A 57,671-nucleotide genomic window follows, 5' to 3' on the forward strand; every position below is an offset into this window, starting at 1 on the left:
GTGGCACGCTCACATTCCTGTGGACGATGGCAGGCATCGAACAACCCTAAACGACATGCGACGCTACCCGCTGAAGAGCCGGTCGCACCCCGCATACGTGCGATGCGGCTCGGCGATTCCCACGTAACCGCGTAAGGTTGCGCCCCGCAAAATATCCGCCCGCCCAGTTTCTAGCCGCGCGCGGCCCGGCCCCATTTTTAGCAAATTTTTCGTTCTTCCGATGGCGACGGATTAACTCCAAAATTGGCTTCTTTTTAACGGATTGGACTCCCCATCGTCGGCGCACACTGACATCGTGCCAATCGCGCAGGGAGCCTGAAATGTCTTTCCGCCACCACCAAAGTTACCAGTTCGAAGTTGGCCTGCCGGACGTATCTATGTCCGATTGGAATGGTCCTTCGCCGTACTCCGACGCGGGCATGATGCGCGGCCTGCACCTCGCGTCGGAGTCCGTGTTGCGCCTCGCGACGCAGACTCACAACGCCGTCGCACGTGGCGACACGGTGGGTGCGAAAGTAGCGCGCGTATCGCTCGAAAAGCAGCTGGCACTGACCACGTGCCTGATCGATGAGCTATTGCTCAAAGGTACCGACCAACCTACGACACATTGATTGGCCGTCAGGCCAGACAGAACTAATCGCAGTGTCGAACTTCTGAAGACTGAAATGAGTGCCTTGACCGTAATTCTCAGCATTTGGACGATGGTAGCTATCTGCGCGATCCTTTTCATCCGCGGCGCCAGCCCGCGCGTTGAGCGGACCACCAAATCGCCGCAACGCCGCCCGGCGCGCTTTTCAATCTCTGAGTAACGGCGATCAGCCTGCCAATGCGGCGGCGGCCGCGGCCGCTTCTTCGCCCTCAACAGCGTCCATTCTTTTTCCGCTCATCAACGTTGAGTGTTCAACCCAGGACCTGCCGCCGTTTCACTGCACGGACGCAGCATCATGCCGCAAATGCAGCGCGACTACTGCAGACGGCATCAGCCCAACCAGCCTGCACGTAACGGTTGACGGCAACGACGTACTGAACGGTGCACAGGGTTTCCGTGCGCTGTCGCCGTTCTTCAATTTCACGGTTCCTGCAGATAACATCCTTGGATCGGGCGCTGGACCCGGCATGTCGATCAGCGATGGGTACTGGGTGATGCTCAAACCGCTGTCGCCCGGCCAGCACACGATCAGATTTGGTGGTAGCTTTGTACGCGGTCCGGGAACTGGTTTCATGGTGGACACGACGTACGTCGTCACTGTGTCGCAGTGATTGAAGCCCCGCCCGCTCAGGGCGGGATGCAGGTCATGATTTCAAAGGATCCTTCGTCAGTTCTGGTTGGCGTGGCTCCGATTCGATGACTGAACTCGTCGTACGCGGATGTCCTCCACAATCTGGCAATACTGCTCGAAAGACATGGCGACTCCTAGGGCTTGGTCCGTCATTTGAACGCAGATCGCCGGCTGACTACCTAAACGGCGCAGAAGATGGTTCCGTGTTGAGAGGTCATTCAGAGATAGAAGGATCGTTATACAGTGTCGCGTATGCAGCCGCACTTACTGCACCCGAGTGATCCGCGGATCAGCGTTGCGGACGGTATCATCGGGGCTCGATTTGGCCAAGCCGCTCCGTCAGCGATTGCGGGTGGCCATCAAACAGCGCCGCGTAGTAAACCGTGTTCGACAATACATTCTTGACGTAGTCGCGGGTTTCGTTAAACGGAATTGTCTCCGCGAAAATCGCGCCTTCCACCGGTCGCGGCAGGTTGGCCTGCCACTTACGCGAGCGCCCAGGGCCGGCGTTGTAGCCGGCGGTCGCGAGCACGGCAGAACGGTCAAGCTGGTTGTAAATCATCGATAGATAGTACGTGCCAAGCAGGATGTTCGTGTCGATGTCGTTCATCCTGGCCCGCGAGATCGTACCGAGCCCGATCTTCCTCGCGACCATCTCAGCGGTGTTCGGCATCACCTGCATCAGGCCGCCCGCGCCAACCTCCGAGCGCGCATTGATAATGAAGCGCGACTCCTGGCGAATGAGGCCATACGCCCATCCGACGTCGAACCCGGTGGACCGCGTATCGCGCTCGACAATCGTGCGGAATGGCGCCAGGTAGCGCAGCGAAAAATCATGTTCCGTCTGCGTCCTGTCGGCAGTGCTCACAGCCCGGTCATAAAGCTCGATGCGACGCGCGTACTCGGCGACTGCGAGCAGCTGTCGGTCAGTCATGCCGCGCAGCTGCCAGTTCCACTCACGGTTGCCTTCCGTACGCAGGTGCAGCGCGTAAAAGCGTTCTGCCAGCTCGAAGCCTGGTGTCCGGCCAGCCCGCTCAACTTCTTCGTCGGTCACCTTGGTCTGCGGCGGGATCACGATCTGCCGGCCGAGCGCCTCGGAGGCCAACTGGCCATAGAAGGTGTAGTTACCCGCGATCGTTCGGAATTCCTGGTCGGCTGCCGCCACCTCGCTGCTCTGCTTCAACGCGCGCGCGTACCAGTAGACCCATGCTGGCTGTGCGCGCAGCGCGGCCGGCATCTGCTCGATCGACCAGCGCACCATTGTCCAATCCCCGGCCAGCAGCGCGCTGCGCGTGCGCCACTCGTAGGCCTGACTCGACAGGGGCGCGTTCGCCGACAGTCGGTACCAGTTCACCGCGCCCGGTAGCTGCCTGAGCACCGCCTGATAGGCGATCGTGCCCCAACCGATAGCCCGTTCTGCCAGGGTGAGCGACGGTGCGATTACGGTGAAGGTGGCCTCGGCGGCCTCCGGATCGCCGACCGCCAACTGTGTGATGGCGAGCAGCGCGAGTTGATGGGACGCTGCGTCCAGCTGGATGCCTTTCGCGAGCAACAGGCGTGGCTGGTTCGTCGCCTGCTCGAGGAGCAGCTGATCCGGGCGCGCCGCGCCCAGCGCATCGACCAGTCTGCCGCCCGTCGTCCTCGCGCCCTGTTCATAGGCCTGGCGAATCAGCTGCCACCCATCGTCCGGAGTGAACTGCTGGTTACGGTCGAGCGCGGTGATCAGATCGACGCAGCCGTCACCGTACCAGTTCGGCTCGACGAGCAGCGCCCGCGCCGCGTCGGCCACATTTTCGCCTCGCGTGGCACGGGACTCGAGCGCATAGCACTTCACCTGCGTGTCGTCGTCCAGGACGAACTTTGAATATTGCGAATCGAAATCGTGCCAGTCGTGGCGCGCCCCGAGCACGCGAAGGTAGTCGTTGCGCAGACGGTCGGCAATCGCCTGTCCGTCGTAGCGTTGCAGAAATGACAGCACCGGTGCGTCCGGCGCGTCGAGATTCGCATGCCCCGCGCCGTTGAACAGACGCGGCTTGATCTGGAAATAGCTGAGATAAGCCGGCGCCGGATAATTCGGAATCAAGCTTGCCAGGTGCGCTGCGCGCGCGGGATCGTTGTCGCGTGCAGCGTCATGCAACTTGATGAAAATCTAATCGTCGGCGGATAACGAGGTGAACGGGGTGGGATGTCTGGCTTGCACCGTGCCAGACATGACCAATGTCACGGCGGCAAGGGCAAGGCCGACCGTGCGAGACACCGGGTGAAGTCGTGTGGACATCGCTGTTTTCTCGTTGTTTCAGTGCAGAACATTGAACCAAAGCTTAGCCCGCTACCCGGCGAAGCGAAGCTTCGAAAAACACAGGACTCAACCCGCAATTCAGCTCTTTGCGAGCCGGATGCCTGGGCCACATCGGCACTTGCGTGTCCGCTGTTTCGTAGCGTGGGCCGGGAGCTGGATTCGGCAATGCGATCCAGAAGGTCTTGAACGCGGCGTTGGTCGTTCTGGCCGGGATGCTCGCTTCTGGGTGGTTTTGGAGCGGAGGGTCGTCAAAGAGCAGCGAGGACTAAATGAAACGGGCACCCACCTGGGTGGAGATTCCTCCGCTTATGTCGAGAAAGACTCTTGACTGACCAGCGCGGCTAGAGCTCACGAGTGCTGCGAGTGAGGTGGTTGTTGCACCCAACCACGGTAGCCAGGCAGCGAGCGCGGGGGGCACGGCCGAGACCTTGGCTAGTCGGATGGAAGTCGAGATCGACGAACGTGGCCGAGTTTGTGATCTACATCGTCAAAGACCGTGACGTTCTAAGCAGATCTTTATATGACCGCTTTGCGCGCTGCGTCATTATTTAACGGAGCACGGTAGTCTGCGACGATAGACGGCCAATTGCAGCAGTTCGCTCTCGTCGGCGCGTGGTCATTCGACCGGCGATTCAGCTTTGGTAAGAGACATTGAGACGGCCGAGCGTCGAGCGGCAGAGAAGGGTCGAACTGAGCCGGACGTCATGCGGCTCAGTTTGTTTAGGTTTGTAGGATGCCTGCCCTTGCCCGTGCGCATGGGCGGACGCCACAGGAGCATGCGGGCAGGCGTCGTACAAACCCCGATGGAGGAAACCGCGGAGTGTCCCGATGCGGCCGGAACCTGTATCGCTATGGGGATTGGAGCGGTCGCATGCGACGTCGGGCTGATGGTGAGGTCAGGCGAAGCGGGTGGATGTCGACGGGATGCACGTTGACGAAGCGGTCCGGCCGGCGTTCCTGGCGGTGCACAGGGCGCGAAACCGCCTGATGCATGTGAAGGACGCAACCGTCCGCTATCGGGTCCCGTTGCCGGAGAGCCGACGGTCGGTCTGGACGTCTCGAAACACGTGCGCTCATGCTGCGGCTCGCTGTGCGGGTGGTGCGCGGATGGGTGCGCTGCGCTGGAGGACCTCGATGACGATCATCGGCGCGCCACAGTGCCGGCAGATGAAGCGCGGCGGGAGATTGCCGGGTGGGTCATCGGTAGCGGCGGCCTGCGCGCCGGCGGCCGTGACATGCAGCAGCTCGCGTATCTTCGCGAGATTCTGCCGCCGCACGGGATTGGCGAGCAGGCCATAGTGGCGGATGCGGTGGAAGCCGCCGGGCAGCACGTGCAGCAGGAAGCGGCGCATGAACTCGTGCGCGCCCAGGGTCATGGTCTTGTAGCGGGTGCGCCCCTTCGCGCGATAGTCCTTCCAGCGGAAGGTCACGCCGCGTTCATCGAGCGCAACCAGCCGCTGGTTGGAGATGGCCACGCGATGCGTGTAGCGTGACAGGTAGGCGAGCACGGCCTCGGGTCCCGCGAACGGGCGCTTCGCATACACGACCCATTCACATGCGCGTAGCGGCGCGAGCCACTGGGCGAAGACGGCAGGATCGGCGAGCGCGGCGTACTCGCCGAAGAACCGCAACTGGCCACGACGACGCACTGCAGCGAGTTCTTCCAGGAAACGTCGCCGGAACAGCCGTGAGAGCACGCGCACGGGCAGGAAGAAGCCGGGCCGGCAGGCGACCCACCGCTCACCGTCGGGTGACAGGCCACCACCGGGGACGATGCCGTGGACGTGGGGATGGTGTGTGAGTGCCGAGCCCCACGTATGGAGCACCAGCGTCGCGCCAGTCTGCGCGCCCAGATGCTTCGGATCGGCTGCGATGGTACGCAGGGTCTCGGCGGCAACATCGAACAGCAGGCCGTAGATCACCGCCTTGTTGTACCAGGCGATCGCGCTGATCGTGGCGGGCAGCGTGAAGACCACGTGGTAATACTCCACGGGCAGCAGGTCGGCCTGACGTGCCTCGAGCCACCGGTGTGCGGCGCTCGCCTGGCACTTCGGACAATGGCGATTGCGACACGAGTCATAGGAGATCTCCAGCTTTGCGCAGCCGGAACAGCGCAACACATGTCCACCCAGCGCCGCGGTGCGGCACTGTTCGATGGCCGACATGACCTTCAGCTGTCCCAGGCTCAGCGGTACAGTCTGTCGCCACGCTGGCCCGTGGACGCGGAAGATGTCCGCGACCTCCAGCACGGGGCGCTCCGCGCGGTGCTGGCCTACTCGGAAGGCAGGCGGTCCAGCGGGCTGATCACCTTGCGCAGCAGGTCGGTGGCCACCTGGGTATAGAGTGAGGTGGTCTCGAGCTTCCTGTGCCCCAGCAGCACCTGGATCACACGGATATCCTCCTTCTGTTCGAGCAGGTGTGTCGCGAAACTATGACGCAGCGTATGCATGGATACGCGCTTGCCGAGGTGTGCCTCTTCTGCGGCGGCATGGATGGCGCGGTTCAGTTGCCGCGTGCTGAGCGGGTCCACCGGATCGAGGCCGGGAAACAGCCAGCCGCCTTCGAGCATGCGACCCTGCGCATGGGCCACGCGCCACCAGACACGCAGGCGCTCGAGCAGGACCGGTGAGAGCATCGCGTAGCGGTCGCGGCGGCCCTTGCCCTGCTCGATGCGCAGCGTCATGCGCTGGCTGTCGACGTCGCCGACCTTCAGCGCCACCACTTCGCTCGCACGCAGCCCGGCACCGTAGGCGACTGAGAGTGCCGTCTGGTGCTTCAGGTTGCCGGCGGCGGCGATCAGGCGGGCCACCTCGTCAGGGCTGAGCACGACCGGTAGCGTGCGGGGCACGCGCACCGGCTGCATCCTCGCCATCAGCCCGGGCTGGTTGAGCGTGATCTCGAAGAAGAACTTCAGTCCGGTGATGGCGGCATTCAGCGACACGGGCGAGATGCCGTGGTCGACCAGATGCAGCTGGTAGCGCCGCAGGTCCTCGACGGTGGCGGTGTCGGGCGGGCGCCCGAGGAAAGCGGCGAACTGACGGACCACGCGGACATAGCCGGCCTGCGTCTGCGGTGCGAGCTTGCGCATGCGCATGTCGTCGATCATGTGCTGGCGCAGCGGACTGATATCCTGGCTGGTGTGAGTCATGGCTCTGCTCCTGTTGAGGAACGAGGCGGATTGCCCCGTACCCAACATGGAAACAGAGTCGGTTTCCTCTCACCTGCCACCAGAGCTCAACCGGAGCCCCATTACCGCGCGAGCGGTTTCGTCCGTCGGCCATCATGAGACAGTCACCGGAAGCGTCGGACGGACATTCAAGTGGCGGAAGCGGCTGGAAAAGCGGTCACGCGGTCGATTTCTCAAGTTTCACGCTCAATAGCCGTAGATGCGATGTAACCGCTATGTGTTCTTGTGCAATCGCGCGGTGAATCACTTCAACAACCTAAAGAAAATTCATGGGAAATCTTTCTTATCTCACCGGAACCAATAGCCCGGGCCCTCAATCGATTGACGAGTCTATATACGGGCTAGAAAATACCTCTGTGCTGTTTTGTAATGCATGGTCGCGTGGTGACCTGAGTCGAGCAGCGCGAGTTAGCGCCGATGCGATGGAGCATTTAGATCACATAGTTAATGAAATTCTTCGGGCGCGGGACACCAACATGGCTAGAGGCACATACTCGGCCACACCGCTTGAGTCACAACTGAATATTGTGCGCGGGCGGATGGTTTCACCAGTCACTTCCGCACAGCAACAAGCAATGGTCGCTGCTGGGCCCGGGCAAGGGCAACTCCCTGGTCAACCGGCCTCGATAACTCTCGAAAAATTGCTTAATAAAATAAAGCATCGCCATCATCAATCGGCGAATTTCAGAATTGATAACAGCCGCCATGTGTTCGTGATCAACGTCGACAAGCCAAACAAGACCCCGGATTCAATCGCTGAGTTTGACGTTCTTGAATTCTGCGATCACTGCAGAAATGTGGCGCAATATCTGTAAACACCGTGCGATAGACGCATTAGCCACAGCCAGCTCGCGTACAGAGCGGCGAATCCCGCTCCGATCTTCGAGAGCGGGTCGAGGTAATTCCCGGCAGTGTTCAATAGTTCCAGCAGCAAGGTGGCCTCACGCGGTGATGTGCAGCCTTAGATAATACAAGTGAGTCAGACAGCATCGCGCCCGAACTTGATCCGCCTAGCCGCGTGTGCGCTTCGTGACGCCTCTGCTGGCATCCGTCCGAGATACGGACCCGGCGAAGCACGCGGCAGTCATTGACGTGAACAATTCGAGAAGCGCCGTTGGGCTAAGGTCTTTCGGCTGTGGTCCAGTATCTTCTGGCGCGTCCTTGCCGCGATTGGCGTCCACATGCTCGCGTATGGCCTGCATGTGGTGCACGAACGGCAGCATGTCCTCGGCGGTCAGCCTGTAATCCATCCGATGTCCTAGACGATTCCGCAAGCTGTTCAGGTGCTTGATGCCTTCCACTGGATTGAACGGCTTCGGTATGGTCCATGAGGAAAGCAACGCCACACGCTGCCCGAACGTTAGCCGCGCGGCTTCCCATTCGAGCTCAGGGTGATGCGACTTCAGGTAGGCGTCCATGTAGTGCTCGATGATTAGATGGCAGGACAGAAGGTAGCCCATCAGCCCGTAGTCGATCTCGCCTATGCGTATCCATGTGCGCTCACCGTTCACCAGCGGGCCGAACATAGGCGGCAGGCTGCTGCCCTTCTGTTTAGCTTCCTCGTTGTCTTCTGTGGCTGCGCTCAATTCCCGGTTCCCAATGGCCTTATGCGGACCTAATTTTGCCATACCTATTCGCCGGCACTTAGGCCGCCCACGCGCACTCGCACGCCCCGTAAGGCAGAACTCCCGGCTTCCAATGCAACTAAACGAACGTCCGTTGTGCCTTGAAAGCCGTCCTATATGTCGCGCTGGGTCGACCGGCCGCAGTGGGTCGATCACAGGCGTCGCCGCTCGGCCCAGAAGTAGCATCGTCGCGATGACTCACGAAGCCGTGAAGGTGTTTGAGGAGAACAGAGTCCCAACGCATATTTGAGACACGCGTCCAAGCCCTCATCGGGACCAGTAGAAATCCACGGGGATAAGCTCGACGACCCATCCACCTTCTTCGCCCAGCGTGGCCGCCGGGTGCATGGAGGCGATGCGCAACGCCTCGTCATGGGTATCCGCCTCGATGATGAACAGGCCGCCCACGACTTCCTTCGACTCGGTATAGGGCCCATCGGTGACGTGCGTCTTGCCACTGCGCGGGCGGAGCGTCCTCCAGTTGTCCAGATCGCCAAGCGATGCGGAAATCAGTACCTTGTCGGTAGCCCGCATCTTGTCGTCCAATGCGGGGCATTGGCTCACCAATTTCTTGACGTCGTCTGGCGCCATCGCGGCGAATTTATCGGGGGTGAAGTAGGCCAAGCCGAGGTATTTCATGGGAGATCCTTTGGGTGTGAATAACCTGACGACGAAGCTGATGATCGAAAATCGACAATCTTCTGAAAAGTTTGTAGCGGGTCTCGCCAGACTGTCTGCTTTTGGGGTCGCGCGGTGCCGACCGCCGGGCTCGTGCTGCACATGCGGATCGCGTGAGGCAGAGGTCGGCCACCAAGAGTCATTCGCGGGCAGCGTCGATTGGACATCAGGGCGACCGCTGCACACCGGCAACCGGCCGTTCGACAGGTGTTGCTGAAAGACTCGGGCCGACAATGCGCGCTTCCATCGGCTCGCGCCAGCTGGACAGTATCCCAGGTTCCTCCGAAGGTCGAATACACGCTGAGCAAAATGGGAATTACGCTCGGACCCTCATCGAGGCGCTCATCGAATGGGCAGAATGGGCCGAAATGCGGCGGCAAATACTGGGAGATGCCTCAACCCGGTAACAGCGCAGGTAGCTCCGGAAGCCCGGTAGGTCTCTTCGAGCTGATGGTCACGCGACTGCCCCTTCGCGCCGATTCCCCCGTGCTCCGAACTGGATTGACGCGGCCGACGTATGTCAGTCACGATGATCCTCCGGGCTGTCGGGCCGTCTTGTAGTTCACCAGGCTAGTCATTGCGTCGCAGCAGTCGAGATTCCGGGCGAGCAGGAGCGCCGCTGGCGTCGTTCAGGTCGTCGAGCCTTTTCATATCCCGAATCACGTGGAAAAGATCACGCATTGAATCAAGATCAATCAGTCTCAAAAACGCAAAGGTATCCTGATAAGCTCGCATCCAGGGGCTCATTGCGGAAGCCACAGCTTTTCGTCCCTCGGTCGTCACGGCGAGCTGACGTGTCCGCCGATCTCCCTTGTGGGTGATCGATGAGATGAGCTTGCGACGGAACAATGGTGCCAGATTGGCCGACAGGTTCGATCGGTCCATTGCCAGTTCTGCTGCCATGTCGCCGAAAACCATTGGTTCGCGTAGATGTAGCAAGGCGAGCATACAAAACTGGGATGCGTTGACGTCCGTATCCCGCAGCGCTTCGTCGAAATGAGCCCATAAAGCGCGCATTGCGCGCTGGGCGAAAAAATGGTTGAGCGCGAGAGCGGAGATTTCTCCGATTGCGAGCATTGACGACTCGCAATTCTGACTTTCCATATGTGCGGTTCCGGGTGCGTACGGGCTCGGTTGCAAAGAGTTCCGTGCTGCTGCGGGCCGTCGTTGCAAGGCGCCGAAGTTGTCATGACCATGGACGCCTGAAGCTAATCACTCGTCGGCGCAGGGCGGGCCCGCGAACGTGATGCACGTTGCGGCGGGAGAGAGGACTTCATGTGAGCCCGAATGTTTTCCTCAAGCTTGCATCGACGGGGCCGGAGGGCATGAAGCGCCGCAATTTGCGCAACAGGGACGCTTCGCCGGCCGGTGTGCGACGCATACGCCAGGTGCCAAGCGCCGCTTCAACTATTGTCTTCGCCACGCCGTCGGGCGCGGGGGCACCTTTGACACTGTTGACGACTGCGCTCGATGCAAGGGCCCGCTCGCGATCATAGTCGGCGATTTTCGAGCTTGCCATAGGGGCGTTGATGTCCAGATTGGTCCTGGTAAAGGATGGTTCGACCAACGTTAACCGGATGCCGAACTGGCGCACCTCATGGTCCAGGGTCTCGGTCAGCCCTTCAACGGCATGCTTGGACGCGGAGTAGAGTCCCATATAGGGGGCGGGCAAGAACCCGAGCACCGAACTGACATTGATGATCCTTCCGCCATGTTGTGCACGCATATGGGGAAGTACTGCCTGCGTCGTGCGCAGAATGCTGAAGACGTTGGTATCGAACAGCGACAAGGCCTCGGCAGCCGAAGTTTCCTCCACGGCACCGATCAGGCTCGTTCCCGCATTATTGACGAGGACGTCGATTCGCCCGGTGCGTTCGATGACGGACTGGATTCCGGCCTGGACCGAAGCATCGTCGCGAACATCCATCTCGACAAGCTCGACTCCGGAGATAGGCGCCGCTTTTGCAATGCTGCGCACTGTGCCAAACACGCGGCAATCTCGCCTCGTAAACCTCTCGGCGGTGGCGCGTCCGATACCCGATGACACGCCGGTCACAACGACAACCGTGGAATGCGACATGAAAAGCTCCGTTTGGTGATTTGATGGTGTTTCAACGCGCGTCGAGCGCATCCTGGGTCATCGGTTCGGAGCGCGAAGACTGGTGATTCCGGCTCTTGTGCGAACCCGCAGGGCTGCCGGGGCGGATCCTGAACCAGATCGCGAACATGGCCGGCAGGAACACCAGCGTCAGTACCGTCCCTGCGAACGTGCCGCCGATCAGCGTGTAGGCGAGCGTTCCCCAGAACACCGAATGCGTCAGCGGGATGAAGGCCAGGATCGCCGCCATGGCCGTGAGGATCACCGGGCGCGCCCGCTGCACAGTGGCTTCGACGACCGCATGGAACGGATCCAGCCCGGCATGTTCGTTCTGGTGAATCTGCCCGATCAGGATCAGCGTATTGCGCATCAGGATCCCCGACAGCGCGATGAGACCGACCAGCGCATTGATGCCGAACGGCTGCCCGAACAGGATCAACGTCGGCACCACGCCGATCAGGCCGAGCGGGCTGGTCATGAACACCATCACCATCGCGGATATCGAACGCACCTGAAAGATGATGATGATCAGTGTGATCGCCAGCATGATCGGGAACAGCGGCAACATGGCAGTCGTCGCCTTGGCCGATTCTTCGATGGAGCCCGCCTGCTCGATGCGATAGCCACTGGGCAGCTTCGCGATGATCGGCTGAAGCTGCCTGGTGATTGCCGTTGATACGTCTGGCGGCTGCAGGTTCTCGGCAATGTCGCCGCGTACCGTGATCGTCGGCACGCGGTCGCGCCAGCGCATGATCGGCTCCTCCAGCCGCACGTCGACCTTGCCGACCTGCGACAGCGGAATGCGCTGCCCGTTGGCGCCGGCTAGCGTGAAGTCGCCGAGCCGGGCAGGGTCGAGACGCACATCGCCGGCCGAGCGCGCGATCACCTGCACGGTTCGGATATCCTCACGCACGGCGGTGACAGGCATGCCGGTGAGCAGGAACTGCAGCTGTTGCGCGACGGCGCTGGACGTCAATCCCACCGCCTGCAAGCGATCCTGCTGCAAGGTGAAGTGCAGCGTCGGTGAGCGCGTGCCCCAGTCCGTGTTGACCGTGCGCATCATCGGACTGGCCTCCATCACCTGCTGGACTTGAGCCGCGATTCCACGCAGTTTGTCCGGGTCCGGACCGGTGACGCGATAGGCGACCGGGAACGGCGAATATGGCCCGAACACGAGTTGCGTGACGCGCACGCGCGCTTCGGGCACAAGACCGTCGGCGATGGCTCGCCTCAGTCGCGCCTTCAGTGCATCGCGCTCCTCCTGACTGTCCGTGCGGATCACGATCTTCGCGAAGGACGGATCGGGCAGTTCCGGTCCCATCGCCAGGAAAAAGCGCGGTGCACCTTGCCCGACGTACGCGGTGACGATCCTGGCGTCCTTCTGTTCAGACAACCATGCCTCCACCTTTCGCGTGGCGACGCTGGTCTGCGAAATCGATGTGCCGTAGGGCATCTGCACTTCGACCAGCACTTCGGGGCGATCGGAGATCGGGAAGAACTGCTTCTTGACCACGCCCATACCGAGGATGGCCAGGGCAAAGAGGCCAACGACCGAACCGGCGACCAGCCATTTGCGCGCGATCACGCGCGTCAGCAACTGGCGGAAGCGGTTGTAGCGCGGCGTGTCATAGATCGCGTCATGCCCGCCTTCGACCTTCTTGAAGTCGGGCAGCATCTTCACGCCGAGGTAGGGCGTGAAGAACACGGCGACGACCCACGATGCGATCAGGGCAATGCCAACGATCCAGAACATGTTGCTGGTGTATTCACCGGCGGTGGACCTTGCAAAGCCGTTGGGCATGAAGCCGACCGCCGTCACCAGCGTGCCCGAGAGCATGGGTGCGGCAGTATGGCTCCAGGCATAGGCAGAGGCGGCCACACGGCTGTAGCCTTCCTCCATTTTCACCACCATCATTTCAATGGCGATGATCGCGTCGTCCACCAGCAGGCCCAGCGCCAGGATCAGGGATCCCAGCGTGATGCGGTCGAAGTTCTTGCCGGTCGCGGCCATCACCACGAACACGATGGCCAGCGTCAACGGCACGGCGGCGGCAACCACCAGGCCTGCGCGCCAGCCCATGCTCACGAAGCTCACGAGCATGACAACCAGCAGGGCGACGAAAAACTTGAGCATGAACTCGTCGACCGCCGAATGAATGTTGACGGCCTGATCGGTGACCTTGGTCAGGCTCATGCCCAGCGGCAACCCGGCGTTGATTGCGCCGACCTCGCTGTCCAGCGCCTTGCCGAGGTCGAGCCCGTTCCAGCCGTCGCGCATCACGATGCCCAGCAGCAGCGCCGGCTCGCCGTTGTTGCGGATCATGAATGTCGCCGGATCTTCATAACCGCGCTCGACGGTGGCAATGTCTGACAGCTTCAGCGTGCGACCTTGCACGATGACCGGTGTGTCGCGAATCTTCTGCAGATTGTCGAAGGCGCCGTCCAGGCGAATGAACACTTCCGGACCTTTGGTCTCCACGGAGCCGGCTGGCGTCAGGACGTTCTGGCCATTGAGCGCGGCGAACACGTCCTGCGGACTGACACCGAGCGTTGCCAGCCGGTCATGCGAGAACTGGACGTAGATGCGCTCGGCCTGCTCGCCGATGATATTGACCTTCTTCACGCCCGGCACGTGCAGCAACCGCTGGCGCAGCGTCTCGGCATCGCGCACGAGCAGCCGTTGCGGTTCGCCCCTGGCTTTCAGTGCGAAGAGCGCAAACGTGACATCCGCGTATTCGTCGTTGACCATCGGCCCGATCACGCCAGCCGGAAGGTTGGCCGTTTCGTCGCCGATTTTTTTCCGGGCCTGGTAGAACTCCTCCTGCACTTCCGACGGCGGTGTGCTGTCGAGCAACGTCAGCGTTGTGAAGGCCAGGCCTGGCCGCGTGTATGTCTCGGTCCGGTCGTACCAGCGCAGCTCCTGCATGCGCTTTTCGATTTTCTCGGCAACTTGATCGTGCATCTCCTGCGCCGTGGCCCCCGGCCATACGGTGACGATGGTCATCACCTTGATTGTGAAGGCTGGATCTTCGGCGCGACCCAGCTTGAAGAACGACAGGAGCCCGGCCAGCGAGATCAGGCAGATCAGGAACAAGGTGATGGAGCGCTCAAGCACCGCGAGCGCCGACAGATTGAATCGGCCTTCGCTCACGGACGTGCTCCTTCGTTCGCCATCGCGACGGACTGGCCGGACACGCGGACCTGTTCGCCTTCGTGCAGCAACTGGGCACCGAGCGCAATGACGCGATCGCCTTGCTTCAACGTACCGGACACGCGCGCGCTGTCGTCGTCCAGGTGAAGAACCGTCACCGGCTGCCATGCAACCCTGGTCGGCTCGCCGTTGACGACCCACACGCCGGGCCCTTTGCCCGCGTCGAGCACCGCGCCGATCGGCACCTGCATGCCGCCCTGGAGTGCCACGCGTGCGTCCGGTATCTCGATCGTGACGGTTGCACCTAGCGGCGCGTCGGCGAGCGCGTCCTGCAACACATAACGCGCTTCGAATGTGCGGGTACGCGGATCCGCCGTATCCGAGAGCTGGCGCAGCGTGGCTGGCACGCTGACGCCGCTGTTGCCGAACAGGGTCGCATGGGCGACCGAACCGATGGCGGGGCGCAGAGTTTCCGGTAGCTGGATCACGGCCTCGCGGCGCCCGGCATGGGCCAGGCGCACCACGGGCTGTCCGGCGCTGACGACCTGGCCCGGTTCGGCCAGCGTTTCCATCACGACGCCATCGCCGTCCGCCAGCAGCTGGGCATAGCCCGTCGCATTGCGCGCGACGTCCGCGTCAGCCTCGGCCGCATTGAGCTGCGCCCTGGCGGCATCGGCGGCTGCCTTGGCCTGGTCGTAGGCCGAAGCCGAGATCGCACCCGTGCCGCGCAGGTCGCGATAGCGCTCCTCATCCTGCGCGGTCTGCTGCGCCCGCGCCCGCGCGGCGGTGACCGCCTCCTGCCGGGCCTGCGCGGCAAGCTTGAGATCGATGGGATCGAGGCGCATCAGCAGCTGGCCGCGTTTGACGGTTTGGCCGGTATCCACAAGCCGTTCCAGCACCTTGCCGGAAACACGGAAACCCAGGTCGCTCTGCACGCGAGCCGCGACAGTCCCCGTAAACGAACGGGCTGCGGGGACGGCGCTCTGAACGATGGCCGTGCGCACCAGCGGCACCTCGGTGCGCGGATCGGGCGGTGCTTTTTCGCCACAGGCCGCTAGCGCAAGCGCTAGCGCACAGGCGAGTGCGGATGTGGCGAGGCGACGCGAGAACATGAAAGTCCCATCGATAAAGTGATGACGGCTTTCATTATGGTTCTAGTGACCATTTCAGTCAAGAGTCACTAGTGTTGACCGCGTCAGGGCGACAGACTTCGGAGAACCAGGCTGGACAGCTGCGCAGGCGCGACATCCGTGGTGTCGCGGTTGTACTGCAGGAGTAGCGGGTTGAGGTACGGGCGCAGCACCAGATAGATTGCCATCGCGGTTTCGTCCAGCGGCGTCTTGCGTTCGAAGTCTCCGCTTTGCCGGCCTTCCTGCAGAACTTCCTGGAGCAGCTTCTGAACACGTGCCTCATAGGCTTGCACCGCCTGCCAGTTTTCCGTGGCGGCCGATGCTGCGATTTCGTATAGCTTGCGGTCCCGGAAAAACAGCCTGAGGCTCGCTTCGGTAAAGACCCTGAAGATCCGTCGCAGCTTCTCCGGCGGCAGATCGGTCTCTGCGACGGCTGTCCGGACCTCGCTCTCGATTTCGTGCAGACAGTTGACGCAGATCATCTCGCCAATGGCCTGCTTGGATTCAAAGAACTTGTAGATGTAGGCCTTGGAAAACCCGATCGCCTTGGCTAGGTCAGAGACCGTCGTTTTCTCGTAGCCATACCGGCTGAAGTGCTCGGTGGCGGCAGCAACGATCTGGTCCCGCACCTCGTGATCAGCCGGGCCACGCGCGGGGGCGGAGGGAGTGGTGGTGTTTTTCATGGGCATAGCATACAGGAATGGACAACGAGTGACCATTTGGTATTATAGTCACATCCGGAACCTCGCTAAGATGCTCATGCTACCCAAACACCTCCTTGCTGCGGTCATTGTCGCCAGCCTCTCGGCGGCCTGCGCTGTCGGCCCCGACTATGTCCGGCCCGATGTAGCCATGCCGGACCATTTCCAGGGCCAGGCCGCGGTAGCTCACCGGCAGGCGGCGGAGAGCGCAGACCTGGTCACGTGGTGGACTGGTTTCGGCGATCCGCAACTGACACGATTCGTTACGCTCGCGCTGGAACAGAACCTGGACCTCGCGCAGGCCGCCGCGCGCGTCTCGCAGGCGCGTGCGGGACTTGGCGCGGCGAATGCCGCGCTGCTGCCTTCTGGCAATGTCAGCGGCCAGGCGGCCCGGGTCTACCAGTCGGTTGAGACTCCGCTGGGACGTGTCCTGGATTCAACGCCCGGTTTCGATCGCTATGGCAACGACTACGAGGCCAATTTCAGCGCGAGCTGGGAGCTGGATGTGTTTGGTGGCCTGCGTCGCGGACGGGAAGCGGCACTTGCCGACTATCAGGCTTCAGAGGCCGGCGAGGTGGCCACGCGCCTGGCTGTGGCAGCACAGACCGCCGACATCTACATCACCATTCGTGGATTGCAGGCTCGTCTGCAGGTGGCCCGCAAGCAGTTGCAGACGCAGCAGGATCTGCTCTCGACCATCAAGCTTCTGTATGGGAAAGGCCTGGCGGCCGACCTTCAGGTGAGCCAGGCTGAAGGCGCGCTTGCGCAGGTTCAGGCATCCATCCCGGTCCTCGAGGCGGGGCTGGATGCGGCGATGAACGCGCTGGATGTGATGCTGGGCTCACAGCCCGGCACGCATCGGGCGGAACTCAACGAGGGCGGCGATATCCCGGCCGCCCCGCGAATCGCAGGCACCGGATCGCCTGGCGAGTTGCTCAGGCGTCGGCCCGATCTGATAGTGGCTGAGCGTCGCCTTGCTGCATCCAACGCGCGTATTGGCGTGGCAGTCGCTGAGTATTATCCCAAGCTGTCGCTCAGTGGCCTGATCGGGAGCGCTACTTCAGTGGCCAGCGGCAACCTGTTCAGTAGCGGCGCCAGTCAGGCCGCTGGCGTGCTGGGGCTGCGCTGGCGTCTGTTCGATTTCGGCCGCATCAATGCCCAGATCAATGAGGCCAAAGGCCAGGACGCCGAGATGCTCGCCGCGTACCGGCTTGCTGCATTGCACGCAACGGAGGACGTCGAGAATTCTTTCTCTGCGCTCGTGAAGCGCGAGGAGCAGGCTGCCGTTCTCGCGCAGGGTGTGAACTCGCTAGGCCGGGCGCGAGCCGCCTCGTTTGCGGCCTACCAGAAAGGCGTCGTCAGCCTGATCGAGGTCCTGCAGGCCGATCAAAACTTGCTGCGCGCATCCGACGAGCGGGTGCAGGCGCAAACGGAATCCGCGCGCGCAGCGGTCGCTGCATTCAAGGCACTCGGCGGAGGGTGGCAACCCGCCGATCCTCAGGCCGTTGCAAGCCGATAGCACCACCGCCCTGGGCCGGCAGCAGCCGGCCCGCTCGTTTGCAGAGGCTTCCTCCTACAGTCGGGACGCTGTTTCCGGCGCCTGCCGATGCGCAGTGCGCACGACGGGCAAGTGACCGTTGGTAATTCGAGAACGGCCACAACTAGTGCAATGACCTGACTGACGGAAACGGGTCGACAAGGGTCCGTCGGATACCAGTACCGGCAACGGCAGACCGTCCCAACGGACACCCCTTTGTATGACTTCTGTATTCTCGTTGAGGGCATCGATACGCTCCTTTACACGGATTGGTCCTACGGGGCGTGGGCGTCGCGGAGTTCCGCACCAAGGACGAAGCTGCGATAGATGTCGCTGCGCCCGAGCAGGCGCAACGGCGGACGGAGCTGGACCGGGAGCCTCAGAAACACCGGGCGGTCCCGAGGTTCCAAGTGGGAGCAAGTCCGAGCCGCAGGCGGTACCTATCGGACCTGTTTGCAGCCGTGGGCGCGGGGCTCTTAAGCTACGCATGCTCCGGTACGGACTTATGCAGGTGGCAGACCAATCCGCGCTAAATATGCGGTGAATCGCTGGGAAAGGTCTTCTCGGAATAGGTCCGACAAGCGACACACAAAGCTCTTTGTTCGGATGCTCTCGAGGTAGGCAAGCGTCGCATGACGACAAAACGAGACGAGTAGTTTCCTAGGCGCACAGTGCCGGCGTTGCAGAGCATGAACCCCGGCAGTGCCGGCCCGGGGATTCCGGGCATTCCCGTGTCTCGCTTACGCCGCTGGCCTTGCTCGCGTGCCGTTGGTGAAGTAGATTTAAATTGGGAGATCGATCAGGCGGGAGGGGCTGCCATGGAACTGAGCGTAGAACGCGTCGATGTTTGGGCAGCTACCATCGATGACAAACCGGGAGGGCTTGCGCAAGTATTAAGCGCTTTGCGGGATGCTGGCGTAGACCTGCAGTTCGTCATCGCACGTCGCACGCCGGAAGCATCGGGCAAAGGGGTCGTGTTTGTCGCACCGCTGCAGGGGGAGAGGGAGATCCATGCCGCGACACAGGTCGGGTTCGCAGTCACTCCGAGCCTTCACTCCGTCCGTGTAATGGGCTTGGACCAGTTGGGGATCATCGCGCAATTGACCCAGACGCTGGCCGACGGGGGGATCAACCTCCGCGGCGTTTCCGCTGCTGTGCTTGGCACACAGTTCATTGCTTATCTCGCGGTCGACTCGTTGGACGATGCCGAAAAGGCGATGGACATTCTACAGAGGGCCTGAAGAACCCCTGCCGGACCGCGAACTGGCGTGGATCTTCCTATCGAGGCGACTGGGTCGCCCTGTCTGACACGACTGCCCTGGACAACCACTTCAGATCGACAGACTGCGCAGCCGTGCGTGCACGCGAGCGCGAAGCGACCTGGTCTCAGTTCGGCCAGTTACGGTCAGCCACGTAGCGTTGGTGACTGGCCGGTTCGGCGGCGACATGAGACACCCACCGTAATACCGTGCGTTCGAGGCTTGTCACGTCGGCGCAACCGTGTCCCGCAAATCGAGGATCTTGGTTGATGAGATGCCAGGCGTGCATCGGAATTGTGGTCGCACGCGATCGCCGACTTTCTTTCGGATAGTCGAGGTGTAGCGCAATGATCATTACGTCATTGTTGGCGCCAGCATTTCCTGCCCCACTGTCACCGTCTATCGAAACCCGACTTGCCTCCCGCCCAGTCACCTTCGCGTCTTTAGTCGACGATACAGCGTGCGTTCACTCATCCCGAGGTGTTGAGCGAGCGCGCTGCGTGTCCCGGAGAACTCCTCTGCGAACCGTACAAGCTCACGATCCGTAAGCTCGCCGCGTGTCGAAAATGAGGGTGAGTCCGTGCTGTTGCCCAGATGCGCCGACTCCGCCGCCACCATGTCATCCGGCAGATGTTCGATCCGGATCACCCCGTCGTCGGCCAACAGGCAGGCGCGGTCGAGCACGTTGCGCAGTTCCCGGATATTACCCGGCCAGGAATAGGCATGGAGCCTCGCGAGCGCGTCCGATGCAATGCTGAACTTGCGGCCCGCAATGCCTTGTGTGCTATCGATACGCTGGAGTATTGATTCGACGAGCAGCGCGATATCGTCGGGGCGCTCGCGCACCGCCGGCAGGTGAATCGGAAATGCACTGATGCGGTAGTAGAGGTCCTGGCGGAACCGGCCGTCGTCGATCATTTCCCGCACCGGTTTGTGCGTCGCTGCCACGAGTCGGAAATCCGCGCGCAAGGTCTCGATGCCGCCGACCCGGCGGAACGTGCCGGACTCGATGAGCCGCAGCAGCTTGACCTGCATTGACAGTGGCACATCGCCGATTTCGTCGAGAAACAGCGTTCCGCCTTGCGCGGTCTCGACGAGACCCGGTTTGCGCGCGGCTGCGCCAGTGAACGCCCCCTTTTCATAGCCGAAGAGTTCGGTCTCGAACAAGGCCTCCGTGATGCCGGAGCACTCGACAACGACAAATGGGTGTTGCGCTCGCTCGCTTGCCTCATGAAGGGCGCGCGCGAACAGTTCCTTGCCGGTGCCGGACTCTCCGAGGAGCAGGACCGGCAGCATCGAAGGCGCGACGCGATGCAGCGCCGAGATCGCCGCGTTGAACGCCGTCGAGCGCCCGACCAGGCCTTCCGCGCTCGGCTTGGCGGATGCGCCGCGCACCGTCGAGAGCCGCTCGACGTATGCCACCACCTCCCGCTGTGCATTGAAAATCGGCCGCAACTCGACATCGACATGCTCCGGCCCGCGAGGCGTGTGATGAATATGCAGCACGCGGTCGGGACCGCGCAGTTCAAATGCCCGTTTCATCGGACAGTGCTCGCCCGCCTGATCGCAAGGGACGTCGTAGTGATGCGAAACCTGGTAGCACTTGCGGCCGAGGTGAGGCTGGCTGGCGACGCCGAACTGACGTTGATAAGCGGTGTTGGCGGCAAGGATGCGGTACTCGGGATCGAGCACGATCATCGGTTGAGCGTCGTGCTCCAGATATGACACGAGTGCATCGACATCCAGCGCTCGAGGCGGTTCGTCCGGCATCGTCGCGACGGGCGTGATCGGTATGAATGACTTTGGGGATTTCACGGCGGCGGCTCCGGTAAACCTCACTATACGTCGGCACTGCCATAACTGCCATCTGACTGCCAGAACTGGCAGTCTTCGCTCGCTGCTGGCCGTCTGAGGACGGCATCGTCCAATCCGAGTAGATAAAAATATGTATTAAAATCAACAGCTTATATGCATTAAGTCAGATGGGAATGACGATGGCACGGTTCTTGTACTGATTGCCCCGACCCTGCCGCATTGGAAGCCCCATTTTTTGAGGAGAGGATGTTGAATACCACGAGCCCTATGCAGGTCGAAGGCTTCTTCGACCCCGGTACCTGGACGATCAGCTACCTGTTGCTGGATATCCGCACGGGCGACTGTGCACTCATCGACAGCGTCCTTGATTTTGACCCGAAGTCAGGCCGGACCTCCACGACGACAGCCGACAAGCTCATCTCGCGCGTTCACGAACTTGGCGCGAAGGTCCAGTGGCTTCTCGAAACCCACGTGCACGCCGACCATCTGTCCGCCGCGCCCTACCTCAAGGAAAGACTCGGCGGAACGATTGCGATCGGCGCGCAGGTGACACACGTACAAGACGTGTTCGGCAAGCTTTTCAACGCCGGCTCGAGATTCGCGCACGATGGCAGCCAGTTCGATCACCTGCTCTCCGACGGCGAAACATTCGCCGTCGGAGCGTTACAGGCGCGCGCCATCCATACCCCGGGCCATACGCAGGCCTGCATGACCTTTGTGGTGAGCGACGGTGCGCAGACCGCAGCCTTTGTCGGGGACACCCTGTTCATGCCCGACTACGGCACCGCGCGCTGCGACTTTCCCGGCGGCGACGCCCGTACGCTCTACCGGTCAATCAACAAGGTGTTGAGCCTGCCGGCGGACACGAAGCTGTACATGTGCCACGACTACCAGCCAGGCGGGCGGCCTTTGCAGTTTGTCAGCACGGTAGCCGAGGAGCGCGAACACAACGTCCATATACGCAACGGTATCAGCGAGGAATCCTTCGTTGCGATGCGCACCGCGCGCGACGCGACGCTCAACATGCCGGTGCTGATGCTGCCGTCGGTGCAGGTCAACATGCGCGCCGGACATATGCCCGATCCGGAAGATAACGGAGTGCCGTATCTCAAGATTCCCCTCAACGCAATCTGAGCCGGTGCACCTGGCTAGTAGAAGCAACAGGAGAAGTCGATGGACATCAAGAAACTGACGGCTGAACTGGCGGTATCACAACAGATTGCCGCATCCGACCTGCGTGCGATCGCGGACGCTGGCTTCCGCGCCGTCGTCTGCAATCGCCCCGATGGCGAAGGTTCCGACCAGCCCAACTTTAGCGAGATCGAGGCGGCGGCCCGTGAACAGGGTATCGAGACCCACTACCTGCCAATCGAGTCCGGCAAGGTCGGCGATGGCGAGGCTGCACAGTTCGGCGAACTGATGCAGGCACTGCCGAAGCCGGTGCTCGCCTATTGCCGCACCGGGATGCGTGCCGCGACGCTGTGGGCGCTGTCCGAAGCGCCCCGCCGGGCGTTGCCGGACATCGTCGCCGCTGCCAGGGCAGCAGGCTATGATCTGTCTGCGCTGGCGCGGCGTATCGCCAACGGCGGCAAGGTTCCCGTCGAAGTCGCCGTGGCCAGTCACGACATTGTGATCATCGGCGCAGGCGCCGCCGGCGTGGCGGCAGCCGCGAGCTTGCTCGCGCGCGAGCGCAACCTCGACATCGCCATCATCGACCCCGCCGACGTCCACTATTACCAGCCAGGTTGGACCATGGTCGGAGCCGGTGTGTTCGATCCCGAGACCACCGCCCGCGAGATGGCCGCCGTGCTCCCGCGCAAGGTGCACTGGATCAAGGCCGCGGTGGCTGCGTTCGAGCCGGAAAAGAATTCGGTTGTTCTCGAAGGATGCCGGGTGGTGAGCTACAGGCAGCTCATCGTTTGTCCGGGACTGAAGCTGGACTGGCATGCTATTGACGGGTTGCCGGAAACCCTTGGCCAGAACGGCGTCACGTCCAACTATCGCTACGATCTTGCTCCCTATACCTGGCAGCTCGTGCGCGAGCTCAGGGGTGGCCGCGCGCTGTTCACCCAGCCGCCGATGCCGATCAAATGCGCCGGGGCGCCGCAAAAGGCGATGTATCTGTCCTCGGATCACTGGCGGCGTTCAGGCCGGCTCGAGCAGATAGATGTCCAGTTCTTCAATGCCGGGGCTGTGTTGTTCGGCGTGGCCGACTATGTCCCGGCATTGATGGAATACGTCGGGCGTTACGACATCGCGCTGAACTTCGGCTTCAACCTGAGTGCGATAGACGGGCCGGCCAAGCGCGCGATATTCAGGCGCACACTCGAGAACGGCAGCGTGGAATCGGTGACCAGTGAGTTCGACATGATCCACGTGGTACCACCACAGAAGGCACCGGACTTCATCCGTGTCAGTTCGCTGGCCGATAAGGCGGGCTGGGTCGATGTCGACCAGGCGACGCTGCGCCACAAGACCTACTCAAACGTCTTCGCGCTCGGCGATGCCGCGAACACGCCAAATGCGAAAACCGCCGCCGCCGCACGCAAGCAGGCACCAGTCGTCGCCCACAACGTGCTTGCCGCCCTCGGCAAGGTCCGGGGCGAGGCAGCATACGACGGTTATGGATCATGCCCGCTGACCGTCGAACGCGGCAAGATCGTGCTCGCGGAATTCCTCTATGGCGGGAAGGTCGCGCCGACGCTGCCGACCTGGCTGATCGACGGCAAGCACCCGTCGCGACTCGCGTGGTTGCTGAAGGAGCGCATCCTGCCGCCGCTTTACTGGCAGGGGATGCTCAAGGGGCGCGAGTGGCTGGCGCAGCCTGAACTCGTGGGCTAACGCAGCGGTGGCTCACAACCTATCGGATTCCTCATGCTGACTTCACTTATCCTCGGCGCCATCGTTGGCGCGGTGCTCGGCCTGACCGGCGCGGGTGGCGGCATCCTCGCAGTTCCGGCACTGGTGGCCGGCATGGGCTGGCCGATGCAGCAGGCGACGCCAGTTGCGCTGGTTGCCGTGGCGGGCAGCGCTGCGATCGGCGCGCTTGAAGCATTCCGGCAGCGGCTCGTCCGTTACCGCGCCGCGCTGTTCATGGCCGCAGCGGGTGTGCCGCTGACCTCGCTCGGCGTGCGCCTTGCCCACGCGTTACCGCAACGCGTGCTATTGGCGCTGTTTGCCACCGTCATGCTGGTGGTGGCCGGAAGGCTGTTGTCACAGGCTTTGCGGCGCGGGCGGCCGGACCGTGCAGATTCACGGCTTTGCGTCGGTCGCATGAACCCCGATACCGGCCGGCTGATCTGGTCGTGGACCACCGGGGCCGCACTCGCTGCAACCGGCGCGCTGACCGGGCTGATGACGGGACTACTCGGCGTGGGCGGCGGCTTCATCATCGTGCCTTTGCTGCGCAAAGTGACCAACGTGTCGATGCATGGCATTGTCGCCACGTCACTGATGGTGATCGCGCTGGTCGGCAGCGGCGGTGTCGTCGCGACGATCCTGCACGGCGCGCCGCTACCGCTCGAGCTGACGCTGTGGTTCAGCGTGGCGACAGCGGCCGGCATGGTGGCCGGGCGGTTGGCCTCGCACCGTCTCTCAGCGCAGCACGTACAGATAGGTTTCGGAGGCGTGTTGATCTGTGTGGCGCTCGGCCTGATGGCAAAAGCCGCACTGGGTAGGTGACCCTGGCGCCGACACATTAGAAGTGTGGCAGTCGATCGTCTCATGTCAACTTCGGAACGGACGCTTGGGAAACTCACCTCAAGGTCTCAATCGGGTCCAGGTCGTGTAAAAACGCGAACCGATATGGCTCGATGACTTCGCACCGTCGATCACGGCCATTGGCGGCTGTTTTAGCCCGCTGTATGGTTGGAGGACCTTCAGGCCGGTCAGAATGCGAAGGTTCGTCGACGAGCCCAGAAGCTCTCCGGTTCGCCGTGGTGCAGCCGGTTTGATGTAAGGCCTCTCCTCAGGCCCTCATCTTTTGCATTAATGCCGCAGTGCCTAAGATCGCCATTACGCGCTTGAGGTTGTATGCGAGCACATGCAGGCTCATCTCTGTGCTGACATGCTCGCGTGTCTTCATCAGGAAGTGCGTAGCGCCCATCCAGAATTTGAGCGTACCGAACGGATGCTCCACGGTCTGACGGCGTATGCGCATCATTTCCGGCTTCTGGTGGAGTCGCTGCTGCATTGCTTCGACTACGCCCTCATGCTCCCAGCGCTTTATCCGGCGAGCCTGCTTCCCGGATGTGCATTGCTTTCTGATTGCGCAGGTAGCACAAGCCGAGCTCGAGTAGCAATGCAAAGTCATACCGTGTTCGATATTTGTGAACCGCCAGGTGAGTCGCTGTTGCGCTGGGCAACGGTACTCATCATCTTCGGCAACGTAGACGAAGTCCTGCTTGCCGAAGTACCCATCTGCTTTGCTGCCCGACGTCAGTGGTTTAGGAACGAAGGCCGTAATGCCCGCCTCATCGCATTGCAGGATTTCCTCGCTCTTGAAGTAGCCCCGGTCGGCAACAACAGTCAGATTTTCGATGCCGGTAGCCGCTCGCGCCTGCCCAGCCATCTTCGTCAGCTGGTTACAATCATTGCCAACATTGGTGACCTCGTGTGCCACAATCAGATGAGACGTGTCATCAACGGCCGTCTGAACGTTGTAGCCAACCATCCCTGTTCCCCGACCGCTGGTGGCCATGGAGCGCGCGTCCGGATCAGTCAGCGAGACCTGTCCATCGGGTGATTCGCGCAGCCGCTGCTCCATTGCCTTGAGGTCCTGCATCTGCTGCCTGAGCTTCGTGATCTTGTCGCTGATGCGGCTTGTCCTCGCCTCTGCCACATCGGATTGCGTCCGGTCCGCCGTCTCCATCGCCGCAAGGTAACGCGCGATACTCTCATCAATCTGCTGCATGCGTGCCCGGACCTTACCACTGGTGAAGTTGCGATCACGATTGTTGACCGCTTTGAACTTGCTGCCGTCGATGGCCACGATCGACTTTGAGAACAGGTCCAGGTTACGGCACAACACGATGAATTGCCGGCATACATTGCGGATCGCTTTGCCGTTGTCATGGCGAAAGTCGGCAATGGTCTTGAAATCGGGTGAAAGGCGGCCCGTGAGCCACATGAGCTCGATATTGCGTTGAGTCTCGCGCTCCAGGCGCCGACTCGACTGAATGCGATTGAGATAACCGTAGATGTATATCTTAAGCAGAACGGAGGGATGATAAGAGGGTCGCCCGGTTGCAGCTGGCGTAGTTCCATCAAAACCGAGATCATGCAGATCAAGTTCGTCGACGAAGACATCCACTACACGGACCGGGTTGTCGTCGTCGACATAGTCGTCGAGATACTCGGGTAGCAAGACGGCTTGCCTTCGGTCTTCACCTTCGACGAATCGCTTCATGTGCCCACCCAACCTGAATGCGTTGCTTCAGTTTAGGCGATCAGCACGTTTTCACACAGGCTGGGTCGCGTTCTGCCGATTGCAGCTTTGCAAGGTTCGCATTGCGTATGCCCTTTGCGTGAGACGGTGCGCGGCCAGTTTCAGACGCTCGACGTTACCAGCTAGATTGACGACAATCCGCGCCAAATTGCCCAACTACAGTGAAGGGAAATCGTTGCAGGGTTGGTATTGATAATGACGGGTCGACAATTGACGTTGCGTACGGGGAGCACATCTCCTTGATATTGCAGACTGATGCCGAGTAACACGAGAACGCTAAAGAAGTCATCTCCCGCAGCCGATATTCAATCATCAGTCCAATGGCAACACTGCAAACGCGTTGCCTGAAAATTCGAATGCTCTGCGTGGCTGAGGCCTTGACCGGGGACTGTCGGTCATCAACTTATTAACAATAAATCCGGAAACACAAAAATGCGTTTTATCTCGCTCTCAGCGATCTGCGTCCTTCTCCTTGCCGCGTGTGCCGGAGCGCCAACTATGACTCCTCTACCCGCCGACCGGGGGCACGATGTAAGCGTCGCACTTACAGGCGGTGTGAGCGAATTGCAGATCGATACGGGATCGTTCGACATTTCTTCTGAAGCGAAAACGGACCTTCTCGGGGCCTTCCATGCCGAGATGACGAAGATAGGTATTCCGGTTACGGCGTCGGGCGCTCCGGTCGCACTTCACGTAAGCGAATTCAAGACACGCCCCGTTGCGGCTCGGATACTCTTCGGCGCACTCGCCGGCAGCGACCACATCAAGGGGACGGTCACGGTCGCCGGAACCGAGTTCGAGGTGGCCGACACAGGCGTCACGGTGGTGGGTGGCCTGGGTGTTGTCGCGAGGAACGTGGGTGTGCAGACGGCAGATGGGATTGGGCATCTGGCCGGCGTTGTCGCCAAGTAACCGGCGCGGCATTGTCCGGGCACTCGGCGCTTGTGGCGCGCTCTGCGCCACAAGCGCCATTGGTTGCGGCGCGAACAACAATACTGTGTCCCAGAGAGGTAAGCATGCGTATGGACATGCGCCGTCGGCGTGCTCCGGCAACCCAAAGCGCGTACGTCAGCTGCGCAAAAGGTCCGCAATCTCATTGGCTCAGTCTGCCATCTGCTTCCATGCTCGCTGGAACCCTTAAATCTTGCCTCCTTATCGCAGGCAGCGCACTACTGACGGGCCATGCCGTTGCAGCCGACGCGGGCCGCCTGTCGCCCGACAAAATCCGCGCGCCGGAGCAGGCCGCCGAATTCGTCGTGGAGCAGGAAAAGAGCAGCTACCAGCGGGTGCTCGACCTTTATCGTCAGGCTCAGAGCAAAAGCCCCGGCGATGTGTCGCTTCTTCTCGCGCAATGCAAATTCATCGAGCGCTTCGCGTGGTCGGAGGATCTGAGCTGGAGCGACGTCGCCGGGAAGGACTTGGAAGCTTGTCGCGCCGCGCTCAACAAGGAGTTTGCAACCGATCCCGAAGCGGCACTTTATCTGCTCGAACATCGGTTCGGCGCAGAAGCGGTCGCATATGGCGAGCCGCTTGTCGCCAAGTCGACTGGCTGGAGCGCGGCGCAGCGCGCGCGTCTTCATGCCGCGTTGTCACGCGCTTACGCAACCACGAAAAACGACATCCGGGCCGGGCAGGAGGCGGTTCTCGCGGCGCAGCTCGATCCGGCCAATGACCGCCTGATCGACGCGATGCGGTACCTGGCGAGAACGGGTCGCGCACGCGATGCCAGCAAGCTGCTGGCGGCGGCGCCCGTCGCCAGGACACCATGGCAGGAAGCCATACGCATCAATACGGCTGTCGAAGTGCTGCCTGGCACGGAAGCGAGCGACGAGTTTCATCGCGCCCAACGCGCAGGACTTAAGATCGACGCTTATACGACGGCGCGTGTACTACAGCGTGCCGGCGATTCGGCAGCCGCGGAAGCGGCTCTGACCGCTGACGCCGCGTCGCATAAATTCGAGTCTCCGCAAAACCAGCAGCTTCGCCTTGATGTTGCATTCGATGTGGGCGACGCGAAGATAGCTGCGGATATTATCCGCGACCAGTACCAGAAGACCGGTAAGGCCACGCCGTTCGCGTATGCGTACGCGCATCTGCTTGACCTCAATCCGGCTATCGCCGCCCGCGCCGATTTGCTCCCACTCGCGGCCGGCCTGTTCGGTATGCTCGCGCTCTATCTTGCATCGCCAGGCCTGTTGCTCTTCCCGGTGCATTACCGTGGTACGGTCCGGCAACGCGTCGGAAAAGCGTCCACACCACTCTTCGCGCGGATAGGTTTGCGGCACGCATGGTGGGGGCTGGGCGTCTTTTCCATGGCGCTCTATCTCGTCACGATCTTTCGCATGGGCACGGCGGCGCTGTCGCCGACCGGCAGCGGCGTAGTGCGCATCGATGCCTCAAATCGCATTGCGATTTCACATTTGTGGACGCTGTTTTTCAGCGCGCTCGGGCTAGCGGCAGTCGGTCGGCTGATCGGATGGCGCGAATGGCTCGGCAGTGGACGATGGAAGTGGACGTGGATGTTGGTACCTGTCGCCGCGTACGGCATCTATCAGATCCCCCACTTGCTGGCTCGGCACAACGTTCCGCACGGCTTTGCTCCGAACTCGTGGGCGGTGAACCTGGCGCACGGTGCAATCGCGCTCGGCGGCATTCCGCTCGCGCTGCTGGTGTTATCGGTGTTCGTGCCAGTAATCGAAGAACTGGTGTTCCGCGGTTGCCTGTTAGGAGGATTGTCGCGCCATATCAGCTTCGGCTGGGCCAACGTGCTGCAGGCTGCGATATTCGCCGGCATGCACGAAGACACGCGCCATTTTATCTACCTGTTCGTCATGGGCCTGATTGCCGGTTGGCTGACCAGGAAGACGAAGGGGCTGTCGATGCCAATCCTGTTGCACGCGATCAATAACGCGACCTTTGTCTACAGCGTGGCTGCAGCGTAGCCGGTCAGGGGTCGCCTTGTGCCACTCGCATAGATACTGCGCGCGGCGATCCTCTGACGTTTGCGTCGGACCGGGTGCTACCAATTTTGCTCTACTCAACACAGAATACCCCGCGCAAGGCCCGTGGGTTTTCACGATCAATCGTATCGTCGGGAGTGAAAAAGAGGCTGTGTCGGATGTGTTTGTCACTGATGGCGTCCTGCATGCACGAGCAATCTCGTTCTTTACGGTCGAACACGGCAAAATCACCCGCATGGTCGAATTCTGGCCAGATCCATATACGGCTCCATTTGATCGCACACAATTTGTCGAGCGTATCGAGTGAGCGACGTGCCTGCCTCAACGAATGACGGCTATTGAGCAAGACAAGTGGCTGAATTGGGACCCAATCCGGTCAGTCAAATTTCTACAACCTGGCCATTCGTTCGTCGTGGCGTGCAAAAAGGCTACTGTCCCCGCGAGAATGAACCGAAGCGGCAAATGGCAACGCCTACGCTACTCGCAGATCCCACAACACATCAAGTACGTGTTGCGTGGAACGCTCAACGTACCCGGCACGATGTGCAATGCCGAGCCGACGCCACAACGCCGGGCGCAGCGGACGCATGACAATGCGCCTGTCGGGTAATGGCGTAGTGGCCTCATGGGGCAACAGCGCTGCGCCGTAACCTGCCGCTACCAGACTCTTGATCGCGTCGTTGTAGTTGAGCTGAATGCGCGGCGCGGGGTGGTGCCCCGCGGTCGCGAACCACTCCGCAGTCAGACGCGAGAGACGCGTGGTTGCGTCATTGAGAATGAGCGGTTGGGCGGCGAGCCATTCAGGCGTGACGCGGGCCGGACACCGCCAATGCGCCGGCACAAAGGCCATCACGGGGTCGCGGCGCCAGGGCTTTATCACGAGTCCAGCCACCGGGGGCTGAGGCAGTGCGACGAGCCCAACATCCAGCGTTCCATCCGCCAGTTGGGTCAGCGTTTCATGCGAAGTGAGTACTGCCACCTGAATGTCGATAGCGGGATGGTGCTGGCGCAGCACCTCAAGCGCTTGCGGCAACAGGTGCGCGATCGCGCCGGTCGACGCACCGAGACGCGCGCGCCCTTCGAGCCCCTGCACCTGGCGTTGAATATCGTCTAACGCCTGCTCCGCATCGGCCAGCAGTCGGCGCGCGCGCTCCACCAGCACCTCTCCTATCGCCGACGGCCTTACATGTCCGCGTTTCCGTGACAGGAGTGGAGCCCCAATGCGGTCTTCGAGTTCAGCGATGTGGAGGCTGACCGTTGGCGGCGCCAGGTGCAATGCACGCGCCGCATCGGCAAATGAGCCACGGTCGGTAATGGCGACCAGAGTGCGCAAGCGGTCCAGGCTGATCTCTCGCATGTCGACGTCCAGATTCAGAAAAACTGAATATTCACGTTATGAAATTCAACTTTCTCTATTCTAGCGGTCCATGGAACATAGGGGCTCGTTCTATTTGTTACGACCCACAGTTACCGGAGTATTCCACGTATGAGCTCTCCCGTTGTTTTCATCGACGGCGACCAAGGCACCACCGGGTTGCAAATCCACGAACGGCTGCGCAACCGGACCGACCTTAGATTGTTCACGCTTGCCGCTGGGGAGCGCAAAGATCCACGGCGTCGCGCAGAAGCCATTAACGCGTGCGACATCGCCATTCTCTGTTTGCCTGATGCCGCCGCGCGCGAGGCAGTGGAGGCCATTGTTAATCCTGCCCTCAGAGTAATCGACGCAAGTTCCGCCCACCGCACACGGCCGGACTGGACATACGGCTTTCCGGAAATGACGCTGGGACAGGCTGAGCGGATTGCGAGCGCACGTCGTGTCACCAATCCCGGTTGCTATCCGACCGGTGCAATTGGCTTGCTGCGTCCCCTGTTGCAGGCTGGGCTCATACCAGGCAACTACCCTATCAGCATTCATGCCGTGTCCGGCTACTCCGGACGTGGGCGTGCCGGCGTGGAGGAGCATGAGGGGCAGGGTGCCGTCAACGCGCCTTCATACCAGGTATATGGTCTGGAACTCGCGCACAAGCACACCCCGGAGATCCAGCAGCACGCCGGTCTCGCGCAGCGTCCCATCTTCGTCCCTGCGTATGGCGCGTTCCGCCAGGGCATCGTGCTGACGGTGCCCCTGGAGTTGCGGCTGCTGGCGCCCGGCGTGGATGGCGCCACGTTACACGCGTGTCTCTCACGTCACTATGCCGAGGCGGCCCACGTACGTGTCTCGCCGTTGCACGAATCGTGCGTCTTAAAGCACCTGGATCCGCAAGTGCTGAACGGTACGAACGACATGCGCTTAAGCGTATTTCCTAACATGGAACACGGTCACGTCCTGCTGTCCGCGGTTTTCGACAATCTTGGCAAGGGCGCATCCGGCGCTGCGGTTCAGAATCTGAACCTGATGCTCACGCAGCAATAGTGGCCGATGGGTTGAGCTAACGTTCGGCCGCACCCATATGCCAACGATTGTTGCCAATCCGGTCGTGGCCGTTGAATGTCTCATACTGTCCGCTGACAGCCTGTCATCCAAATATTGAACCATTCTTGGGCGCGTTGGGCATCCAAGGCGCAACCTTAGCCTGCAAGGTTGTGCGATATCCGGGGCAGTAATCTGAGCCGTTCGCTCACGTCGACAAGATATCCTTTGACTGAATCCGCTTTACACCCACGCGATCCATGTTTTTACGCGCAATCGCAAGTGAGCCGTTGAGGTCAATCGGACGCGTTGCGTCTTCGATGACGTAAGCTTCGAACCCCGCCTTGCGAGCGTCCATTGCTGTCCATGCAACGCAGAAGTCAGTCGCCAGTCCGGTCACAAACACGGTGTCGATACGTCGCTGCTTCAGGTATCCCGAGAGGCCGGTTTCTGTCTTGTGGTCGGCTTCCTCAAATGCGGAATAGCTATCCATGTCCTTGTGAAAACCCTTGCGTATGATTACTTGTGCAGTCGGCAGCTTAAGGTCCTTGTCGAGCGCGGCGTCGTCGGTGCCTTGCACGCAATGGTCCGGCCACAAGACCTGTGTGCCGTACGACAACTGCGCCGTCTCGAACGGCTTCTTACCGGGATGGGAACTGGCGAACGACGCGTGTCCCGGTGTGTGCCAGTCCTGCGTAATGACAATGTTCTCGAACTTGCTAGCCAACTCGTTGATGAGTGGCACGACCTCGGCGCCGCCTTTCACCGGCAACGTTCCGCCATCGATGAAACAATTTTGCACGTCCACGACGATCAATGCGGATTTGCTGCCGGGCTTGATGTGTTTGCCTGACGCAGCCGCTGCTGCCAAAGCGCTCAGGCTTCCAAGGCCACAAAGGTGGGCCAGACCAAGCACGGCGGTCGACTTGATCAGTGTCCTACGATGGTTTTCTCCCATGACGAATCTCCTTTTCGATTGAAGCCACAATCATAGAGGCGTCAAATTTATTCCAGACTTCATCTTGATGCATTTGTTTCGTCGAAAGCCACCGTTGCAGCCTTGATTCATAATCACGAAGGCAAACCGCTGCTGCAGGAAAAGTCGTCTGGTGAGACTTGGAGCCTGCCCGCTGGCGGAAATGAAATAGGAGAAAGCCCGCAAGAAGCGACCATCCGGCAGGTAACATTTCGGAATGCGCCAAATGCCGGAACCGGCACTACCGTATCCGAAAGACGAGTTGTTTCGTACATTCTAGGAACGTCGCCTCCATACACCTCCATGCATCAATGCCTATTGAGGTGGCTTTCAGGCCGCTCGCACCTAAGCAGGCATATCGCTGATGTGCATATTGAGGAGCCCACCATAAGGAAGATCCTACGAAATTCGACGGACACCTTTTGCTTGACCACAGGCAAAATGCGAATTGCACATTTGCAGCTGTCAACGGACGAGGGCGGATGATGACACGAACGGTTAGTTTTCTGATCCTGATGGCTCTTGCTTTGCCCATAGCGTCGGCGCAAAAGAAGGTCGACCCGATCGAGGCTCAGGCCGAAGCATGTCTCGGTACACCGGCGGGGCAGACTACGGCGGGCATGACCGACTGTTCGCACCAGGCTTACCTTGCGTACGACAAACGCATGAACGACGTGTATCAACGGATCATGCGCAACGCCGATCCGCAATCGCGCATGCTGATCCGCAATGCCCAGCGTCAGTGGCTGGCCTATCGCGATGCGCAACATCAAGCCGATAACGGCCCATGGCGAGCCGATCGGGGATCGATGACGAGCGCCGATATCGAGGCACTCAATGTGGACGCGATCCGTGCGCGGATCGATGAATTGAACTACTACGCTCCCTAATCAAGTCGGTCGACGCGCCGCGCCCTCTCAGTAGTCGATCTTCGCTGCTCTCGACGAGAACTCGAGATGAGCTTGAAGAATGGCGGGCGCGTTCCCCGTCGGACCGGGTTCGACCACAACGCTTGATACGGACGGTTTGCACGCATGGCCGATGTCCGGCGGATTGCGAAAGATCCTTCCAGTTGTCCCCGCTGCGGGAATCCGCAGGTGCTGCCGATCTCTGCGACTGCATGGGACCAGGTCCACGCGCAAACGCGAACCTCGTCTGTCAAATTCACCCTTCGCCATAGAGCGGAGCGAGTTTTCAGGTGATGACGCCCAATTGCCACGGCACGAATTCGTTTTGTCCGTAACCGTTCACTTCACTTTTCGACGGGACGCCGGACGCACATTCGAGCATGCGCTTGAAGATCGCGTCTCCGAGCTGCGCAATCGAGACGCGTCCATCAACTACGCCGCCGCAATTGATGTCCATATCGTCTTCCTGTTTTTCCCACAGCGCTGTATTCGTTGCAAGTTTCAAGAAGGGCGATGGAGCACCCAGCCTGATGCGTTACGTTTGGTAAAAGCCTTGTTCGCGGCACCAGCTTTCGACTTGAGCAGCGAGTCCTGGCCCACGCGCACGCTGCAGAGCCAGGAAACCCATATCATTCAGCCTGGCAAAATCGGAGGGAAGACACACGTGCTCAAGGCGTGGGGGTAACGCCAGCGCCAGTGTCTCGTCGCCCTCGCTTCGTCGACGTATTGTCGGCAGACGATGGCCACGTTCAGACGGGCGCGATCGCCGTGAGCTTCGCCGTCCCAAAAGACGGCATTTCGCGGCTGCTGTCACTGCCCGATGGGTTACTCCGAGAAGACGTACTTCCCATTCATTTTTTTAGGTGCAATGAAATTGAAATCAGGGAAGATCCGGGTTCTGACGTACCAGATATAGGCGAACAACCCCACACCAAGCAGACAACCAATCAACGTTGACACTGGACGTTCCGCAAAGCCCGTGAACTGCCTCGGCAATTGCGTAATCGTCAAAATCAGATAGGCGTTATAGGCGCCGACATTGTTTTTCGAAAAACCCCAGACAAACAGCAGGGAAATCGCTACAGCCACCCCCGCGACGATCAACCCCGCCACCGCAGATATCTCGCTGCCAACGGCATATCCCGCCAACAAACCAACAATCACCTGCAGCCAGGCGATGATCCGAACGGCAATCAAATGGCCGCGGTTTGCACGGCACCGCTCAGGATCTGCGTGCGCTGCGATGAAATATGCAAGCAGACGATCCTTGACGCCTTGTCCCGCCAACCTGGTGAACACTTCGGATTTCGCAACGCCATCCGACAGAAGCTGCACGACCTGGGCTTTGATTTCTTTTCGATTCATTGACTCCACCCCTATGTTTTTTTGGTAACGGTCAAAACACCCGAATTCATTCGCTATGCATAGCGATACGCCAGGACAACGCGAAATATTACCTGTTGCGCGCGAAGGCGAGGGGAGACCGCGATTCACGCCCGCATACAAAGTCGCCGTGCGGCTTGTAAAGGCGCAATGCGTTGCATATGGTCATACGTGGGTCACCGATCACGAATTTGAAATCTGGCTGGCCGATCATTCACGTGAATGATCACTACATTCTGGAGAGCATCAGTCATGATCGAGAGAAAACGGATTCATGCGGTGCTACTCGCCGCAGCGATAGCCACGATTGCGCCGGCGTGTCAGGCAGGAAACACGACCGACTGGCTGGCGAACACCTATGGCACCCTCGCAGCCCATGTGGGTAACACTGCGCGTTCCATGTGGGTCGCGCCGGAAGGCGTCATCTATACGGCCTCCATGTGGGACGAGTACGAAGGTGGCGTTGCTATCTACCAGGCCGGCAAGAGCCTCGGCTCGATGGGCGCGCACGGCGAGTTTCAGGGCAGCGCGATCACGGGCAACGCGACATCGATCTTTGTGGCACTGCAGCCCGGCGGGACGTACGGAAGCGGTGCGGTGGGACGATACAACCGCACCACCAGGACTCGCGATCTATTGATTCAGATCAGTGCGTTGAACAACCAGCCTCGGGTCGACGTCGTCACCGGACTCGCTACGGCGGGCTCGCTCCTCTACGCGAGCGACTTCTACGGCAATCGCGTCCGGATCTTCACTACCGGCGGTGTCTGGCAGCGGGACATCAACATCACGGGCCCGGGCGCTCTCGCACTGGATGGCGCAGGCAACGTTTGGGTCGCGCAGAAGAGTGAGGGCTCGATCGTCGGATTCAGTCCAACCGGCGCCCTGTTGAACACCATCCGGATGCCAAGCGGCTCGCAGCCATCGGCGCTCAATTTCGATGCGTCGTCGGGGCAGCTCATGGTCGGGGACGAAGGTCCCGACATGAACATCAAGCGCTACAAGCTTTCGGGCACGCCGACGCTGGCCGGGACATTCGGCATTCAGGGTGGTTATCTCGACACCACGACGGGAATCAAAGGCCAGGTTGGCGACAAGCGTTTTACCCGCGTCGCCGGCATCGGCAAGGACACCGCAGGCAACCTCTATGTGCTCAACAACCCTTGGGGCGGAAGCTGGGACCTCGGCCGCGACGGCGGCACCGACATTCACTCCTACAACAGTTCTGGTCGCCTGCAATGGAAGCTTCAGTCTCTCAACTTCGAGGGGATCGCCGCTCCGGACCCGGGTACCGACGGCGTCTACTTCTATGGCGGCACGAACATCTACACCGGCACCGCTGGGGGAACCTTCGTAGCGAACACGGTCGATCCGATCGCCTATCCATCCGATCCACGCATCAACATCAACGATCGCTCACGGGATGAGCACTTCGGTCAACTGGCCACCGTCGGCGCCAACCGGATCCTCGTGGCATCCGGCCAGAATCCCGATATCTACTACTTCTTCCACTTCAATGCTGCGAATGGCTACATCGCAATACCGGACGCCACGCTTCCCGGACCGGCGTTCAAGACGACTGCATCGGTCAGGGACGGATTCTGCATCGACAGCAACGGGGGCGTGTGGGCCGGCCTCGACAAGACCGGTTACATCTACCACTACCCGCTGACCGGCTTCGACGCCAGCGGCAAGCCAACATGGGGACCCGGTATTCCCATCCGCATTCCCGATAGCATTAAGCCGTTGACGCGCATCGTCTACCTCGCGGACAGCGACACCATGATTCTCGGACAGGGCGTTGTCGGGAGTACGGACTGGACGTCGATAGGCACGCGGATCGAGGTGTATCACGGCTGGAGCGCGGGCAACACCACGGCACCCAATCCGGTGATTAAGCTCCCCCACGCCGGCGCCAAGTCGATTGACGCGGCCGGCAGTTATCTATTCGTCGGCTACTGGTTCGGCACCGGGGAAGCTTTGCCGAACATCGACGCCTTCAATCTCGCTACAGGCAATCTCGACACCACGCTGGTCAACACCAGCACCGGTACCGTCGACGCCAGCAGCGCCATCGATTCGATGTACGGCATCAGGGCATACCTTCGATCGACGGGCGAGTACGTGGTCACGAAAAACAACGTTAAGGGTTCCAGCATCACCGTTTATCGCTGGACACCCTGACCCCATACACCAACGTGCGGCATTCTAAGCGGGTCATCCTGGTCTTCACACCGACGGGAAACGCGCTTGCATTAAGTCCATATAGTCCTGGTCATCCAGGTTGCGGCGAACTTTGATGAAGCCGCACGCGTCACCGTCGACGAGGTCGCGAACGCGGTCGGTGCCTTCCTATCCGGGTGGGCAGGTCATCGGCTTAACGTGCAAGCTTTGGCAAGGATAGGATTCAGGTAGCTGCGGGTTTTGCGCTGCACTCAAACTTGAGCCGTCGCTACTCACGGTGCAGCCGGCGAGCATCACTACCAGACCCGATATCACGGCGACGTTACTCCACACAGTAAATTGCATTTGTACTCGACACAAAGGGAATGGGTTGCGGTACGGGGAAACCCGTCGCAAACGCTGTCAGGTGTTGAGTTGCAACGCCAATCGACGCAATGTTGACGCGCAGATCACGCGTTGTCGGTCGTCAAGGTCTGGTGACCGAAAGGTAAGCCGCAGCCGCTTCGATCTGTGCGTCGTTCAGCGTGGCCGCGACGGCCGTCATCGTTCCCGGCGCTGGCGTTTTCTCCTTCGCGCGCGCCTGAAATTCGTGTAGCCGGGCAACGACAAACGCCGCCGGTTCGCCTGCAATGCCTGGAAAGCGCGCGCCATTGCCTTTGCCGCCGGCCGCGTGGCAACTGAAACAGGCGGGCACGCCGGGTCCTGCACCCATCTCGGCGAGCTGCTTTCCAGCCACCACGAGGCTTTGTTGCGGCGGCGCACCTTCGGCAAGCGGCGGGTTCTGCTTCGAGAAAAAGGTTGCGAGCTCGCGTATTTCGCTATCGGAAAGATTGTGTGCGACCGTCTGCATGACAGCGCTTGCGCGTGTGCCCGCCTTGAACATTGACAATGCGTGCGCGAGGTAATCCGGATCTTTGCCAGCAAGCCGCGGCCCGCCGGTTACGGTGCCGGCGCCCAATGCGCCGTGGCACGCGACACAGGTTGCGATGGACGGAGCCTTCGTCCCCCCGGCAGTGTCCTGCGCATTCACTGCGACTGCGGATTGTGCATGACAGGTACTTGCGAGACCGACGAGCGCCGCAACCGAAAGCGGACGCAAGCCGGCGCGCAACATGTTGACAGAACGTGAACCGATCATCGTGATCTTCCCGATATCCTTTGAACAAGCGCCCGGTGAACGACGCGATGGGACGATTCTGCCGGGATGATTCTGACCGGCGAGCGTCGAGCGGATTACGGATCTGTTATCTGGGGCGATAACCGACCTGTCTGCAGGCGACGCCTGGAACGTCATCGCGACGATGCGTCGTCCCGATGCGTGGCTCGCCGCGAAAAACGTGCTAGTTGGAAGGATGGATGTGCAGGATGTCAGCGATGTCGGACATGCAGTTGTCGGATGAACTGGTGTCGCGGGATCGCCATAGGCGGAAATTCGTGGTCGAGCGATTCACCTGGTATCGGAGTGACCGCTATCGCGGATGGCGAGCTATACGGCCACCACTATTTCTCGATGCATGATCCCGATGGCAATGGCATCAGTTTCTATACCAGCCACTGCAGCGATAAGCCCGTTTGATATTACAGCGGGTCAGTCGCGCAGCATCCGCCCATTTCGCTTTATTTCTCTTCACCTGGCCCGCTCTCCAAATATCGGCCTATCCGTCCTTGGCCAACCTTGACCGGATCTCTGCAGCCGAGAGGTCGCGGTGGTGTGTGGCAATTTGCCATGTGTTTCCCCACGGATCTCTTACCATCGCTCGCCTGTCGCCGTATGGCATGTCGGTCGGAACTTCGAGCGAGATCGCATTCGCCGCAATCGCTCGCTGGAAGGTCGAATCGGCGTCCTCAACGTAGACATACAGAAATGCCGGCATCGGATCGCGAAGGCCGTCTCCGCCGCTAACCATCACGACGGAATCGCCGATCATGATTTCGGCAGGCAGCCCGCGACGGAATTCGCCCTGTGCCTGAAACACCATTTTGATGAATGTGATCAGGTTTTCCGGATCCCGTACGACGATTCGGGGCGTGACGGTATGCCATCCATCAGGCTTAAATTTAGCCATGTTGCGCAGCCTCGGAAGAGATTCGCAAGGGCATTGTCCTCCGCGCGCCGGATGTCCGCAAAGGGGGGCGTGCTGCCGATCGCTACGTTGCTAGACTCGGGCGTTGCATGCCGTTTGCATGAGGTAGTGACCGGCCAGTTTGAGACGTTCGACGGAGCCGCGCGAATTCGCAACAATCTTGAAGCCATTATTGATTGGGGTGGTGAACACGCCAGGGCGGTTAATATGCAATTTCTTCGCCCGCAAGGAATTCATCTTGAATTTAGCAAAGCGCGTTATGTACGGTTTTGCCGGAGTGGTTTTCCTGGGCTTCCTGGCAATACTAGCGCTGCACCACAATGGGTCGATTGAGACAGAGACCTTGATTGACAGTTCGCCTCAGACGGTGTGGACGGTCCTCACGGCGACCGACGATTACCCGTCGTGGAATCCGGAGATTTCACGACTGCGCGGACAGCTTCGGGAGGGCAGCGTCATCGAGTTTGTTGAGGGGACGGGGCCGGACGCAATGGTGTTTCATCCCAAGATACTGGCGGTGCAGGCTGTTCGAGAATTGCGATGGAAAGGGTACGTATGGTTTCCCGGTATTTTTGACGGCGAGCACCGCTTCATTCTCGAACCCGTGGGCAATAAAACGCGCTTTATCCAGGGTGAAACATTCACCGGCATTCTTGCTGGCACCCTGACTCAGAGCGTCCTAAGGGACACGGTTATTAGCATGCATGCGATGAATGACGCGTTGAAAAAGCGAGCCGAGCTAACGTCTGGTCAACCGCCGAAATAGTCGGTTGGAGCACTTGGGCAACTCCCTGCTGACTGATACCGAATGGCCGCTGATGAGAACGGCAGTTGACCGCTCCGGATCGATCGGAGACGATCGTCATTCGTCTCAATGCGGCCACAAGCAGTCAATCGACGTCATCGCTCGAATCGTTGACACCCATTAGCGGGCCCGGTGTCAAGTGAGCAAACAACACCTTCGAGTGCCTTAGCAGCCGATTTCGATTGCACTGACCGAATGCAGTAGCCGAGCGCACCCGTTTCTTCGATTCATGGCTGCGACGGATCGCGCCAGACACCCATCAGGCTCAAGCGATCGGCGTACATCGGTTGCCTGTCGCCCTGGTGGCTCTGCCACCCCAGAAGAACGTTGGTGCCGCAACACGTCCAATTAATTCGCACAATATTCGTGGTTGCCAGACGTCCGGCACCAATCCAGGGCTGGCTCGTGTTGCAGGCGATCCGCTTTACTGCAAATCGGGGACGGCGGCACGGCATCCCATTCAATCTCAGTGGCTTCTCGCCAGTCAACGATTAGGGCTTGCCGGTCGCCGTCGTAACTCTTATGCGAAGCAGCGGTTCACATCAAATGGTTTTCGCTCCTTCAGCATGTGGAAACACGCACGGGCGAGCTTGTGGGCCAGGGCCTTGCGTGCGATCACTGAATTCGTCCTGGCTTTCTTGCGCTCGTAGAACTGCCTGGCTTCGGTGCTAAAGTGCATCGCGAAGTTGGCTGCTTCGATGAATGCCCAGCACAGGTATGGATTTCCGTTTCTGGTATTGCCTTCGCTTTTTTTCTTGCCGTTGCTCATGCGCTGGCTGTCCACGCACCGCGCATAGGAGGCGAAGTTGCCGGCGCTGGCGAAGCGTTCGATGGTTCCTGTTTCCAGCACGATAATGGTCGCAAGCGTTTGCCCAATGCCGGGTACCGTGGTCAGGAGGGCGTAGTCCGGACGTGGCGCGACCTTTTCCTGAAGACGCTTTTCCACGATGGCGATCTGTGAGGAGAGCGTCGCGATGACCGCGACGTTCGCTCGGACCGCGAGCGCCACGTCGTCTGGGAGATGCAGTTGCCCGACAGCGGCCTGGTCCAGTTGCTTGACCTGATTGCTCGTGATTCGCGTGCCGGACTGACGCGCCGTAATGTTCTCAACGGCGAGAATGTGGCTGGTGCGGCTGCGCACCAGTTGCATGCGCTTGCGGGCCAGGTCGCGCACCTGGCGATGCTCAGCCGGCAATATGGTGCCAGTGGGAAGGATGCCCAGACGAAGCAGGTGGGCCAGGTAGCGCGCGTCGGTCTCGTCGCCACTATGCTTGAGCCCATCGTACTTTTTGATCGCCGTGGTGTTGGCCAGATGTACCACGAAGCCGGCCGCCTGCAGGCCGTCGACAAGCCAGTACCAGTTGTACGTGGACTCGACCACGACGCCGGCCAGTTCGGGCCGCCACGGGGCAAGAAGCGCCAGGATCTTTGGCAGGTCGTTCGGCAGCCGCCTTTCGGCGACCACGCGGTCCGTTTCGTCGATCACGCTCACCACGCTGTTGTTCGAATGCAGGTCAATGCCGCTATAGTTCATGATGACCTCCTTCCGGTTAAAGCGGTTTTGGCAAACTCACTTTAACCCCGTCGCCCGGCAGGGCGGCGGCAGGAGGTCCGCTAGATGATTTTCAATCTCTTACTCGCACCCGCGCCCACCGGCGCAATTCTGCATCCGAAAGAGCCTTAAATGACTGGAATATCCATCAGGTCCGCAAATATCGACGATGCTCAAATGATCGCCGATTTTCACGTGAAGGTCTGGAGGCACACCTACCAGGATCTTGCGCCAGCGGAAGCATATACCATCCTCAACGAGCAATATCGTGGCGAGCAGTGGAAGGAAAAACTGTCTGCGAATGACAGCAACCAGGTAGTACTCGTTGCTGAGATTGACAGTAGAACCGTTGGAATCGGAGCCGCTGGGGAGCCTTCAGAATCGATATTTGACGGCCGCGGCGAGATCAAATTCCTTTATGTCGATCCCGACTTCAAGCGCCGCGGCATCGGCCGCGAGTTGCTTGCGCAACTCGCGATTCATTTGAGAGAAATGCACTATCGGGGAGCCGCTTTAAGCGTCGTCAAGGGAAACGAACCCGCGATCGCCTTTTACGAGGCGCTAAATGGCCGGCCAGCAGGCGAGTACATCGATCCGGGGCCGGTCTGGCGATCGCAAAACATCGTCTTCGCGTGGGACGACGTTGCGAGTCTGATCCCCTGAGAAATGTCACTTGCACAGACGGCGCACGTCCCAGCTCTATCGAGCGTTCTTGGAGCCGAGAGCGGCCAACACCGGTAGTGGAGGCCGCAGCGGCGATCGGACTATGAAAACGAAGCGTGCCAAACTCAGTGTGACGAAACGTACGTCGCATCGCCGAACGCTGCCGGAATGGCGAAGCTCTCGCGCATACGCTTCGCCTCCGCCGCTGGCGTCAAGCCAAAAAGCCGTTTGAACTCTCTGCTGAACTGGGACGCGCTCGTGTAACCGACTGCGTGGCTCGCGGCCTCCGCAGTCAAATCCTCGCGGACCATCAACAGGCGAGCCTGATGCAAACGCGTTGACTTCACGTACTGCATCGGCGAAACGTGAGTCATTGCCTTGAAGTGGCTGTGGAAGCTCGGAACGCTCATTCCCGCTTCCTCTGCCAACTGCATCACGTCCAGCGACTGCGCGTAGCCGGCATGGATGAGGCGTAGCGATCTGCCTATCCGGCCGAACTGCCCTCTCATCGCCAAAGCCTCGCGCATCGAGCTTCCTTGCTGTCCGGTGAGCACACGGAAATAAAGTTCGCGCAGCAGGCCCGGGCCTAATACAGCGGCTTCGAGTGGCCGATGCATCGCCTCAAGGAAGCGCAACACGGACGCTTGCATCGCGTCATCCATCGGCGTCGACATCATGCTTTGAGGCGCCTGCACGTGTTCCTTGGCGCCTTCACGATCGATCTGTACGGCGAGTTCAGCGGCCAATGTGAAATCGAGGTGAAGATACAGCGCGAGCAGCGGGCGCTCCTGGGTTGCCTCGGTTTCCATGCTGAACGGAACAGGCACGGACACGGCCAGGTAGTGATGCTCGTCGTACAGATAGAGCTGGTCGCCGAAATAACCTCGCTTGCGGCCCTGACAAACGATCACGATGCCGGGGTCGTAAAGAACCGGCGTGCGTGACAGGGGCCGGTTTGAACGCAAGATGCGGACGCTCGGCAGCGCCGTGAGGTTGTAGCCCTCCTCGGGCGCCAACGTGCGGAGCAACGCAATCACGCGTTTCTGGGTTCCCGAGGAAAGATCTGGATTGTGGGTGGAGGCCCGCTTCGTACTCATAGCTTTAGGCAAGAAAAATAGCGGAATACGGCTTAGCTAGCCCATTCGTTCAGACTAGTATGCATTCTCCAGACACCATTCGGGAGAAGCTTCAGTGGCATCCAGCAAAATTCTGCTCATCACTGGCGTCAGCAGCGGCTTCGGCCGTGCGCTCGCAGGAGAGGCGTTAGCGGCGGGACATAAAGTCGTCGGGACTGTGAGAAGTGCGCAGGCAAAGCGTGATTTCGAGTCTCTGTCCGCGAACGCTGCTTTTGGACGTGTACTTGACGTGACTGACTTCGATGCCATCGAGGGCATCGTGGCGGAAATTGAAGCGAGCGTCGGACCCGTGGACGTTCTGGTCAACAATGCCGGCTACGGGCACGAAGGCATCATGGAAGAATCGCCTTTGTCCGAGATGCGCAGACAGTTCGATGTGAATGTGTTTGGCGCTGTCGCCATGATGAAAGCCGTCCTGTCCTTCATGCGTAAGCGCAGACGTGGCCACATTCTGAATATCACGTCGATGGGCGGTCATATCACCATGCCCGGAATCACCTACTACTGCGGAAGCAAATTCGCGCTGGAGGGTATCTCTGAGGCGCTTGGCAAAGAGGTCAAGCCTTTCGGCATCGCTGTAACAGCCGTCGCGCCAGGCTCGTTCCGCACCGACTGGGCGGGTCGCTCGATGACGCGAACGCCCCGTTCGATTGCGGACTACGACGCTATCTTCGAGCCCATCCGCAAAGCGCGTGAGGAGAAGAACGGCAAGCAATTGGGAGATCCCCAAAAGGCGGCACGCGCGATGCTCGCCGCAATCGCAGCGGACCGCCCTCCCGCGCATCTTTTGCTCGGTAGCGATGCACTCGGGCTCGTGAGGGACAAGTTGTCCGCGTTGGGAAATGAGATCCGTGACTGGGAGTCTGTTACGGTCTCGACCGACGGCTGAAAGACCGCTGGAGCAGGGAGGCTGTCGCGTACCTGATCCCTCGCCGTCGGGCCCGGAAAGCAGCGGTCCGCAACCGGGACATGGCCGTTTGCTGTCGCCCCTCACTATCACAACGGAAACATGCATCGTCCCACTAGTGAAACACCAACGTCTGGAAACGTTGATCTAAACAATGTGGAAAATGTTGAGGTAGCATCATCGAACTCAACAGGGGAGAAAGCGGTGTTTCGGCGAATCAAATCTCGTATAGACGCAATCGCCCCCGCTCTTGCCAGTCTGCTTCTCAGCGATTTTCTGACGATCCTGGCAGACATGGTTGGCTATATCACGCTCCCTTGGTGGATCGTTCATCGGGGCGGTGCACATGACCTTGCGATCTACAGCGTAAGCATTGCCATCACCACGATTTTTGCAATGCCGCTGCTTTCGCCGCTTGGGGACCGATACGCCAAGAGACCGCAGATTGTATGGGGTGTCTGCGCTTTGATGGTCGTTGCCTTTACCCTCGCTACGCTCGCCTCGCTGTCCGACTACCGACTTATGCTCATCGTCTGCATAGGCGTGGCCACCGTAATAGCGAAAGCTTTCATCGATCCGGCCAGTTCCACCATTTCGGCCGAACTTGTTCCGGCGAATCGTCTGGCCGAGGCGCTTCGTCTTCGTAAGTCGACGCAAGCGGCTGGTCGTGCCTTGGGACCGGCACTGGCTGGAGCAACACTCGCCTTGGGCGGTATCGCTGCAACATTCTGGATGAACGGTATTCTGCTTGGCGTCGCTGCCTACGTGACTTCGCAGCTTCCATCCCAGTCTGAGCATAGCGACCACCATCGCGGGTTAGCCCGTTGGTGGGAAGACCTGCGTGCTGGACTGCACGCTAAATGGATCGTCCCGTTGGAGCGCGGCTGGACACTTGTCAACTTCCTCGTATGGATATTCCAGGGGCCGGCAGTCGGCATGCTGATCCCGCTTAAAGTCCAATCACTCGGGCTGTCGGGTCTCTGGCTGGGTGGTTGCGAAGCGGCCTTATCCATAGGTTTGCTAGTCGGCAGCTTTCGTGGTTCTGACGCACTGGTAAGCCGGTTCGGCCGATTCAATGTCCGCGTGGGTGCCGCTATGTGCGAAGGGCTGGCACTTGCCGTTTCGGGCTGGGCCCATTCACCAGTCTTGCTAGTACTTGCGCTTACCTGTGTGGGTTTCGCCAACGCATCGATGGGGCTCGTTGGCGCGACTCATCGGTCATTGGCTATCCCGCAGAATTTCCGCGTGCGCATTCTCGCTGCCAGCATGATGACCACACAGATCGCCGGCATTCTTGGGCCGATGATCGCAGGTGCGGCGCTCACGCATTGGGCGGTAAGCAAGGTCTATACATGCTTCGGTCTCGCCACCTGTCTGCTGGCTTTCGGCTTTGTCCTTATCCCTCGATCGCGTGAATTCTTTGCGCTTAATCACGATCAAGTGAAGGATTGGTTTCGTCACGAATATCCCGATGCGTTCAAAACACCTACAGCATCCGCATCGAAACAAACTACGTAGATCGCATCGCGACAGGAACAGAGTGCCATCGGCTCGGCGAATCAAATGGCCGGCTCGACCGACTCCTTTGAATCAACCCGCTTTCACCGGACGCGTCCCCCAAAACAAGACCGCCTCGATCGCGAAAAATGCAACGAGCGGCGTAATGGCGCCCACCGTCCCCGCGATCTCGCTCCCAAACCGGCTCGTTACATACAGCAGCACGATCATGCTGATCGCCATGCCCGGCGCCCCGAGTCCGCGCATCGCGGCGCTGCGATGGTAGCCGAGCCAGAACGCGGCCCGCGCGACGATCCAGACCACGGTCGTCGCCACGACCGTGCGCATGGACGAGCCGTCGGGACAGTAGGCGGCCAAGCCGAACAGCGATGCCGCAAACACGATGATCTGCTCCACCGTGTTCTGCAGGTATCGTTGATTGATGCGCAACCTGCGTGTCTCGAAGCCCGCCAGCGGATCGAATGCGGGCGAGGTCAATCGTTCGTGCGCTACGGCTTCGACGCCCGTCACCAGGCAGAACAGCACGGCAGCACAGCAGCATTTGAGCGTCAGAAGCATCCGCGCACCGAGGCTGTCCATGCCCGGCAGGGGCGACATCAAAAGATCGATGCCGAGCCAGAGCCCCGAGGCAAACAGCGACGCGACTGCGATGCCGGCAATGCCGACGCTGCGCTGCCGTCGAAAGTCGGACGCGTGATAGGTCGGGTTGGTCATGGATTTTCCTCCGAGCGTTTCATGCGGGGGCATCGGCCTCGGCCAACTGCGGACGGCTATCTTCAGCATATACATAGCCCGGAAGCAGATTTTTACTTAAACAAAACAAAACCGCCGTACGGCCGCTGGCACCCGTGCACGGGCAAACCCACTCGTTTAGATGAGTGCAATCTTGCCGGTGGCGAGGTCATACATGCCGCCAACAATGTCGATCTTCTTGCTCTCGTAAAGTTTTTGGACGATCGGCGGTGAGCTCTTCAGTCGAGCCATTTGCCGTCGCACGTTCTCGGCGGCCGCGTTGTCCAGCAAGTTGCCGGTCTTCGTCTTCTCGGCGGCGATGACGGCCGGCTTGATCGCGGCGATGAGTCCCGGCAAATGACCCGGAAGGACCGCCTTGGCCTTCAGCACTTTGATTGCGGCGTCGACTGCGCCGCATCCGGTATGGCCTAGCACCATGATGAGCGGCACCCCCAGGAACTGAGCGCCGTATTCGAGCGATGCAAGCAGATCCGGGTTTACGATGTTGCCCGCGACGCGTAAAACGAAGAGATCGCCCGGCCCCTGATCGAACGCGAACTCCGGCGCCACACGCGAATCGGCACAGCTCAGGATCGTGGCGATCGGATACTGCCCCTGCACACGGGCGGCGCGACCTGATGAAAAGTCGCGCTCGTTCGGCGTGTTGGCGGCGTAGCGCGCGTTGCCATCCATGATTCGCTTCAACGCGTCCGCAGGCGCGATCGAGTTGGGTGGTGGCGATGCGCCGGGTGCTGGCGGCTCGGCCGCGATGGCGGCACCCACGCTCCAGGGGAGGAGCGCCGCGAGTGCGCCAGTCTTCAGGAAATCCCGGCGCGATACTTGGGGCTCGTGCTGCGCATCACCACAGACATCACACATTTGAATGCCTCCGTCAGTGCTGGGCGCATCCGGCCGCAAACAGGTGCCTTGTTGCGTCGCAACGCAAATGGCACACCGGTCACCTGCTATGTGTACCTCACGTGGTGGTCCAACGCCACGCGGTAGATCAACCAACTTGCATAGGTCCGAGTCTATACCGTCGCCAGGCGCAGTGTCCGGAAAATCCCACGGCTGCGAAGAGCAGACCGTGATAGCGTATTGCGAACTCAACAGAGTCCGGCATTGTTAGAGGTCCGTCAATACGGCGTGCACGCGCGTCCCAAATCAGTGGAACTAAGCCGGGACAAACCGACCCCGGGCGTTGACTCGGGAGAGTGTCTGGACGACATCGAGAAGCATGGGTTCCACATTACCGATGCTCACGTTCGCATTACTGACGAGGTAGTTTGATGCCTACGCGAACGCCACGCGGCGCGGCGTCGAAGCCGACGCGAACGATGTGCCGCCGCTAGCGTCTGCGTCGTTCACCTGGAAGGCCGCGGCTGCGCGTTGCAGGCTCATCGCCTGCTCCTTCAGCGACTGCGCCGCGGCCGCCGCCTGCTCGACGAGCGCCGCGTTCTGCTGCGTCATGCTGTCCATCTGCGTGACCGCGAGATTCACCTGGTCGATGCCGGCGCTCTGTTCCGCCGCGGCCGCCGCGATCTCCTGCACGACGCCGGTCACACGCATGATCGCGTCGCGCGCTTCGTCGATCGTCGAGCCGGTGTTTTCGACCAGCGTTGCACCACTGCCGACGCTGCCCACCGCATGACTGATCAGCTCGCGGATTTCCTTCGCCGCGGTCGCGCTACGCTGCGCGAGGCTGCGCACCTCGCTCGCAACGACCGCGAAGCCGCGGCCCTGTTCGCCCGCGCGTGCCGCCTCGACCGCCGCATTCAGCGCGAGGATGTTGGTCTGGAACGCGATACCTTCGATCGTTGCGATGATCTCGACCATGCGGCCCGATTCGCTCGAAATGCCCTTCATCGCCGCGACAGCCTGCGTGATCATGTCGCCGCCGCGGTTCGCGATTTTCGCGGCGTCGGCCGCAAGTTCGCTGGCGGTGCGCGCGTTGTCCGCAGTCTGGCGGACCATCGCCGTCATCTGCTCCATGCTCGACGCAGTTTCCTGCAACGACGCCGCCTGGCTCTCGGTGCGCGCCGACAGGTCCGCATTGCCGTTCGCGATCTCGTTCGCGCCGCACGCGACGTTGTCGGATGCATGCTTGATCTGGCAGATGGTGCCCGTCAGCGCGTCGCGCATTCGCTGCATCACGTGCAGCAGGCTCGACGTGTCGCCGTCGCGCGTGCGAATCGCCACCGTCAGGTCACCCGATGCGATTGCGTCCGCTACATTGGCCGCGTAGGCCGGATCGCCGCCGACCGTGCGCGCGATGCTGCGATTCGTCACCGCGACGAGCGTCACGAGCACCGCCGACACCGCCAGGAAGATCGCGCCGATCAACCACAGCGATGCCATGAACGCAGCGTCGATGTCGTCGACATAGGCGCCGGTCGCGATGATCCAGTCCCACGGCGCATAGCGCACCACGTAGCCGATCTTGCCGACCGCCTGCGCCGACGCCGCGCCCGAATGCGGGAACACGTAGTCGACAAAACCGCCGTCCGGCACCTGTGCAGCCGACGCGAATGTCACGTAATGGTGGCGGCCATCGGCATCCGCGCTACCCGCGAGATCCTTGCCTTCGAGAGCCGGCTTGATCGGATGCATCACCATCTGCGGCTTCGAGTTGATCACGAGGAAGTAGCCGTCTTCGCCGTAGCGGACGCCGCGCAGGCGTTCGAGTGCCTGCTTGCGGGCATCCGCCTCCGGCAGCGCGCCGCTTTGCGCCAGCGCCGCATACTCCGTCACGATGCTGAGCCCGACGTGCGCGACGTTCGTGAGGTCGTGCTTACGTTCCTCGATGCGCGTCTCGCGCGACTGCCACGCCGCCGATACCGAGACGGCGAGCAACGCGATGAGGCTGATGATCAGCGGCAGCCACAGCTTCTGCGTAAAACTGAGCTTGTGCATCCTGAGTCCTCGTGCAAACGAATGGAAATCGCGCAGGGCTGCCGTGCGAAGTGGCATGTGTATGGGCGCGCCTGGTGGCGCCGATGGACTGTCCGGCGGCCATCCAGGTGGTTCCTGTTCGAGTTATCGGCGGATGCGAGCGAAAGTTTCGTCCTGTGAAACCCTCGGTTAACACCTTGCCGCTGCCTCCACCCCGGCTTCGCGCAGAAAATTCGACAATGCCGTGCGCGAAAGCGGATCACACACGACGGTCACGGTCTCCGCTGTAAGATCGAGCCGTTTTATCGTGCGGCGAAATAACTGACCTGAATCGCGTGCGGTCAGGAACGCAAAGCCCGCATCCAGCGCCACCACCCTGCCTGCGCCGAATTGGCGTGGAACCGTCCCCCTGAGACTGCCGGACAGTTGAGAGGCGCATAATCCTGGATGAACCGCGTTCCTTTTGGTCGGCGGACGCGCCGCAAGCGGCACGCCCCTTACCTGCAACGCTGGTGGACTGACGAGTATCCTTAATCCAAAGGAGTTCGAAAATGACACTGAACGGCGCGGCTCCAATCGAACCAATCAACATTGGTCAATTGAGCATTCAGTACCTGGTCGATGGAACTGCCACGGGCGGGATGGGTGTTTTCGAATTGACTGTGGGGCCTGGTTCACAAGTCCCACCGCCACATAGCCACACGCGTAACGAAGAGTGCGTCTATGTGCTGGAGGGCATGCTTCGGTACTCGGTCGACGGGGTTGTCCGAGACCTGGTACCGGGAGAATGGATGTTTACTCCGCGTGGGTCGGTTCATCACTTTAGCAACCCGCACAATGACACGGCCCGCGCGCTGATCGTTCTTACGCCCGACATAGGCGCCCAGTATTTTCGTGATGTCGGGGCAATCGTAAGCGCCGGCGGGCCGCCCGACCGCTCAAAGCTTATCGATGTCATGTCAAGGTACGGATTGGTGCCGGCGGCACCACCACCATCGCCTTAGCGAGCGTGGTCCATCCGGGACTCGACTAACGGAAGCCGTAGACCAGGACCTTTTTCCCCTCAAAGCTTTCTTGCACACCTTGCTCGCAATCCGGTGGACACACTGCTTGGCCGTCCATGCTAGCGCCTGCCACAGTGACCGCCCTGTAGACAACGGACTCGACGAGCGTCCCGTCGGCAGCGACGACGATGTTCAGATCAGTCTCGACGCCGGCCGGCACGGCTCCGCCTGCGGTATAGACGATTTTCATCGTGCCGGTGCAATCGGAGTTCACCGTGTAGGTTCCGGTCTGGTTCGGATTAAATGTAGTCTGCCCCCCTTTCGGCAGACCGCCGATCACCCCGAAGTCGGTGCGCGTAAAACCGCCTGCGCCGTCGAACGTCACCAGGGCGACGTCATCAAGGATCGACGGGGCGGTGTACGGATGAAACGTACCATCGGCAGATTTCTTCAATCCAAGTATCTCACCGTGACCGATAAAACTAAACGGTCCCCTTAGCGTTGCGTTCGAGCAAAGGCCGCCGCGGTCGCCGCGGTCGCCGGGGCCGCCGGCCTGCGCGGCGCCACTGAGCGAGAGAAGTACAACGGCGATTGCTGACAAAATGCCTAAATGCTTGATCTTCATGGTCATCCCCTTGTTACCGAACCAGGCACGTAACATCACAGCGCGCAGCGGGCTATTGCCTGGCGAGATGAGGCGCCCAATTCAAACAAATGAAATAAAAAGCGGTCGCAGTGTTACCGGCTACCGCCGTTTGCCGAGCAAGCGATGAGAGAACGAGAGGCCGTCGGTGCGACCGCCTGTTCCCGAGCGTGAGGCGAGAAAGCCCATGCGTGGGCCAATGTAATGAATGGCGAAACTCTTCACCAGGCAGTCATTTTTTGCCCGGTGTCGGCAGACACGTGCGGAAAGGGTGCACGAAAGTCCGCGCAATTGTGACGTCGAGGGTCAGCCATGCTTTAGAGTCGCATAGTAAAAAGTAGCGTAGTCCACGCTATTCGCAGATGCCAGATGAAGATCGGACAAAAGGCAGGCGCATTCAGCATTGCGCGGTGCGAATGATGAACTAGCGCGCTTGGCCGGACACTCGATCGCGGTTTGAGACCTGGCCGCGAGGCCCGGATGTGGCGCCGCGCTCGTCCGCTGTGGTGCCTGACAAGCGGCCTGATAAGACGCGCCGAAAAATGTCGAGCAACGCAATGAAAAGAAAAGTGGCCGGCACGCCTAACGCCGCATCGTGCAGGCGGCGTGTAGTCAAACCGCCCACCACGGCGCCGAGCGCGAAACTGAGGCTGATCGTGCCGAGTACGACCGCCTCGCGTAAGCCGGCGGGGTCGCGTTTCGGTATCGTCGATTCGAAAAATAGCTGGATGCTCCGCCGCAAATTGCCGGTGGTCATGACCGACGTATAGGTCACCGTTCCGGACTGCATGAAGAACATCGTTTGCAACGTCGCGACGAACGAAATGCCGGGTATCAACCAGAATTCGGGCAGCCCTTTCAGCGCCGCTGCCGCTAGAAACACGATTTCGAATATGAGTGCTGCGATGGCCGGCTGACGGACCCAGCGTGGCGTCATCAATTGCAACAGACGCGCTGCCAGAATTCCGCATGCAAAGCCGACGAGCGGCGAAACATGTCTCGACGCCTGGTGCCAGTCACCGGCGGCCAGGTTGACTGCCATCAGCACGATATTGCCGGTCATCGAGTTGGCGAAGACCTTGCCGTGTCCCAGGTAGGTGAACGCGTCGAGAAAACCGCCCGACAACGTCAGCAACACTGCCACATTCAAATGCGCCTTTGCCGCTTCCATGTCCATCGAGCGCATCATTTCTCGAAGATTCATTTGCTTTCCTTTAGAGCATTCAGGATTGGGCAGTCCGCTCGGCAAGGTCGCCGCATTGCGGGCCGCGCCGTGATAAATATCAGATGACGTGGTTTGTCCGGCGCTGCAGGAAGATCATCTATTGCACGTATTGCCTGCCTGGGCTTCGGTCGTTGCGTTGACGTCCGATGACCGCATTTCATCAACGGGCCGTTACCTGCGGGTTTCAGTCATGAACGGTTCGGTTGCAATTGAAATGAGGCGGTCGCTTCACTCCGTTTCATTTGTAACTTTGGGCGAGCGCACTGAAACAGTGGCGAGACGGGCAGCCGCTTTAATACGTCATACAGTGCTGCGGCGAGCTTGCCTCGCCACCTCGCGGTCGCTTGAAAAGGGGTATTGGGACGATGGAAACCAAAACAGATATTCTCGTAATCGAAGACGATCCGTTCATGCGCGATCTGATTGCCTTGTCGCTGCGGGATGCCGGATATCGCGTCCTCGAGTGCAATGCGGCGCACGCGCGACGTCTTGACGAAACGGTCTCTGCGAAGGTCGTCGTCGTCGATCTGAATGTGCCGAAATCCGGTTCGATGGAGACCATCAATGCACTGCGCGCACGTTTTCCGCAGGCATCGATCGTGGCGATTTCCGGTTACTTCAGGGGCGGCCCTGCGATGGCCGACGCGGCCATCCGGCAACTTGGAGTGGAGCAGGCACTCGCGAAACCGTTCGGAGGCAACGAGCTCGTCGCGTCAATCAAGACGCTGCTTGCGCCGTTGTCCATGAATGAACCTCGATGAGGCGGCTTGACATGACCGATACGGAACGGGCGAGACAAAGTTTCGCGTGGCCGGGCAGATACTGGCTCATCACATTGGGCGGCGGTCTGCTGATCGTTTTGCTGTGGATCGGCGCGGCGACCGACATCATGCGCTCCCGCCGGCTCACGCTCGCCTACAACGACCACGAGCTGTCGAGTCTCGTGAGCGCGCTCGCGGAACAGACTGCGCGCTCGCTGCAGGGCGTCGAATTCATCCTTGGCCGTACTTCCGTGTGGGCGCTCGATCCGGCGCGCACGCAATTATCGCCCGATGAGTCCCGCGCATTTCTGCGTCAGGAAATCGACGGTGTACCGCAGATTCGTCAACTCGAGATTTTCGATGCGGCCGGCAACCGGGTCGCGACAACGCTAACGGCGCCAAAACCCGTCAATGTCACAGGCCGAACGTACTTCCAGCAACTACAGCGCGCGCACGGAGATGCACGGGCGATCAGCGAGCCCATTGTGAGCCTCGCAGACGGAAGACCGACTTTCGCTCTCGCACGGCGGCTTGAAGACGCACAAGGTCAGTTCAGAGGCGTCGTGGTCGCGCTGGTCGAAAACGAGTATTTCCGCAACTTCTATGAACAGGTCAATCTCGGTCCCGGCACCTCGATCCGCCTGCGGCGCATCGACGGAACACCGGTTGTCGTGTTCGAAGGACAACCGGCGGACCACCCTTCGCGGCACGTGCGTTTAGCGCAGCGAGCGGTAGTCGGTTTTCCACTGAGGGTTGAGGTTACCCGCGACGAAGCGGTGGCACTTGCAACGTGGCGCACGTCGACCATCGATGAACTGATTGGCGCGGCTGCACTCTCGTTGTTCGTCGCGGTGCTCGCCATCGCGCTCGTCAGGCAGGTTCGGCGCCTCGCCCGGGTCAATCGCCAGTTGCAGTCCAGCCAGCAACACTGGCGAGTCGTGTTCGAGAATGCGCCGGCGGGCATCATGCTGCTGCGTCCGCACGGCTACTATCTGAGCGCCAATCCCGCATTCCAGCGCATGATCGGGTATACGGCGGCCGAACTCGCCGAATTGACGGCTGCGGATATCTCGCATCCCGACGACATCGAGCTCACGCAACGGTTCATCGACCAGTTGATGCGAGGCGAACACGACAGCTTGCGTTTCGAGAAGCGCTATCTCCATCGCGATGGGCATGTGGTCTGGACCGATATGAACGTTGCCCGCCTCACTGTCTCGACGGAGTCCCCGGATCGTTCATCGCCGCAACTCGAGGACGTGGTCGTCGCCACCGTGGAGGACGTGACGCAACGCCGTGAGGACGAAGCGGCGCGTCGCCAGCTGGAAAGTCAGCTCCGGCAGTCGCAGAAGCTCGAAGCGCTCGGCACGTTCGCGGGCGGCATCGCTCACGACTTCAACAACATCCTGGGGGCGATACTCGGCTATGGCGAGCGCGCCCTGGATGCGATCGGGGAGGGCACGCCGGAGCGGCGCTATATCGAGCAGGTGCTGAATGCCGGCGATCGCGCACGATCGCTCGTCGAGCGAATTCTGACTTTCAGCCGCAGCGGAATCACCACCCGGATGCCGGTTCATCTCCAGCCGGTGGTCATGGAGACCATTGAACTCCTGAAGGTGCGGCTGCCGGAAACCGTTCAACTCGAGGTTCGACTCGATGCGCGGGATGCGTTCGTAGCCGGCGATCCTGCGCATATGCACCAGGTCGTCATGAACCTGTGCAGCAATGCGATTCACGCGATGCCGGACGGCGGCACACTCCGCGTCGAACTGGCGCTGCAGCACCTCGATACCCCGCGATCGCTATCGCACGGCGCTGTCGGTTCGGGCGAGTTCGTGCGGCTCACGGTGCGCGACACTGGTGTCGGCATTTCCCCCGATCTGCTCGAACGCATCTTCAATCCTTTCTTTACCACGCGCAAAGCCGGCGAAGGCACGGGGCTGGGTCTTTCACTTGTCGAGGGCATCGTTCGGGAATACAGCGGCGCGGTGGACGTGCGAAGTGTCGTCGGAGCGGGCACGCACTTCGACGTCTATCTGCCGGTGATCGACGCAGTGGCCGTATCGGTTGCTCAGCGCGAAGCGGCTTTGCCGCATGGTGACGGACAGACGGTGCTGCTCGTCGATGACGAAGAGGCGCTCGTCGCTCTCGGCGAAGAAGTCCTCGCGGAACTGGGCTATGAACCGATCGGTTTCGTTTCGAGCGAAGCGGCGTGGCAGGCGTTCAACGCGAGTCCTCAGCGCTTCGATGCGGTGATCACCGATCAGACCATGCCGGGTATCACGGGTCTCGAACTGGCCACACGCATTCGCGCGGCTCGCCCTGACGTTCCGGTAATTCTTGCCAGCGGGTATAGCAATGCCGCCCTGGAACGCGACGCGAAAGCGGCCGGCATCGCCGATGTGCTGCGCAAACCGCTTCGGCAAGCCGATCTTGCGTGGGCGATGAATCGCGCGCTTTCGCAGCGGGACAACGAAGGCGCCGGATGATGTGTGATCGGCTACGGACTGGGAAGCTACGCCAGCAGTTCGCGACGCGGTGATTTCAGTTTATTGATTTGAGAAGCGGAGAACGTGCTTTAGCTCGTTCGTCCGGGTCTCACCAGAACCAGAGGCATTGTCAGTCATGAACCTTCGGCACCTGCAATTCTTCGTCATGCTAACGGACGAATTGAATTTCAGCCGCGCTGCAGAACGTCTTCACGTCGCGCAGCCGGCGTTGAGCCGGCAGATCAGTTTGCTGGAACAACGCCTCGGTGCACAACTGTTCGACCGCAGCGGCCGTCCGTTGAGGCTGACGGAAGCGGGGCATTATTTCAGTGCCGAGGCGCGTCAGCTACTGGCCAGCTATGAGCGAGCCACGCTCGCCACGCGTGAGATAGGGTGTGGCAAACGGAGTTGGCTAGGCATTGGCTTCACGCGCTCGGCGATGTATAGCGTGTTGCCCACAGCGCTCAGGGCCTTCGACCGCACTCATCCTGATGTCGAACTCAAACTGTTCGAGATGCTCACCGAAGAACAGGCAGATGCGCTGCATGAACACCGCATCCACGTCGGCATTGGACGGCAGGCGCAAACCGCAGCAGGGTGTTCCTCGCTACTGCTGCTGCGTGAACGCGTGATGATTGCGCTGGCCCACGATCACCCGCTGGCGGGCAACAAGGCCGTGCGCATCGCGCAGCTGGCGCAGTCACCGCTTGTGCTCTATCCGAAGCATCCCAACGCCCGCTTCTCGCGCTTTATCGAATCGTTATACCTGGACGCGGGAGTGACGCCCCGCGTCGCGCACCATGCCTATGAGATTCAGACCGCAATTGCGCTGGCGGGGGGCGGACTTGGTGTCACTTTCGTCGGTGAATCGGTTGCGCGCCATCGTCGCCCGGATGTGGTCTACCGGCCGCTGCAAGGCGTCGGCGCGTCCCGGACCACCACGCTGACAGCGAGTTTCCGGAATGACGATCTCACGCCCCATTTGCATGCATTCCTTAAAACGCTGGCGCCTCACGACAGCATTCCCGGCGCGCCGGCACCCAACTCTATAAGAAAAAAGACATAGAAGCATAACAAGCTGGTCTTGGACCGTCCCCCGACGGATTCGTAACATGACCCGACGTATCCTCCGTCGCGAACCGACGTCGAGACGGGCACGTGCGGGCAATCAGTCGATCTTTATTTATTGGAGAATTGCAATGTCGATGACCGTAGCGGAGCAGTTTGTCGAGGTACTGGTGGCGGCAGGCGTCAAGCGGGTGTACGGCATCGTTGGCGATAGCCTCAACGGCTTGACCGACGCGATCCGCCGTCACGGCGGGATCGAGTGGATCCACGTGCGGCACGAAGAAGTTGCCGCGTTCGCCGCGGGTGCCGAAGCCCACCTGACGGGTTCGCTCACGGTCTGTGCCGGCAGTTGCGGGCCCGGCAACCTGCATCTGATCAATGGCCTTTTCGACTGCCATCGCTCGGGGGTTCCAGTGCTGGCGATCGCCGCGCATATTCCGTCTCGGGAAATCGGCAGCGGCTACTTTCAGGAAACCCATCCGGAGTCGTTGTTCAAGGAGTGCAGCCACTATTGCGAACTGATCTCGAGCGCCAACCAGATGCCGCGCACGCTCGAGACCGCGATTCGCGAGGCGACCGGCAAGCGCGGCGTGGCGGTGGTCGTTATCCCGGGCGACGTCGCGTTGCAGCAGGCGGTTGATGCGCCACCGCCCTCGGCCTTGGGTCTGTTGCCGCCGCAGGCAGTCGTCACGCCGGCCGAAGCCGATCTTGACCGGCTGGCCGCGATGCTCAACGGGCAGGGCCGCGTGACCATGTTGTGCGGGTCGGGTTGCGCGGGTGCGCATGATGAGGTGGTGGCGCTGGCCGAGCGGCTCAAGGCACCGATCGTCCATGCGTTGCGCGGCAAGGAGCACATCGAATGGGACAACCCGTACGACGTAGGCATGACCGGCCTGATCGGATTCTCATCGGGCTACTACGCAATGCTCGATTGCGATCTGCTGCTGATGCTGGGAACGGACTTTCCCTATAGCCAGTTCTATCCTCGCAAGACGGGCACGCGCATCGTCCAGATCGACATCCGCCCTGGTAATCTCGGGCGCCGCACGCCGATCGATCTGGGCATTATCGGCGACGCGAAGGCGACGCTCACGGCGCTCATGCCGAAACTGCAGGAGAAGACCGACACCGCGCATCTTACGCAGGCGCAGCAGCATTACCG

At 60.7% G+C, this 57,671-nt stretch carries 46 protein-coding genes and 4 pseudogenes (1 of these 50 running past the window's edge); 24 read left to right on the forward strand and 26 right to left on the reverse strand.

Features of this window, described 5'->3' with window-relative positions; translation table 11 throughout:
• Positions 1–320: 320 nt before the first annotated feature.
• Together M0D67_RS29090 and M0D67_RS29095 are read left to right on the forward strand one after the other, a co-directional pair.
• A complete protein-coding gene (locus M0D67_RS29090) occupies positions 321–611 on the forward strand; it encodes a hypothetical protein (RefSeq protein ID WP_266240654.1) in 291 nt (96 codons plus the stop codon).
• Between the two features lie 505 nt (positions 612–1,116).
• On the forward strand, positions 1,117–1,260 hold the full coding sequence (locus M0D67_RS29095; RefSeq protein ID WP_266240655.1) for a hypothetical protein: 144 nt from the start codon (positions 1,117–1,119) through the stop codon (positions 1,258–1,260).
• A gap of 327 nt (positions 1,261–1,587) precedes the next feature.
• On the opposite strand, the pseudogene M0D67_RS29100 reads toward M0D67_RS29095, so the two are convergent.
• The 3 genes and pseudogenes from M0D67_RS29100 to M0D67_RS29110 form a co-directional block, all read right to left on the reverse strand.
• Positions 1,588–3,558, reverse strand: a pseudogene (locus tag M0D67_RS29100) (transglycosylase SLT domain-containing protein).
• Between the two features lie 1,094 nt (positions 3,559–4,652).
• On the reverse strand, positions 4,653–5,828 hold the full coding sequence (locus M0D67_RS29105) for an IS91 family transposase (protein WP_266240656.1): 1,176 nt from the start codon (positions 5,826–5,828) through the stop codon (positions 4,653–4,655).
• A 23-nt stretch (positions 5,829–5,851) separates the two neighbouring features.
• On the reverse strand, positions 5,852–6,727 hold the full coding sequence (locus M0D67_RS29110) for a site-specific integrase (protein ID WP_266240657.1): 876 nt from the start codon (positions 6,725–6,727) through the stop codon (positions 5,852–5,854).
• Between the two features lie 308 nt (positions 6,728–7,035).
• On the opposite strand from M0D67_RS29110, the gene M0D67_RS29115 reads away from it, so the two are divergent.
• Complete coding sequence (locus M0D67_RS29115) at positions 7,036–7,581, forward strand: hypothetical protein (protein ID WP_171928786.1); 546 nt, start codon at positions 7,036–7,038, stop codon at positions 7,579–7,581.
• A gap of 195 nt (positions 7,582–7,776) precedes the next feature.
• Here M0D67_RS29115 and M0D67_RS29120 read toward each other — a convergent pair whose 3' ends face one another.
• The 7 genes from M0D67_RS29120 to M0D67_RS29150 all read right to left on the reverse strand — a co-directional run bounded on the left by M0D67_RS29120 (position 7,777) and on the right by M0D67_RS29150 (position 16,131).
• Complete coding sequence (locus M0D67_RS29120; RefSeq protein ID WP_171928785.1) at positions 7,777–8,394, reverse strand: hypothetical protein; 618 nt, start codon at positions 8,392–8,394, stop codon at positions 7,777–7,779.
• A gap of 264 nt (positions 8,395–8,658) precedes the next feature.
• Complete coding sequence (locus tag M0D67_RS29125) at positions 8,659–9,030, reverse strand: YciI family protein (RefSeq protein WP_171929655.1); 372 nt, start codon at positions 9,028–9,030, stop codon at positions 8,659–8,661.
• Positions 9,031–9,639: 609 nt separating this feature from the next.
• Complete coding sequence (locus tag M0D67_RS29130; protein WP_154566618.1) at positions 9,640–10,173, reverse strand: MarR family winged helix-turn-helix transcriptional regulator; 534 nt, start codon at positions 10,171–10,173, stop codon at positions 9,640–9,642.
• A gap of 169 nt (positions 10,174–10,342) precedes the next feature.
• Entirely contained in the window at positions 10,343–11,149 is an 807-nt protein-coding gene (locus tag M0D67_RS29135) for an oxidoreductase (protein WP_266240658.1), read from the reverse strand.
• Positions 11,150–11,180: 31 nt separating this feature from the next.
• Positions 11,181–14,318, reverse strand: coding sequence for an efflux RND transporter permease subunit (locus M0D67_RS29140; RefSeq protein ID WP_266240659.1), 3,138 nt, complete (start codon positions 14,316–14,318; stop codon positions 11,181–11,183).
• On the reverse strand, positions 14,315–15,430 hold the full coding sequence (locus tag M0D67_RS29145) for an efflux RND transporter periplasmic adaptor subunit (protein WP_171929214.1): 1,116 nt from the start codon (positions 15,428–15,430) through the stop codon (positions 14,315–14,317). The genes M0D67_RS29140 and M0D67_RS29145 overlap by 4 nt, the downstream gene beginning before the upstream one ends.
• A gap of 83 nt (positions 15,431–15,513) precedes the next feature.
• Positions 15,514–16,131, reverse strand: coding sequence for a TetR/AcrR family transcriptional regulator (locus M0D67_RS29150; protein ID WP_154566615.1), 618 nt, complete (start codon positions 16,129–16,131; stop codon positions 15,514–15,516).
• Positions 16,132–16,207: 76 nt separating this feature from the next.
• On the opposite strand from M0D67_RS29150, the gene M0D67_RS29155 reads away from it, so the two are divergent.
• Together M0D67_RS29155 and M0D67_RS29160 are read left to right on the forward strand one after the other, a co-directional pair.
• Positions 16,208–17,668 carry an efflux transporter outer membrane subunit gene (locus M0D67_RS29155; protein ID WP_154566620.1) on the forward strand — a complete coding sequence of 487 codons (1,461 nt, stop codon included), beginning with the start codon at positions 16,208–16,210 and terminating at the stop codon, positions 17,666–17,668.
• Positions 17,669–18,504: 836 nt separating this feature from the next.
• Positions 18,505–18,927 carry an ACT domain-containing protein gene (locus M0D67_RS29160; RefSeq protein ID WP_154566614.1) on the forward strand — a complete coding sequence of 141 codons (423 nt, stop codon included), beginning with the start codon at positions 18,505–18,507 and terminating at the stop codon, positions 18,925–18,927.
• A gap of 447 nt (positions 18,928–19,374) precedes the next feature.
• Here the strand turns inward: M0D67_RS29160 and M0D67_RS29165 are convergent, their stop codons facing one another.
• Positions 19,375–20,715 (reverse strand): sigma-54-dependent Fis family transcriptional regulator, encoded by a 1,341-nt coding sequence (locus tag M0D67_RS29165; RefSeq protein WP_171929221.1) that lies wholly within the window; start codon positions 20,713–20,715, stop codon positions 19,375–19,377.
• A 291-nt stretch (positions 20,716–21,006) separates the two neighbouring features.
• On the opposite strand from M0D67_RS29165, the gene M0D67_RS29170 reads away from it, so the two are divergent.
• The 3 genes from M0D67_RS29170 to M0D67_RS29180 are packed head-to-tail and all read left to right on the forward strand — an operon-like array spanning position 21,007 to position 24,441.
• Positions 21,007–21,894: an MBL fold metallo-hydrolase gene (locus M0D67_RS29170; protein WP_266240660.1), complete on the forward strand. Its 888-nt coding sequence runs from the start codon at positions 21,007–21,009 to the stop codon at positions 21,892–21,894.
• A 39-nt stretch (positions 21,895–21,933) separates the two neighbouring features.
• Positions 21,934–23,601 carry a bifunctional protein tyrosine phosphatase family protein/NAD(P)/FAD-dependent oxidoreductase gene (locus M0D67_RS29175; protein WP_266240661.1) on the forward strand — a complete coding sequence of 556 codons (1,668 nt, stop codon included), beginning with the start codon at positions 21,934–21,936 and terminating at the stop codon, positions 23,599–23,601.
• 33 nt (positions 23,602–23,634) lie between these two features.
• Positions 23,635–24,441, forward strand: coding sequence for a sulfite exporter TauE/SafE family protein (locus tag M0D67_RS29180; RefSeq protein ID WP_154566611.1), 807 nt, complete (start codon positions 23,635–23,637; stop codon positions 24,439–24,441).
• 286 nt (positions 24,442–24,727) lie between these two features.
• Here the strand turns inward: M0D67_RS29180 and M0D67_RS29185 are convergent, their stop codons facing one another.
• Positions 24,728–26,167, reverse strand: coding sequence for an IS1182 family transposase (locus M0D67_RS29185; protein ID WP_266240662.1), 1,440 nt, complete (start codon positions 26,165–26,167; stop codon positions 24,728–24,730).
• A gap of 537 nt (positions 26,168–26,704) precedes the next feature.
• Between M0D67_RS29185 and M0D67_RS29190 the strand changes: the two genes are divergently transcribed.
• The 3 genes and pseudogenes from M0D67_RS29190 to M0D67_RS29200 form a co-directional block, all read left to right on the forward strand.
• Positions 26,705–27,118 (forward strand): hypothetical protein, encoded by a 414-nt coding sequence (locus tag M0D67_RS29190; RefSeq protein ID WP_174825333.1) that lies wholly within the window; start codon positions 26,705–26,707, stop codon positions 27,116–27,118.
• A 209-nt stretch (positions 27,119–27,327) separates the two neighbouring features.
• Positions 27,328–29,148 (forward strand): CPBP family intramembrane glutamic endopeptidase, encoded by a 1,821-nt coding sequence (locus tag M0D67_RS29195; protein WP_266240663.1) that lies wholly within the window; start codon positions 27,328–27,330, stop codon positions 29,146–29,148.
• Between the two features lie 73 nt (positions 29,149–29,221).
• Positions 29,222–29,473 (forward strand): annotated as a pseudogene (locus M0D67_RS29200) (nuclear transport factor 2 family protein); the annotation flags it as partial.
• Positions 29,474–29,638: 165 nt separating this feature from the next.
• Here the strand turns inward: M0D67_RS29200 and M0D67_RS29205 are convergent.
• Entirely contained in the window at positions 29,639–30,523 is an 885-nt protein-coding gene (locus M0D67_RS29205) for a LysR family transcriptional regulator (protein WP_266240664.1), read from the reverse strand.
• A gap of 129 nt (positions 30,524–30,652) precedes the next feature.
• On the opposite strand from M0D67_RS29205, the gene argC reads away from it, so the two are divergent.
• Complete coding sequence (gene argC / locus M0D67_RS29210) at positions 30,653–31,582, forward strand: N-acetyl-gamma-glutamyl-phosphate reductase (protein WP_266240665.1); 930 nt, start codon at positions 30,653–30,655, stop codon at positions 31,580–31,582.
• 205 nt (positions 31,583–31,787) lie between these two features.
• On the opposite strand, the gene M0D67_RS29215 is transcribed toward argC, so the two are convergent.
• Positions 31,788–32,537 (reverse strand): nicotinamidase, encoded by a 750-nt coding sequence (locus M0D67_RS29215; protein ID WP_154566607.1) that lies wholly within the window; start codon positions 32,535–32,537, stop codon positions 31,788–31,790.
• A 102-nt stretch (positions 32,538–32,639) separates the two neighbouring features.
• Here M0D67_RS29215 and M0D67_RS29220 point away from each other — a divergent pair, with 102 nt between their 5' ends.
• A complete protein-coding gene (locus M0D67_RS29220; RefSeq protein ID WP_266240666.1) occupies positions 32,640–33,041 on the forward strand; it encodes a hypothetical protein in 402 nt (133 codons plus the stop codon).
• Positions 33,038–33,445 carry a lysozyme inhibitor LprI family protein gene (locus M0D67_RS29225; RefSeq protein WP_154566605.1) on the forward strand — a complete coding sequence of 136 codons (408 nt, stop codon included), beginning with the start codon at positions 33,038–33,040 and terminating at the stop codon, positions 33,443–33,445. Before M0D67_RS29220 ends, M0D67_RS29225 begins: the two co-directional genes overlap by 4 nt.
• A gap of 304 nt (positions 33,446–33,749) precedes the next feature.
• Here the strand turns inward: M0D67_RS29225 and M0D67_RS29230 are convergent.
• From M0D67_RS29230 to M0D67_RS29240, 3 genes and pseudogenes are all read right to left on the reverse strand, one after another.
• Positions 33,750–33,983 (reverse strand): annotated as a pseudogene (locus M0D67_RS29230) (altronate dehydratase); the annotation flags it as partial.
• 4 nt (positions 33,984–33,987) lie between these two features.
• Positions 33,988–34,169: pseudogene (locus M0D67_RS29235) on the reverse strand (LysR family transcriptional regulator); the annotation flags it as partial.
• 119 nt (positions 34,170–34,288) lie between these two features.
• Complete coding sequence (locus tag M0D67_RS29240; protein ID WP_266240667.1) at positions 34,289–34,828, reverse strand: hypothetical protein; 540 nt, start codon at positions 34,826–34,828, stop codon at positions 34,289–34,291.
• Positions 34,829–35,098: 270 nt separating this feature from the next.
• Between M0D67_RS29240 and M0D67_RS29245 the strand changes: the two genes are divergently transcribed.
• On the forward strand, positions 35,099–37,030 hold the full coding sequence (locus tag M0D67_RS29245; RefSeq protein WP_266240668.1) for an SMP-30/gluconolactonase/LRE family protein: 1,932 nt from the start codon (positions 35,099–35,101) through the stop codon (positions 37,028–37,030).
• A 466-nt stretch (positions 37,031–37,496) separates the two neighbouring features.
• Here M0D67_RS29245 and M0D67_RS29250 read toward each other — a convergent pair whose 3' ends face one another.
• Both M0D67_RS29250 and M0D67_RS29255 read right to left on the reverse strand, forming a co-directional pair.
• Positions 37,497–38,168 (reverse strand): c-type cytochrome, encoded by a 672-nt coding sequence (locus M0D67_RS29250; protein ID WP_266240669.1) that lies wholly within the window; start codon positions 38,166–38,168, stop codon positions 37,497–37,499.
• Positions 38,169–38,685: 517 nt separating this feature from the next.
• Entirely contained in the window at positions 38,686–39,096 is a 411-nt protein-coding gene (locus M0D67_RS29255; protein ID WP_154566601.1) for a VOC family protein, read from the reverse strand.
• A gap of 178 nt (positions 39,097–39,274) precedes the next feature.
• On the opposite strand from M0D67_RS29255, the gene M0D67_RS29260 reads away from it, so the two are divergent.
• Positions 39,275–39,880: an SRPBCC domain-containing protein gene (locus M0D67_RS29260; RefSeq protein WP_266240670.1), complete on the forward strand. Its 606-nt coding sequence runs from the start codon at positions 39,275–39,277 to the stop codon at positions 39,878–39,880.
• A 559-nt stretch (positions 39,881–40,439) separates the two neighbouring features.
• On the opposite strand, the gene M0D67_RS29265 is transcribed toward M0D67_RS29260, so the two are convergent.
• Positions 40,440–41,453 (reverse strand): IS110 family transposase, encoded by a 1,014-nt coding sequence (locus M0D67_RS29265; RefSeq protein WP_266240671.1) that lies wholly within the window; start codon positions 41,451–41,453, stop codon positions 40,440–40,442.
• A gap of 150 nt (positions 41,454–41,603) precedes the next feature.
• On the opposite strand from M0D67_RS29265, the gene M0D67_RS29270 reads away from it, so the two are divergent.
• Complete coding sequence (locus M0D67_RS29270; protein WP_171929402.1) at positions 41,604–42,134, forward strand: GNAT family N-acetyltransferase; 531 nt, start codon at positions 41,604–41,606, stop codon at positions 42,132–42,134.
• 125 nt (positions 42,135–42,259) lie between these two features.
• Here the strand turns inward: M0D67_RS29270 and M0D67_RS29275 are convergent, their stop codons facing one another.
• On the reverse strand, positions 42,260–43,231 hold the full coding sequence (locus tag M0D67_RS29275; protein WP_171929401.1) for an AraC family transcriptional regulator: 972 nt from the start codon (positions 43,229–43,231) through the stop codon (positions 42,260–42,262).
• Positions 43,232–43,325: 94 nt separating this feature from the next.
• Here M0D67_RS29275 and M0D67_RS29280 point away from each other — a divergent pair, with 94 nt between their 5' ends.
• Together M0D67_RS29280 and M0D67_RS29285 are read left to right on the forward strand one after the other, a co-directional pair.
• Entirely contained in the window at positions 43,326–44,159 is an 834-nt protein-coding gene (locus M0D67_RS29280) for an oxidoreductase (RefSeq protein ID WP_266240672.1), read from the forward strand.
• A 120-nt stretch (positions 44,160–44,279) separates the two neighbouring features.
• The gene (locus M0D67_RS29285; RefSeq protein WP_233469128.1) at positions 44,280–45,695 is read left to right on the forward strand and encodes an MFS transporter; all 1,416 of its coding nucleotides are present in this window, start codon (positions 44,280–44,282) and stop codon (positions 45,693–45,695) included.
• A 72-nt stretch (positions 45,696–45,767) separates the two neighbouring features.
• Here the strand turns inward: M0D67_RS29285 and M0D67_RS29290 are convergent, their stop codons facing one another.
• From M0D67_RS29290 to M0D67_RS29300, 3 genes are all read right to left on the reverse strand, one after another.
• Positions 45,768–46,409, reverse strand: coding sequence for an MAPEG family protein (locus M0D67_RS29290; protein ID WP_266240673.1), 642 nt, complete (start codon positions 46,407–46,409; stop codon positions 45,768–45,770).
• A gap of 156 nt (positions 46,410–46,565) precedes the next feature.
• Entirely contained in the window at positions 46,566–47,210 is a 645-nt protein-coding gene (locus M0D67_RS29295; protein ID WP_266240674.1) for a carbonic anhydrase, read from the reverse strand.
• Positions 47,211–47,720: 510 nt separating this feature from the next.
• Positions 47,721–49,340 carry a methyl-accepting chemotaxis protein gene (locus M0D67_RS29300; protein ID WP_266240675.1) on the reverse strand — a complete coding sequence of 540 codons (1,620 nt, stop codon included), beginning with the start codon at positions 49,338–49,340 and terminating at the stop codon, positions 47,721–47,723.
• A gap of 530 nt (positions 49,341–49,870) precedes the next feature.
• Here M0D67_RS29300 and M0D67_RS29305 point away from each other — a divergent pair.
• Positions 49,871–50,323, forward strand: coding sequence for a cupin domain-containing protein (locus tag M0D67_RS29305; RefSeq protein ID WP_154561162.1), 453 nt, complete (start codon positions 49,871–49,873; stop codon positions 50,321–50,323).
• 25 nt (positions 50,324–50,348) lie between these two features.
• On the opposite strand, the gene M0D67_RS29310 is transcribed toward M0D67_RS29305, so the two are convergent.
• Positions 50,349–50,948, reverse strand: coding sequence for a hypothetical protein (locus M0D67_RS29310; protein ID WP_171929397.1), 600 nt, complete (start codon positions 50,946–50,948; stop codon positions 50,349–50,351).
• Positions 50,949–51,390: 442 nt separating this feature from the next.
• On the reverse strand, positions 51,391–52,170 hold the full coding sequence (locus M0D67_RS29315; RefSeq protein ID WP_233469127.1) for a YoaK family protein: 780 nt from the start codon (positions 52,168–52,170) through the stop codon (positions 51,391–51,393).
• A gap of 386 nt (positions 52,171–52,556) precedes the next feature.
• Here M0D67_RS29315 and M0D67_RS29320 point away from each other — a divergent pair, with 386 nt between their 5' ends.
• From M0D67_RS29320 to poxB, 4 genes are all read left to right on the forward strand, one after another.
• Complete coding sequence (locus tag M0D67_RS29320) at positions 52,557–52,952, forward strand: response regulator (protein WP_171929396.1); 396 nt, start codon at positions 52,557–52,559, stop codon at positions 52,950–52,952.
• An 11-nt stretch (positions 52,953–52,963) separates the two neighbouring features.
• Positions 52,964–55,441, forward strand: a complete 2,478-nt coding sequence (locus M0D67_RS29325) for an ATP-binding protein (RefSeq protein WP_171929395.1) — start codon at positions 52,964–52,966, stop codon at positions 55,439–55,441.
• Between the two features lie 136 nt (positions 55,442–55,577).
• Positions 55,578–56,507: a LysR family transcriptional regulator gene (locus M0D67_RS29330; protein WP_266240676.1), complete on the forward strand. Its 930-nt coding sequence runs from the start codon at positions 55,578–55,580 to the stop codon at positions 56,505–56,507.
• A gap of 133 nt (positions 56,508–56,640) precedes the next feature.
• Positions 56,641–57,671, forward strand: the 5' portion of a protein-coding gene (gene poxB, locus M0D67_RS29335; RefSeq protein WP_266240677.1) for a ubiquinone-dependent pyruvate dehydrogenase. 706 nt of this gene lie beyond the right edge of the window; the window shows 1,031 of its 1,737 coding nt (coding positions 1–1,031); it begins with the start codon at positions 56,641–56,643; its stop codon lies off the right edge, out of view.

This window comes from Paraburkholderia sp. SECH4 (assembly GCF_030511745.1).
Taxonomy (GTDB): Bacteria; Pseudomonadota; Gammaproteobacteria; order Burkholderiales; family Burkholderiaceae; genus Paraburkholderia; species Paraburkholderia madseniana.

What these genes read in the sequence shown, in the direction of transcription:
- M0D67_RS29315 (WP_233469127.1), bottom strand. Translation starts at nt 52,170, where the DNA reads ATGAATCTTCGAGAAATGATGCGCTCGATGGACATGGAAGCGGCAAAG.
- argC (WP_266240665.1), top strand. Translation starts at nt 30,653, where the DNA reads ATGAGCTCTCCCGTTGTTTTCATCGACGGCGACCAAGGCACCACCGGG.
- M0D67_RS29300 (WP_266240675.1), bottom strand. Translation starts at nt 49,340, where the DNA reads ATGCACAAGCTCAGTTTTACGCAGAAGCTGTGGCTGCCGCTGATCATC.
- M0D67_RS29170 (WP_266240660.1), top strand. Translation starts at nt 21,007, where the DNA reads ATGTTGAATACCACGAGCCCTATGCAGGTCGAAGGCTTCTTCGACCCC.
- M0D67_RS29215 (WP_154566607.1), bottom strand. Translation starts at nt 32,537, where the DNA reads ATGGGAGAAAACCATCGTAGGACACTGATCAAGTCGACCGCCGTGCTT.
- M0D67_RS29175 (WP_266240661.1), top strand. Translation starts at nt 21,934, where the DNA reads ATGGACATCAAGAAACTGACGGCTGAACTGGCGGTATCACAACAGATT.
- M0D67_RS29285 (WP_233469128.1), top strand. Translation starts at nt 44,280, where the DNA reads ATGCATCGTCCCACTAGTGAAACACCAACGTCTGGAAACGTTGATCTA.
- M0D67_RS29275 (WP_171929401.1), bottom strand. Translation starts at nt 43,231, where the DNA reads ATGAGTACGAAGCGGGCCTCCACCCACAATCCAGATCTTTCCTCGGGA.
- M0D67_RS29205 (WP_266240664.1), bottom strand. Translation starts at nt 30,523, where the DNA reads ATGCGAGAGATCAGCCTGGACCGCTTGCGCACTCTGGTCGCCATTACC.
- M0D67_RS29265 (WP_266240671.1), bottom strand. Translation starts at nt 41,453, where the DNA reads ATGAACTATAGCGGCATTGACCTGCATTCGAACAACAGCGTGGTGAGC.
- M0D67_RS29325 (WP_171929395.1), top strand. Translation starts at nt 52,964, where the DNA reads ATGACCGATACGGAACGGGCGAGACAAAGTTTCGCGTGGCCGGGCAGA.
- M0D67_RS29330 (WP_266240676.1), top strand. Translation starts at nt 55,578, where the DNA reads ATGAACCTTCGGCACCTGCAATTCTTCGTCATGCTAACGGACGAATTG.
- M0D67_RS29095 (WP_266240655.1), top strand. Translation starts at nt 1,117, where the DNA reads ATGTCGATCAGCGATGGGTACTGGGTGATGCTCAAACCGCTGTCGCCC.
- M0D67_RS29310 (WP_171929397.1), bottom strand. Translation starts at nt 50,948, where the DNA reads ATGAAGATCAAGCATTTAGGCATTTTGTCAGCAATCGCCGTTGTACTT.
- M0D67_RS29180 (WP_154566611.1), top strand. Translation starts at nt 23,635, where the DNA reads ATGCTGACTTCACTTATCCTCGGCGCCATCGTTGGCGCGGTGCTCGGC.
- M0D67_RS29245 (WP_266240668.1), top strand. Translation starts at nt 35,099, where the DNA reads ATGATCGAGAGAAAACGGATTCATGCGGTGCTACTCGCCGCAGCGATA.
- M0D67_RS29145 (WP_171929214.1), bottom strand. Translation starts at nt 15,430, where the DNA reads ATGTTCTCGCGTCGCCTCGCCACATCCGCACTCGCCTGTGCGCTAGCG.
- M0D67_RS29320 (WP_171929396.1), top strand. Translation starts at nt 52,557, where the DNA reads ATGGAAACCAAAACAGATATTCTCGTAATCGAAGACGATCCGTTCATG.
- M0D67_RS29250 (WP_266240669.1), bottom strand. Translation starts at nt 38,168, where the DNA reads ATGATCGGTTCACGTTCTGTCAACATGTTGCGCGCCGGCTTGCGTCCG.
- M0D67_RS29155 (WP_154566620.1), top strand. Translation starts at nt 16,208, where the DNA reads ATGCTACCCAAACACCTCCTTGCTGCGGTCATTGTCGCCAGCCTCTCG.
- M0D67_RS29150 (WP_154566615.1), bottom strand. Translation starts at nt 16,131, where the DNA reads ATGAAAAACACCACCACTCCCTCCGCCCCCGCGCGTGGCCCGGCTGAT.
- M0D67_RS29115 (WP_171928786.1), top strand. Translation starts at nt 7,036, where the DNA reads ATGGGAAATCTTTCTTATCTCACCGGAACCAATAGCCCGGGCCCTCAA.
- M0D67_RS29120 (WP_171928785.1), bottom strand. Translation starts at nt 8,394, where the DNA reads ATGGCAAAATTAGGTCCGCATAAGGCCATTGGGAACCGGGAATTGAGC.
- M0D67_RS29255 (WP_154566601.1), bottom strand. Translation starts at nt 39,096, where the DNA reads ATGGCTAAATTTAAGCCTGATGGATGGCATACCGTCACGCCCCGAATC.
- M0D67_RS29135 (WP_266240658.1), bottom strand. Translation starts at nt 11,149, where the DNA reads ATGTCGCATTCCACGGTTGTCGTTGTGACCGGCGTGTCATCGGGTATC.
- M0D67_RS29125 (WP_171929655.1), bottom strand. Translation starts at nt 9,030, where the DNA reads ATGAAATACCTCGGCTTGGCCTACTTCACCCCCGATAAATTCGCCGCG.
- M0D67_RS29290 (WP_266240673.1), bottom strand. Translation starts at nt 46,409, where the DNA reads ATGACCAACCCGACCTATCACGCGTCCGACTTTCGACGGCAGCGCAGC.
- M0D67_RS29130 (WP_154566618.1), bottom strand. Translation starts at nt 10,173, where the DNA reads ATGGAAAGTCAGAATTGCGAGTCGTCAATGCTCGCAATCGGAGAAATC.
- M0D67_RS29160 (WP_154566614.1), top strand. Translation starts at nt 18,505, where the DNA reads ATGGAACTGAGCGTAGAACGCGTCGATGTTTGGGCAGCTACCATCGAT.
- M0D67_RS29225 (WP_154566605.1), top strand. Translation starts at nt 33,038, where the DNA reads ATGATGACACGAACGGTTAGTTTTCTGATCCTGATGGCTCTTGCTTTG.
- M0D67_RS29240 (WP_266240667.1), bottom strand. Translation starts at nt 34,828, where the DNA reads ATGAATCGAAAAGAAATCAAAGCCCAGGTCGTGCAGCTTCTGTCGGAT.
- M0D67_RS29190 (WP_174825333.1), top strand. Translation starts at nt 26,705, where the DNA reads ATGACTCCTCTACCCGCCGACCGGGGGCACGATGTAAGCGTCGCACTT.
- M0D67_RS29090 (WP_266240654.1), top strand. Translation starts at nt 321, where the DNA reads ATGTCTTTCCGCCACCACCAAAGTTACCAGTTCGAAGTTGGCCTGCCG.
- M0D67_RS29270 (WP_171929402.1), top strand. Translation starts at nt 41,604, where the DNA reads ATGACTGGAATATCCATCAGGTCCGCAAATATCGACGATGCTCAAATG.
- M0D67_RS29185 (WP_266240662.1), bottom strand. Translation starts at nt 26,167, where the DNA reads ATGAAGCGATTCGTCGAAGGTGAAGACCGAAGGCAAGCCGTCTTGCTA.
- M0D67_RS29305 (WP_154561162.1), top strand. Translation starts at nt 49,871, where the DNA reads ATGACACTGAACGGCGCGGCTCCAATCGAACCAATCAACATTGGTCAA.
- M0D67_RS29195 (WP_266240663.1), top strand. Translation starts at nt 27,328, where the DNA reads ATGCTCGCTGGAACCCTTAAATCTTGCCTCCTTATCGCAGGCAGCGCA.
- M0D67_RS29110 (WP_266240657.1), bottom strand. Translation starts at nt 6,727, where the DNA reads ATGACTCACACCAGCCAGGATATCAGTCCGCTGCGCCAGCACATGATC.
- M0D67_RS29165 (WP_171929221.1), bottom strand. Translation starts at nt 20,715, where the DNA reads ATGCCGGACGAACCGCCTCGAGCGCTGGATGTCGATGCACTCGTGTCA.